The organism is Mycobacterium sp. 1164966.3, assembly GCF_001665395.1.
Lineage (GTDB): Bacteria > Actinomycetota > Actinomycetes > Mycobacteriales > Mycobacteriaceae > Mycobacterium.
Genome location: NZ_LZSG01000044.1, coordinates 285,119 through 340,511, shown reverse-complemented (window position 1 = coordinate 340,511; position 55,393 = coordinate 285,119). Strand labels below are relative to the sequence as shown.

At 66.1% G+C, this 55,393-nt stretch carries 59 protein-coding genes and 1 pseudogene (2 of these 60 cut by a window edge); 19 read left to right on the top strand and 41 right to left on the bottom strand.

Features of this window, described 5'->3' with window-relative positions:
* The 4 genes in view from A9W99_RS17365 to A9W99_RS17350 are tightly spaced (each overlapping or abutting the next) and all read right to left on the bottom strand, a layout consistent with a single transcriptional unit that may run on beyond the window.
* Nucleotides 1–192 carry the 5' portion of an SAM-dependent methyltransferase gene (locus tag A9W99_RS17365; protein WP_067380525.1) on the bottom strand. 438 nt of this gene lie to the left of the window's left edge, so the window shows 192 of its 630 coding nt (coding positions 1–192); the start codon lies at nucleotides 190–192; its stop codon lies off the left edge, out of view.
* A complete protein-coding gene (locus A9W99_RS17360; RefSeq protein WP_067380927.1) occupies nucleotides 189–974 on the bottom strand; it encodes a PIG-L deacetylase family protein in 786 nt (261 codons plus the stop codon). Before A9W99_RS17360 ends, A9W99_RS17365 begins: the two co-directional genes overlap by 4 nt.
* Nucleotides 971–1,915 (bottom strand): acyl-CoA dehydrogenase, encoded by a 945-nt coding sequence (locus tag A9W99_RS17355; protein WP_067380523.1) that lies wholly within the window; start codon nucleotides 1,913–1,915, stop codon nucleotides 971–973. Before A9W99_RS17355 ends, A9W99_RS17360 begins: the two co-directional genes overlap by 4 nt.
* Nucleotides 1,912–2,616, bottom strand: a complete 705-nt coding sequence (locus A9W99_RS17350; RefSeq protein ID WP_067380520.1) for a glycosyltransferase family 2 protein — start codon at nucleotides 2,614–2,616, stop codon at nucleotides 1,912–1,914. Before A9W99_RS17350 ends, A9W99_RS17355 begins: the two co-directional genes overlap by 4 nt.
* A gap of 111 nt (nucleotides 2,617–2,727) precedes the next feature.
* On the opposite strand from A9W99_RS17350, the gene A9W99_RS17345 reads away from it, so the two are divergent.
* Nucleotides 2,728–3,306, top strand: a complete 579-nt coding sequence (locus A9W99_RS17345) for a nucleotidyltransferase (protein WP_067380924.1) — start codon at nucleotides 2,728–2,730, stop codon at nucleotides 3,304–3,306.
* Here the strand turns inward: A9W99_RS17345 and A9W99_RS17340 are convergent.
* Nucleotides 3,300–3,557, bottom strand: coding sequence for a Rho termination factor (locus A9W99_RS17340; RefSeq protein WP_067380921.1), 258 nt, complete (start codon nucleotides 3,555–3,557; stop codon nucleotides 3,300–3,302). The two genes, A9W99_RS17345 and A9W99_RS17340, sit on opposite strands and share 7 nt — an antisense overlap.
* Nucleotides 3,558–3,633: 76 nt before the next feature.
* Nucleotides 3,634–5,742, bottom strand: coding sequence for a catalase (locus tag A9W99_RS17335; RefSeq protein WP_067380918.1), 2,109 nt, complete (start codon nucleotides 5,740–5,742; stop codon nucleotides 3,634–3,636).
* A 156-nt stretch (nucleotides 5,743–5,898) separates the two neighbouring features.
* Between A9W99_RS17335 and A9W99_RS17330 the strand changes: the two genes are divergently transcribed.
* Genes A9W99_RS17330 through A9W99_RS17320 form a run of 3 tightly spaced genes read left to right on the top strand, consistent with a single transcriptional unit; the run spans nucleotide 5,899 to nucleotide 9,577 of the window.
* A complete protein-coding gene (locus A9W99_RS17330) occupies nucleotides 5,899–6,918 on the top strand; it encodes a chemotaxis protein CheB (protein ID WP_067380519.1) in 1,020 nt (339 codons plus the stop codon).
* The gene (locus tag A9W99_RS17325; RefSeq protein ID WP_067380517.1) at nucleotides 6,905–7,669 is read left to right on the top strand and encodes a sulfate transporter; all 765 of its coding nucleotides are present in this window, start codon (nucleotides 6,905–6,907) and stop codon (nucleotides 7,667–7,669) included. Before A9W99_RS17330 ends, A9W99_RS17325 begins: the two co-directional genes overlap by 14 nt.
* Before the next feature lie 54 nt (nucleotides 7,670–7,723).
* A complete protein-coding gene (locus tag A9W99_RS17320) occupies nucleotides 7,724–9,577 on the top strand; it encodes a CheR family methyltransferase (protein WP_067380515.1) in 1,854 nt (617 codons plus the stop codon).
* Here the strand turns inward: A9W99_RS17320 and A9W99_RS17315 are convergent.
* The gene (locus tag A9W99_RS17315) at nucleotides 9,545–10,402 is read right to left on the bottom strand and encodes a chemotaxis protein CheB (protein ID WP_067380915.1); all 858 of its coding nucleotides are present in this window, start codon (nucleotides 10,400–10,402) and stop codon (nucleotides 9,545–9,547) included. The genes A9W99_RS17320 and A9W99_RS17315 overlap by 33 nt on opposite strands.
* Before the next feature lie 191 nt (nucleotides 10,403–10,593).
* Here A9W99_RS17315 and A9W99_RS17310 point away from each other — a divergent pair, with 191 nt between their 5' ends.
* On the top strand, nucleotides 10,594–11,790 hold the full coding sequence (locus A9W99_RS17310; RefSeq protein WP_067380513.1) for a glycosyltransferase: 1,197 nt from the start codon (nucleotides 10,594–10,596) through the stop codon (nucleotides 11,788–11,790).
* Nucleotides 11,791–12,004: 214 nt separating this feature from the next.
* On the top strand, nucleotides 12,005–12,898 hold the full coding sequence (locus A9W99_RS17305; RefSeq protein ID WP_253869993.1) for a helix-turn-helix transcriptional regulator: 894 nt from the start codon (nucleotides 12,005–12,007) through the stop codon (nucleotides 12,896–12,898).
* A gap of 16 nt (nucleotides 12,899–12,914) precedes the next feature.
* Here the strand turns inward: A9W99_RS17305 and A9W99_RS17300 are convergent, their stop codons facing one another.
* The gene (locus A9W99_RS17300; RefSeq protein WP_067380511.1) at nucleotides 12,915–13,559 is read right to left on the bottom strand and encodes a PAS and ANTAR domain-containing protein; all 645 of its coding nucleotides are present in this window, start codon (nucleotides 13,557–13,559) and stop codon (nucleotides 12,915–12,917) included.
* A gap of 313 nt (nucleotides 13,560–13,872) precedes the next feature.
* Here A9W99_RS17300 and A9W99_RS17295 point away from each other — a divergent pair, with 313 nt between their 5' ends.
* Nucleotides 13,873–14,319 (top strand): STAS domain-containing protein, encoded by a 447-nt coding sequence (locus A9W99_RS17295; RefSeq protein WP_067380493.1) that lies wholly within the window; start codon nucleotides 13,873–13,875, stop codon nucleotides 14,317–14,319.
* Here A9W99_RS17295 and A9W99_RS17290 read toward each other — a convergent pair.
* Nucleotides 14,280–14,966, bottom strand: a complete 687-nt coding sequence (locus A9W99_RS17290; protein ID WP_067380490.1) for a PAS and ANTAR domain-containing protein — start codon at nucleotides 14,964–14,966, stop codon at nucleotides 14,280–14,282. The two genes, A9W99_RS17295 and A9W99_RS17290, sit on opposite strands and share 40 nt — an antisense overlap.
* Before the next feature lie 78 nt (nucleotides 14,967–15,044).
* Nucleotides 15,045–15,494 carry an Hsp20/alpha crystallin family protein gene (locus A9W99_RS17285; RefSeq protein ID WP_067380486.1) on the bottom strand — a complete coding sequence of 150 codons (450 nt, stop codon included), beginning with the start codon at nucleotides 15,492–15,494 and terminating at the stop codon, nucleotides 15,045–15,047.
* 140 nt (nucleotides 15,495–15,634) lie between these two features.
* Here A9W99_RS17285 and A9W99_RS17280 point away from each other — a divergent pair, with 140 nt between their 5' ends.
* Together A9W99_RS17280 and A9W99_RS17275 are read left to right on the top strand one after the other, a co-directional pair.
* A complete protein-coding gene (locus A9W99_RS17280) occupies nucleotides 15,635–15,979 on the top strand; it encodes a helix-turn-helix transcriptional regulator (RefSeq protein WP_067380483.1) in 345 nt (114 codons plus the stop codon).
* Nucleotides 15,980–15,988: 9 nt separating this feature from the next.
* Nucleotides 15,989–16,429 carry an SRPBCC family protein gene (locus tag A9W99_RS17275; protein WP_067380480.1) on the top strand — a complete coding sequence of 147 codons (441 nt, stop codon included), beginning with the start codon at nucleotides 15,989–15,991 and terminating at the stop codon, nucleotides 16,427–16,429.
* 82 nt (nucleotides 16,430–16,511) lie between these two features.
* Here the strand turns inward: A9W99_RS17275 and A9W99_RS17270 are convergent, their stop codons facing one another.
* The gene (locus A9W99_RS17270) at nucleotides 16,512–17,855 is read right to left on the bottom strand and encodes an NAD(P)/FAD-dependent oxidoreductase (protein ID WP_067380910.1); all 1,344 of its coding nucleotides are present in this window, start codon (nucleotides 17,853–17,855) and stop codon (nucleotides 16,512–16,514) included.
* Nucleotides 17,856–17,992: 137 nt separating this feature from the next.
* On the opposite strand from A9W99_RS17270, the gene A9W99_RS17265 reads away from it, so the two are divergent.
* Nucleotides 17,993–18,976, top strand: a complete 984-nt coding sequence (locus A9W99_RS17265) for an alpha/beta fold hydrolase (RefSeq protein WP_067380907.1) — start codon at nucleotides 17,993–17,995, stop codon at nucleotides 18,974–18,976.
* Between the two features lie 6 nt (nucleotides 18,977–18,982).
* Here the strand turns inward: A9W99_RS17265 and A9W99_RS17260 are convergent, their stop codons facing one another.
* The gene (locus A9W99_RS17260; protein ID WP_067380477.1) at nucleotides 18,983–20,329 is read right to left on the bottom strand and encodes a flavin monoamine oxidase family protein; all 1,347 of its coding nucleotides are present in this window, start codon (nucleotides 20,327–20,329) and stop codon (nucleotides 18,983–18,985) included.
* 107 nt (nucleotides 20,330–20,436) lie between these two features.
* Here A9W99_RS17260 and A9W99_RS17255 point away from each other — a divergent pair, with 107 nt between their 5' ends.
* Nucleotides 20,437–21,405 carry a TIGR03617 family F420-dependent LLM class oxidoreductase gene (locus A9W99_RS17255; protein ID WP_067380474.1) on the top strand — a complete coding sequence of 323 codons (969 nt, stop codon included), beginning with the start codon at nucleotides 20,437–20,439 and terminating at the stop codon, nucleotides 21,403–21,405.
* 37 nt (nucleotides 21,406–21,442) lie between these two features.
* Here A9W99_RS17255 and A9W99_RS17250 read toward each other — a convergent pair whose 3' ends face one another.
* Together A9W99_RS17250 and A9W99_RS17245 are read right to left on the bottom strand one after the other, a co-directional pair.
* Nucleotides 21,443–22,558: a hypothetical protein gene (locus A9W99_RS17250; protein ID WP_067380471.1), complete on the bottom strand. Its 1,116-nt coding sequence runs from the start codon at nucleotides 22,556–22,558 to the stop codon at nucleotides 21,443–21,445.
* On the bottom strand, nucleotides 22,558–23,694 hold the full coding sequence (locus A9W99_RS17245) for a phosphotransferase family protein (RefSeq protein WP_067380469.1): 1,137 nt from the start codon (nucleotides 23,692–23,694) through the stop codon (nucleotides 22,558–22,560). The genes A9W99_RS17250 and A9W99_RS17245 overlap by 1 nt, the downstream gene beginning before the upstream one ends.
* A gap of 44 nt (nucleotides 23,695–23,738) precedes the next feature.
* Here A9W99_RS17245 and A9W99_RS17240 point away from each other — a divergent pair, with 44 nt between their 5' ends.
* Nucleotides 23,739–24,341, top strand: coding sequence for a TetR/AcrR family transcriptional regulator (locus A9W99_RS17240; protein ID WP_067380466.1), 603 nt, complete (start codon nucleotides 23,739–23,741; stop codon nucleotides 24,339–24,341).
* Nucleotides 24,338–25,216 (top strand): SDR family NAD(P)-dependent oxidoreductase, encoded by an 879-nt coding sequence (locus A9W99_RS17235; protein WP_067380463.1) that lies wholly within the window; start codon nucleotides 24,338–24,340, stop codon nucleotides 25,214–25,216. Before A9W99_RS17240 ends, A9W99_RS17235 begins: the two co-directional genes overlap by 4 nt.
* 3 nt (nucleotides 25,217–25,219) lie before the next feature.
* Here the strand turns inward: A9W99_RS17235 and A9W99_RS17230 are convergent, their stop codons facing one another.
* Nucleotides 25,220–26,500 carry an HNH endonuclease signature motif containing protein gene (locus A9W99_RS17230; protein WP_067380460.1) on the bottom strand — a complete coding sequence of 427 codons (1,281 nt, stop codon included), beginning with the start codon at nucleotides 26,498–26,500 and terminating at the stop codon, nucleotides 25,220–25,222.
* A gap of 73 nt (nucleotides 26,501–26,573) precedes the next feature.
* On the opposite strand from A9W99_RS17230, the pseudogene A9W99_RS27350 reads away from it, so the two are divergent.
* From A9W99_RS27350 to A9W99_RS17205, 6 genes and pseudogenes are all read left to right on the top strand, one after another.
* Nucleotides 26,574–26,684: pseudogene (locus A9W99_RS27350) on the top strand (cytochrome P450); the annotation flags it as partial.
* An 8-nt stretch (nucleotides 26,685–26,692) separates the two neighbouring features.
* Nucleotides 26,693–27,655: a DUF4129 domain-containing protein gene (locus A9W99_RS17225; RefSeq protein ID WP_067380457.1), complete on the top strand. Its 963-nt coding sequence runs from the start codon at nucleotides 26,693–26,695 to the stop codon at nucleotides 27,653–27,655.
* Entirely contained in the window at nucleotides 27,652–28,131 is a 480-nt protein-coding gene (locus tag A9W99_RS17220) for a hypothetical protein (protein WP_067380454.1), read from the top strand. The genes A9W99_RS17225 and A9W99_RS17220 overlap by 4 nt, the downstream gene beginning before the upstream one ends.
* 19 nt (nucleotides 28,132–28,150) lie before the next feature.
* Nucleotides 28,151–29,119 (top strand): MoxR family ATPase, encoded by a 969-nt coding sequence (locus A9W99_RS17215; protein ID WP_067380451.1) that lies wholly within the window; start codon nucleotides 28,151–28,153, stop codon nucleotides 29,117–29,119.
* 19 nt (nucleotides 29,120–29,138) lie between these two features.
* Complete coding sequence (locus A9W99_RS17210; protein WP_067380448.1) at nucleotides 29,139–30,401, top strand: DUF58 domain-containing protein; 1,263 nt, start codon at nucleotides 29,139–29,141, stop codon at nucleotides 30,399–30,401.
* Between the two features lie 7 nt (nucleotides 30,402–30,408).
* Nucleotides 30,409–30,852 carry a hypothetical protein gene (locus A9W99_RS17205; protein WP_067380445.1) on the top strand — a complete coding sequence of 148 codons (444 nt, stop codon included), beginning with the start codon at nucleotides 30,409–30,411 and terminating at the stop codon, nucleotides 30,850–30,852.
* Nucleotides 30,853–30,880: 28 nt separating this feature from the next.
* Here A9W99_RS17205 and A9W99_RS17200 read toward each other — a convergent pair whose 3' ends face one another.
* From A9W99_RS17200 to A9W99_RS17075, 26 genes are all read right to left on the bottom strand, one after another.
* Nucleotides 30,881–31,399: a phenolic acid decarboxylase gene (locus tag A9W99_RS17200; RefSeq protein WP_067380442.1), complete on the bottom strand. Its 519-nt coding sequence runs from the start codon at nucleotides 31,397–31,399 to the stop codon at nucleotides 30,881–30,883.
* On the bottom strand, nucleotides 31,399–32,982 hold the full coding sequence (gene nuoN, locus A9W99_RS17195; RefSeq protein ID WP_067380439.1) for an NADH-quinone oxidoreductase subunit NuoN: 1,584 nt from the start codon (nucleotides 32,980–32,982) through the stop codon (nucleotides 31,399–31,401). The genes A9W99_RS17200 and nuoN overlap by 1 nt, the downstream gene beginning before the upstream one ends.
* Nucleotides 32,979–34,559: an NADH-quinone oxidoreductase subunit M gene (locus A9W99_RS17190; RefSeq protein ID WP_067380903.1), complete on the bottom strand. Its 1,581-nt coding sequence runs from the start codon at nucleotides 34,557–34,559 to the stop codon at nucleotides 32,979–32,981. The genes nuoN and A9W99_RS17190 overlap by 4 nt, the downstream gene beginning before the upstream one ends.
* Nucleotides 34,556–36,445, bottom strand: coding sequence for an NADH-quinone oxidoreductase subunit L (gene nuoL, locus A9W99_RS17185; protein WP_067380436.1), 1,890 nt, complete (start codon nucleotides 36,443–36,445; stop codon nucleotides 34,556–34,558). Before nuoL ends, A9W99_RS17190 begins: the two co-directional genes overlap by 4 nt.
* A 9-nt stretch (nucleotides 36,446–36,454) precedes the next feature.
* Nucleotides 36,455–36,754: an NADH-quinone oxidoreductase subunit NuoK gene (gene nuoK, locus A9W99_RS17180; RefSeq protein ID WP_047313174.1), complete on the bottom strand. Its 300-nt coding sequence runs from the start codon at nucleotides 36,752–36,754 to the stop codon at nucleotides 36,455–36,457.
* Nucleotides 36,751–37,566 (bottom strand): NADH-quinone oxidoreductase subunit J, encoded by an 816-nt coding sequence (locus tag A9W99_RS17175; protein ID WP_067380433.1) that lies wholly within the window; start codon nucleotides 37,564–37,566, stop codon nucleotides 36,751–36,753. Before A9W99_RS17175 ends, nuoK begins: the two co-directional genes overlap by 4 nt.
* Nucleotides 37,563–38,114 (bottom strand): NADH-quinone oxidoreductase subunit NuoI, encoded by a 552-nt coding sequence (gene nuoI, locus A9W99_RS17170; RefSeq protein WP_067380430.1) that lies wholly within the window; start codon nucleotides 38,112–38,114, stop codon nucleotides 37,563–37,565. The genes A9W99_RS17175 and nuoI overlap by 4 nt, the downstream gene beginning before the upstream one ends.
* On the bottom strand, nucleotides 38,107–39,366 hold the full coding sequence (gene nuoH / locus A9W99_RS17165; protein WP_067380427.1) for an NADH-quinone oxidoreductase subunit NuoH: 1,260 nt from the start codon (nucleotides 39,364–39,366) through the stop codon (nucleotides 38,107–38,109). Before nuoH ends, nuoI begins: the two co-directional genes overlap by 8 nt.
* Complete coding sequence (locus tag A9W99_RS17160; protein ID WP_067380424.1) at nucleotides 39,363–41,789, bottom strand: NADH-quinone oxidoreductase subunit G; 2,427 nt, start codon at nucleotides 41,787–41,789, stop codon at nucleotides 39,363–39,365. Before A9W99_RS17160 ends, nuoH begins: the two co-directional genes overlap by 4 nt.
* An 8-nt stretch (nucleotides 41,790–41,797) precedes the next feature.
* Nucleotides 41,798–43,123: an NADH-quinone oxidoreductase subunit NuoF gene (nuoF, locus tag A9W99_RS17155; RefSeq protein ID WP_067380422.1), complete on the bottom strand. Its 1,326-nt coding sequence runs from the start codon at nucleotides 43,121–43,123 to the stop codon at nucleotides 41,798–41,800.
* Nucleotides 43,120–43,899: an NADH-quinone oxidoreductase subunit NuoE gene (gene nuoE / locus A9W99_RS17150; protein WP_067380419.1), complete on the bottom strand. Its 780-nt coding sequence runs from the start codon at nucleotides 43,897–43,899 to the stop codon at nucleotides 43,120–43,122. The genes nuoF and nuoE overlap by 4 nt, the downstream gene beginning before the upstream one ends.
* The gene (gene nuoD / locus A9W99_RS17145; protein ID WP_067380415.1) at nucleotides 43,896–45,188 is read right to left on the bottom strand and encodes an NADH dehydrogenase (quinone) subunit D; all 1,293 of its coding nucleotides are present in this window, start codon (nucleotides 45,186–45,188) and stop codon (nucleotides 43,896–43,898) included. Before nuoD ends, nuoE begins: the two co-directional genes overlap by 4 nt.
* On the bottom strand, nucleotides 45,188–45,901 hold the full coding sequence (locus tag A9W99_RS17140; protein WP_067380412.1) for an NADH-quinone oxidoreductase subunit C: 714 nt from the start codon (nucleotides 45,899–45,901) through the stop codon (nucleotides 45,188–45,190). The genes nuoD and A9W99_RS17140 overlap by 1 nt, the downstream gene beginning before the upstream one ends.
* Complete coding sequence (locus A9W99_RS17135) at nucleotides 45,898–46,452, bottom strand: NADH-quinone oxidoreductase subunit B family protein (protein WP_067240430.1); 555 nt, start codon at nucleotides 46,450–46,452, stop codon at nucleotides 45,898–45,900. The genes A9W99_RS17140 and A9W99_RS17135 overlap by 4 nt, the downstream gene beginning before the upstream one ends.
* 7 nt (nucleotides 46,453–46,459) lie before the next feature.
* Nucleotides 46,460–46,837: an NADH-quinone oxidoreductase subunit A gene (locus A9W99_RS17130; RefSeq protein ID WP_067240428.1), complete on the bottom strand. Its 378-nt coding sequence runs from the start codon at nucleotides 46,835–46,837 to the stop codon at nucleotides 46,460–46,462.
* A gap of 438 nt (nucleotides 46,838–47,275) precedes the next feature.
* Nucleotides 47,276–47,677, bottom strand: coding sequence for a response regulator transcription factor (locus A9W99_RS17125; protein ID WP_067380408.1), 402 nt, complete (start codon nucleotides 47,675–47,677; stop codon nucleotides 47,276–47,278).
* A gap of 48 nt (nucleotides 47,678–47,725) precedes the next feature.
* Nucleotides 47,726–48,262, bottom strand: coding sequence for a YceI family protein (locus A9W99_RS17120; protein WP_067380405.1), 537 nt, complete (start codon nucleotides 48,260–48,262; stop codon nucleotides 47,726–47,728).
* Between the two features lie 3 nt (nucleotides 48,263–48,265).
* Entirely contained in the window at nucleotides 48,266–48,709 is a 444-nt protein-coding gene (locus A9W99_RS17115) for a nuclear transport factor 2 family protein (protein WP_067380402.1), read from the bottom strand.
* A 35-nt stretch (nucleotides 48,710–48,744) separates the two neighbouring features.
* On the bottom strand, nucleotides 48,745–49,083 hold the full coding sequence (locus A9W99_RS17110) for a DUF6285 domain-containing protein (RefSeq protein ID WP_067380897.1): 339 nt from the start codon (nucleotides 49,081–49,083) through the stop codon (nucleotides 48,745–48,747).
* A gap of 8 nt (nucleotides 49,084–49,091) precedes the next feature.
* The gene (locus A9W99_RS17105) at nucleotides 49,092–50,069 is read right to left on the bottom strand and encodes a phosphotransferase family protein (protein ID WP_156623146.1); all 978 of its coding nucleotides are present in this window, start codon (nucleotides 50,067–50,069) and stop codon (nucleotides 49,092–49,094) included.
* Nucleotides 50,066–51,310: an acyl-CoA dehydrogenase family protein gene (locus tag A9W99_RS17100; RefSeq protein WP_067380399.1), complete on the bottom strand. Its 1,245-nt coding sequence runs from the start codon at nucleotides 51,308–51,310 to the stop codon at nucleotides 50,066–50,068. Before A9W99_RS17100 ends, A9W99_RS17105 begins: the two co-directional genes overlap by 4 nt.
* A 21-nt stretch (nucleotides 51,311–51,331) precedes the next feature.
* Complete coding sequence (locus tag A9W99_RS17095; protein ID WP_067380396.1) at nucleotides 51,332–51,958, bottom strand: TetR/AcrR family transcriptional regulator; 627 nt, start codon at nucleotides 51,956–51,958, stop codon at nucleotides 51,332–51,334.
* A gap of 3 nt (nucleotides 51,959–51,961) precedes the next feature.
* Entirely contained in the window at nucleotides 51,962–52,858 is an 897-nt protein-coding gene (locus A9W99_RS17090; RefSeq protein ID WP_371514969.1) for a hydroxymethylglutaryl-CoA lyase, read from the bottom strand.
* Nucleotides 52,855–54,063, bottom strand: a complete 1,209-nt coding sequence (locus A9W99_RS17085; RefSeq protein ID WP_067380389.1) for a CaiB/BaiF CoA-transferase family protein — start codon at nucleotides 54,061–54,063, stop codon at nucleotides 52,855–52,857. The genes A9W99_RS17090 and A9W99_RS17085 overlap by 4 nt, the downstream gene beginning before the upstream one ends.
* Nucleotides 54,060–55,247 carry an alpha/beta fold hydrolase gene (locus tag A9W99_RS17080; RefSeq protein ID WP_067380386.1) on the bottom strand — a complete coding sequence of 396 codons (1,188 nt, stop codon included), beginning with the start codon at nucleotides 55,245–55,247 and terminating at the stop codon, nucleotides 54,060–54,062. Before A9W99_RS17080 ends, A9W99_RS17085 begins: the two co-directional genes overlap by 4 nt.
* Nucleotides 55,247–55,393: the end of a homogentisate 1,2-dioxygenase gene (locus tag A9W99_RS17075; RefSeq protein WP_067380383.1), read on the bottom strand. Its footprint extends 957 nt past the window's final position; the window shows 147 of its 1,104 coding nt (coding positions 958–1,104); the start codon falls outside the window, past its right edge; its stop codon occupies nucleotides 55,247–55,249. Before A9W99_RS17075 ends, A9W99_RS17080 begins: the two co-directional genes overlap by 1 nt.

Below are 55,393 nucleotides of genomic sequence, written 5' to 3'. Positions count from 1 at the left end.
CAAGGCCAGCATTGCGGTCAGTGTCCCGATTGAGCACCCGGGTTCGAAAGCGTGCCGGTAGCGGCGATTTGGCAGCAGAGCCATGGTGATCGCGTATTTGCGCTTTTCGTACCAGCGTGACGACAGCTGCCACGGATCTGCGTCGCCGGCGTACATCCGGTCGAAGTAAGAGTCGGGTAGTCGGTTGCTCATCGGAATACCACCTCTCCCACTTCGAGCAGCCGCTCTAGCACAAACTCCGGCAGCACCGGTGCCGAGCCGTCGGCGCCGGTTTTGAATTGGCTGCAAAAGCATTGCGCGGCAAGGCGTTTGCGTTCAACGGCCCAGCGGGATATCGGCACCCGGTGGGCCGTTTCCCAGGGTACCGCGGGATCGTGCGGGGCGGCCCAGTGCCACATCCAGATTGGATATTCCAGCAGCTGGGCACCGGTACCGGCGCATGCTTTGGCCGCCGCACGTCCGACGGCCTCGTGGTCGGGATGGCCGTCGCCGCGCCAGCTGGTGGCACACCAGGACCCGCGTGCGACACCGGCGAGGATGTCGGCCAGTAGATCGGTGAGCTGATCTTCGTGTTGCGCTAACGCCCCGTCGGGCAACCCCAGAGATACCACCGAATTGACGCCCAAAATCGCTGTTGCGCTGTGTAATTCGTTACGTCTTGTGGACTCCAGCCCCATCCGCTGCAACGGCGTCGTCCCGGGCCGTGCCGCACCTCCGTCGCTGACCGACACCACAAGGACCTTGACGCCGCTGGCAGCCAGTTGCGCGGCCATGGCTCCCATGCCAAGCGTTTCGTCGTCGGGATGCGGCGCGACGAGGACCAGGGCAGGGCACCCGGCGAGATCTAGCTGCGGCAAAAGAAGCTCGTGGTGCGCGTCCCGCCACTGGCGCGCCGAGGTGCCCGGAGAAGACAGCGGGGTGGCCGCGAACCGAGCGCTGTTACCCGTCGGGCACGCACGCGGGGCACCCCTCAGCACGGCCGCCCGGCCAGCCGCCCAAGCTCGGCCAAGTCCCGCTCGGCATGGCTTTGGCGCACATAGATGGTGAGGTCGGCCACCCGCTGAGCGTGCCGGCCGTCCTGACACAGCGGGCCCGGACCCAGCGCGCGGCCGGTGCGGGTGATGGCTTCGTCGACCGCGTGTTCGACGACGGTGCGGGCGCGCCGCGCCACCAGCTGGGCGATGCCGGCCCGGTCGAATGGGTCGGAGTCGATCTGCGCCGCCGCCGAGCCCAGGATCGCCTCGCCGGCGGCAAGCGCGGCATCGACGGCACCCAGGTGAGCAAGCGAGTACGCGTCAGCGGATTCGCTACTGGCGCAACGATACAGCGGGTTGGCAACCCTGCGGGCACCCCCTAGCCAGCAAGCGGCCACGCCGATTGCGCCGTGCCAGAAGCCGGGCCGGTTCAGGTAGTCGCCGGCGTCGCCCACGGCGACCGCATGCGCGTTGCTGAACTGGACCGGCCGGGTATCGCTGCCGGCCATTCCGGCATTCCACCATGTGCTTGGCAACGGCTTGACGGATGGGTCCGTGATGGTGACGGCGAACAGGCCGCGTTGCCCATTGTCGATCCGGGCGGTCACCAGCGCATGAGTGCAGAAGCCGGCGCCCGAACACCACACCTTCGTGCCGTTGAGCGCAAACGTGCCCCCGCCGACCTCGGTGGCGTTCAGGATCGCGTCGGGAGACTCCGCCGCCCACACCGCCCACAGCTGACCCGGCTCCGGCGGCTTGCCGCCCAACTCATCGAGGATCGCGACTGCATCCACATGGGCCTCGGCGATGCGTGCCGCCACGATGTCCTCCTCGGCCAGCAGCGCCAGGCGTTGCCAGCGTTCGGCGGTACGTCCCGATGCGGGCAGTGGCAACTCCAGTCGCCCCGAGTCCAGCCAGTGCCGTACCAGGCCAGCGGTCACGCGCTACCTCCCGCAGCTGTTCGCCCCAGCTCTCTGAGGCAATGAGCGAATCCGCGCGGCGCCCGGGACTGGACGCGCGCGGAGGTGATTACCGACAAGTCGGTGTCGCGGTGCACGTGGTAGCCGGCGGCTTCAAATCGAGTCACCAGATCGACATCCTCGCCCGAAGGCAATGTGCGGAAGCCGCCGACCCGCCAATAAGCCCGGGCACTGAAACCCATATTCGCGCCATGAACGTGTTCGTCCTCCGCTTCGTAGGCTCGCTCGTAGCGATCGGCAACGTCGTCGGAATGGTGCCCCCAGTCGGTAACCCGCACCACGCCCAGGACCATGTCTGCGCCAATCTCCAACTGATGCACCAACCAGCCGGGGTCTACCCGGCTGTCGGCGTCGGTGGTGGCGTACCAGCTCTTGGCGCCTTGACCGTGCAGTGAGCGGGCGTAGCCGAAGCCGACCGCCCGCGCGGCACCGACGTTGCGGACGTCGACGCTGACGAAGTGCACGTCAGGCCCGTATCGGCCGGCCAACTCGGCGCTGCCATCCTCACTGCCATCCAGCACCACCACGATGACAACCGGAACCGGGACACACAACGCCGCAGTCAAGGCCGCGCGCAAACACCCCGGCAGCCGGGATCGTTCGTTGCAGGCGGGAATTACGACGGCAACCTGGTCGTAGATCCGGGTCGCTGGGGCCGACATAGCTGCGGATTGCCCATTCCGCAACCACTTAAACCGCGGGTGAACGAGTTGAACAGCGCGGAAACGTCGGCCAGGTTGCCCGGCCCGGCGCCGGGGTATGACCTATCCACGATGGCAACTATCGAGACGCCCACCGATTCGCCGGAGTACTGTGCCCCGTTGCGAGAGGCGTTACGCGGTGCCGCGTCGGCACTGAAAGAGCACGGGCCCCGCTTCGCGCTTGCCGGTAGCTACGCGCTGTGGGCGTACGGCGCACCCGAACCGTGTCACGATGTCGATCTGGTGGTCGCGGAGTCCGACGTTGCCGGCGCCGAGAACACGCTCAGAGATGCCGGATTCTCCGTCGAGCACCCGCCGGAGGACTGGCTTTTCAAGGCGCGCACCGGGGACACGGTGGTCGACGTGCTATACCGCGTCAACGGCGTGTCCGTCGACCAGGCTACTTTGGACAGCGCCGAGCAGCGCGACGTACTGGCGATCGGTATGCCGGTGCTGCCGCCGACCACGGTGCTGATCCAAAAGCTGCGATCGCTGGGCGAGCACCATTGCGACTTTGCCAAGTTGCTGCCGGCGGTGCGGGCGATCCGCGAACTGGTGGACTGGGAGCTGGTAAGCGCTAAGACCGCCGACAACGACTACGCCGTCGCCTTCCTGGTGCTGGTGCAGCGCCTCGGCATCACCGCTCAGTGATTGCGGAGTTTGGTGATCAGCTTGTCTTTAGTCAGCGATGAATAGCCTGACATCCCAAGCTCTTTGGCTCGCTTCTTCAGTTGCGGAACGGTCCAGTCCGCGTAGGACCCGGCCTTACCGCCCTTGCGACCCACCGAGGACTTCCCGCGCGACGCGGTCGCATTGGAAATCCGCGCGGCCTTTTCCTTCGAATCGCCCTGCTTGCGCAGTTCCCGGTACATCTTCTCGTTCTTGATCGACGGATTGGGCATCGTCACCTCCTGTGATGGGACAACGGTGCCAGGGTGCCCGGGCCCGGAGGGGGTCAAACCCGCGATGCGGCAACTCTTAGGCCGGCACCGGATCCGTGCGCCGCTCCCAGCAGCGGTGCTCGGCGAGGGCCGCGGCGAATCGGTCGACGAACTGGTCCGGCAAGGTGTCGGCCGCTGCGCCCGTCGTGACGACGGCTTGGTCGCTCACCACCTCGGTGTCATCGGCGAGGCGGGCATCGATGTGCGCCTCGCGCAGGAGGTCGATCCCGGCGCCGAACGCGCCGATCGGCTTGAGGTGCTTGTACGCCTCGGTCACGAAGTGCATGGCGTAGCCGTCGCCGGCCAAGGTAGCCACCGATTGCGGACCGCACGCCACCACCACCGCGTCGTAGAGTACCGAAGCCATCGTCGTGAATGCCCGGTCTACCGGCAGCTCGCCGCCTGAGCCGCCGCTCAAGTTGCCACCGGCAACCGGCGCCAACACCTCGACGATGGCGCCCCGCTGATCCATCAATTCCTTGAACCGCTGCACCCCAACGACATCGACGCCATCAGCGGCCAGCACGGCAATCTTGCGCGACTCGATGGTGTCGCTGACTGCGATCTGCGACAACGCCGGCGATGCGGGCACCGAGTCATCGACCGACTCCTCCGGTGGCTCGGGCAGCCCGAGCTTTGCGGCCACCTGGGTGGCCAGATCGTGGTCCACGCGAACGAGTTGTGCCACGACCGCCTTACGGATGTCGGGCACCTCGACCTTGCCGAGTTCGAACGCGAAGGCCGCAACGATGTGTTCGGCCTCCACCGCCGTCATGCTCTTCCAGAACATCCGCGCCTGGCTGTAGTGATTTTCGAAAGACTTGGCGCGCTTGCGCATCGTTTCGCCGTCGAGTCGCTGCGTGTAGTGGCGGAAGACGTTCTCGTCGGCCAGCGCCGGACAGCCGCCGCCGATCGTGTTCTTGAAGTAGCTGGACCGTCCCTGCGGAATCGCATGCTGCCCGTAGCCGTCCTGCTGGTTGTTCCGCACCTCGGCCACCGGGCGGTTGACCGGCAATTGCGCGAAGTTGGGGCCGCCCAACCGGATCAACTGCGTGTCGAGGTAGGAGAAGTTGCGGAACTGCAACAGTGGATCGTTGGTGAAGTCGATGCCGGGAACCACGTTCGCGGTGTGAAACGCCACCTGCTCGGTTTCGGCGAAGAAGTTGTCCGGGTTGCGGTTCAGCACCATCTTTCCGACGGGCCGCACCGGTACCTGTTCTTCGGGAATGATTTTCGTCGCGTCGAGCAGATCGAAGTCGAAGTTGAACTCGTCGGCTTCGGCCACCAGCTGCACGCCAAGCTCCCATTCCGGGTACTGGCCGGCCTCGATGGCCTCCCACAGGTCGCGCCGGTTGTAGTCGGGGTCCTTGCCGGCGATCTTCTGCACCTCGTCCCAGATCAGCGAATGCGTTCCCAGCCGCGGCTTCCAATGGAACTTCACGAAAGTGCCTTCGCCGCGGTCGTTTACCAGCCGGAAGGTATGGACACCGAAGCCCTGCATCATCCGGTAGCTGCGAGGTAACGAGCGATCCGACATCAGCCACATGATCGCGTGCAGCGTCTCCGGTTGCAGCGAGACGAAGTCCCACAACGTGTCGTGCGCCGACTGCGCCTGCGGAATCTCGTTGTGCGGCTCGGGCTTCACCGCGTGCACGAAGTCGGGAAACTTAATGCCGTCCTGGATGAAGAAAACCGGAAAGTTGTTGCCCACCAAGTCGTAATTGCCTTGCTCGGTGTAGAACTTGGTCGCAAACCCGCGTACGTCGCGCACGGTGTCGGCCGAGCCGCGCGATCCGGCGACGGTCGAAAACCGAACGAACACCGGAGTCTGCGTGCCCGAGGTCGTCAGGAATCTCGCCGCGGTGTATTCGGCCAGCCAGTCGTCGTACGGCTCGAAGAAACCGTAGGCGCCCGCACCACGCGCATGAACCACGCGCTCCGGGATGCGCTCGTGGTCGAAGTGGGTGATCTTCTCGCGAGCGTGGAAATCCTCGAGCAGCGTGGGTCCCCGCTCGCCGACCGTCAGCGAATCATCGGTGTGGTCGACCCGAACCCCTTGCTGCGTGGTGAGGTATCCGGTGTCCCGCCGCACCCGGTAGGGCTCCAAATTCCGCTGCTTCGGGTCGTCAGTCTGGTCGGCGCCCATGGCTCGTCCCCTTACGTTGTCTGTCTGCTTGTTGTCTGGCCATGCCGGTTGTCCGACCACTTCGGGTAGCCACCATTCGTCCGAGCCAAACCGGAACACGCGCGCCCTATTCAGTGACCGTGCGGTTGCCTAAGCTGGAACGGGGTAACCGAGGGTGTGGTGAACACGGCGACCAACGGACAAAATGAACTTCGCGGAGTGGTGGCCATCGGCGCTTCGGCGGGCGGGGTCGAAGCGCTGTCGAATCTGGTCGCCGGGTTGTCGCCGGACCTGCCGTACGCGTACTTGGTGACTCTGCACATTCCCGCGGGTGCTCCCAGCATCCTGGCGCACATCCTCGACCGTAAGGGGCCGTTGCCCGCACTCAGCGCCGAGCATGACGCGAAGCTCGAGCCGGCCCGCATCTACGTCGCCAGGCCCGATTACCATCTGCTGGTCGACGACCATCGCGTGGTGCTGTCGCAAGGGCCGACCGAGAACGGCCATCGGCCGGCGATCAACGCGTTGTTTCGTTCTGTGGCATTGAGTTTCGGGCCGCGGGCTGTCGGGGTGCTGCTGTCCGGGGTTCTCGACGACGGCGTGCTGGGGCTGGAGGCGATCCGCTCGCGCGGTGGTGTCACCATTGGCCAGTCGCCCGAAGATGCATTGTTCCCAGCGCTGCCCACCAACGCCCAGAATGCCGGCATGCTAGACCGCCAGATTGCCGCGGCCGACATTGGCGCGGTACTCAAGGAGCTGTCGCAACGAGAAGCACAGGAGGTGGACATGGAGCCTGACGCTGCGATGGAATTGGAGAATCGCATCGCGATGAGATCCCGCTTCTCCACCGACTTCGACACCCAAAAGCTCGGTCCTGCTTCGGGTTACACCTGCCCGGATTGCAACGGATCACTTGTTTCGATCGGTGAGGGCCACTTTCGCTGTCACGTCGGCCACGCCTGGACAGCCGACTCCCTGCTCACCGCACGGGACCGCGAGGTCGAGGGCGCATTGTGGGTAGCGCTGCGCAGCCTGCAAGAAAAGGCAAAGCTCGCCAGGCAACTCGCTGACAATGTCGGTCCCGGTCTGCTGCGCCGTCGTTACAGCGCCATGGCCGAGGAAACCGAGCATGCGCTGGCCGTGCTGAGCGACCGGCTTTCCGCGCACGGCCCACGTCCCACCGATGCCGGCGATTGAGACCAGCCCGCCGATCCGGGTCGATATCCAGCGCCGGCACGAGACATCGATCCTGATAGTCAGCGGCGTGCTGGACGGTTCCACGTACCGGGGTCTGCGGGACGCCGTCATCAAAGCTGCACTGGACGAGCCGCGCGCGGTGATTGTCGACGCCACCCTGCTCTCGGTGCCGTCACGGGCAGCGTGGTCGGTGTTCACCAGCGCCCGCTGGCACGTCAGTACCTGGCCCGACGTACCGATATTGCTGGCCTGCGAACGCTCGAGCTCTCGCCGGGCCATCGCAGACGCGGGCGTGACGCGATATGTGCCGGTACACGCCACGCGTGAGCTGGCACTCGCCGCGGTCGCCGAAATGTCGGTGCACGCGCGCCGACGGGCGCGGGCCCGGCTACCGGCGGTCCCGTCGAGCGTCCGGCAGGCCCGCGAGCTGATCGACGCCTGGCTGACCGTCTGGGCCCAATCCCGGCTGATTTCGGTTGCCGGCACGGTGGCGACGGTTTTCATCGAGAACGTGTTGGCGCACACCGCCAGTGAGCCGGTATTGATCGTCGAGAGCTACCAGGAAACTGTCACCATCGCGGTAGAGGACGCCAGCCGCCAGCCGGCCGCGCGGCACGAAGACGAAGCCCGCGGCGCCGACATGGTGTCGGGCCTGTCCATCGTCGCCGCACTGTGCCGAGCATGGGGAAGTACCCCGACGTCGTCGGGCAAGACCGTGTGGGCGGTGGTCGGTCGCGAGAACGAGTTCTAGCCTCACGAGTAGTGTTCAAATGTCGCGGCAAGCGCTATTCGAATAGGACCTCCAATGGACGTCACCACCACCGACGAGGCCTTCGAGGCTCTACTGCGCTACATGCGAGATTCCCGCGGCTTCGACTTCACCGGCTATAAGCGCACATCGCTGATGCGTCGGGTCCGTCACCGGATGGACCAGGCCGGATACTCCTCGTTCGAGGCGTACTTAGATGCTCTGCAGGCCGGCTCAGACGAATTCGCGGCGCTGTTCAACACCATCCTCATCAACGTCACCGCGTTCTTCCGGGATCCGGAGGCTTGGGAGTTCGTCGGCGCCGAAGTGATTCCAAGGTTGCTGGCTGAGCGGGCTCCCAGCGATCCGATCCGAGTATGGAGTGCGGGATGCGCGTCCGGGCAGGAGGCCTACACCCTGGCCATGCTATTGGCCGAGGCGCTGGGGCCCGACGAGTTCCGGCAGCGGGTCAAGATCTATGCCACGGATATCGACGAGGATGCCCTCGCCGAGGCGCGCACGGCGTCCTATGAGGCCAGGGCGGTCGAGCCGGTTCCGCCGGATCTGCTGACACGCTATTTCGAGCAGGTCAATGGCCGCTACGTGTTCCGCAAAGACCTGCGCCGTGCGGTCATATTCGGCCGCAACGACTTGGTCAAGGATGCGCCGATCTCTCGCGTCGACCTGCTGGTGTGCCGCAACACCCTGATGTATCTGAACGCCGAGACCCAGCGAAACGTGCTGGGACGCCTGCATTTTGCCCTTGCCCCCCAGGGCACGCTCTTTCTCGGGCACGCCGAGATGTTGTTGAGCCACAGCGACCGGTTCACGCCGCTCAACCTGAAGAACCGGATCTTCCGCAAGGCGGTCGGAACCCACACCGGCAGTGTTGACCGATACGACCCCGCTGCCACGCTCTACGATCACCAAGGCGACCTCCCGGGGCTGACCACGATGCGGGACTTGGCGTTTCGCGCCAGTCCGGTGGCCCAGATCGTGGTAACCGGCGAGGACACCGTCGCAATGATCAACCAGCAGGCGGAGAACACCTTCGGGTTGTCGGCTCGCGATATCGGTCGCCTGCTGCGCGATCTCGAGGTGTCCTATCGTCCGGTGGAGCTGCGCGCGTATCTGGAGCAGGCCAAGGTGGACCGGCGTCCGGCGCGCATTCAGGACGTCAAATGGCAGCGACCGGGCTCGGAGACGGAGTGGTTGGAGATCCACATCAATCCCCTGATCGACGCCGATAACGGTCTCCTCGGTGTCTCGATCGTCTTCTTCGACGTGACCGCGACGCGCGCGCTGCTCGACAAGGTGGTACAGACCAATCGCCAGCTCGAGACGGCCTACGAGGAATTGCAGTCCACCAACGAAGAACTCGAGACCACCAACGAGGAATTGCAGTCCACGGTCGAGGAACTCGAGACCACCAACGAGGAGCTGCAGTCCACCAATGAAGAACTCGAGACGATGAACGAGGAGCTGCAGTCCACCAACGACGAACTGCACACCATCAACGAGACACTGCGCGAGCGCAGCCTGGAATTGGACCACGCCAAGGCTTTCCTCGGTTCGCTGGTCAATTCGGTCCGGCTGGGCTTGGTCGTGGTGGACCGGGAGATGAAGGTGGCGGTGTGGAACCGGGGCAGCGAAGAGCTCTGGGGACTGCGGGCCGACGAGGCGACGGGGGAGAGCTTCACCTCACTGGATATCGGCTTGCCACTGGACACGGTGTTGCCGTTGATCGGCAACGCGTTCGTGGATCCGGAAACTTCCAGCCAGACCGTCGTCGACGCGATCAACCGGCGCGGCCGTCCGGCCCGGGTGCGGGTCATGTGCTCCTCGTTCCGCGCGGACGATGGAACCGTCGCCGGCGGGCTACTGCTGATGGAGGTTTTGGACACCGCCTAGTCGGTGGCGACCGCCGGCGGCAAGTTCGGCGGCTTTTCGGGCTTGTCGCGCGCGGGACGACGATTCCTCGGCTCTGCGTCGCGCGACGGCCACCGTTTGCGCCGTGGCGCCGAGTCCGGCAGCCAGCTCCTCGCGTCTGCACCGCAATTCGGCCGCACGCAGCCGGGCGGCTTCCGCGCGGGAGCGCGGGCTGTCGTCGGTGCTGTCGGGCGGCATCCCGGTAGCGGGCACGCGACCTGACGCCGGTAGCGGCGCCCCGCCGACAAGGCCGACCAGAATGCGGCCGATTTCGCGCACGGGTAGCACCAGGGCGCCGGCTTTCGCCGCCGCCCTGGGCATATCCGGGTACTCGGCCGTGTCCGGGCTCTCCGCGATGACGGTCCCGCCGGCATCCTTCATCGCGACCGTGCCGTCGGCGCCGTCTCGGCCCGATCCCGACAGCACCACGGCGACACCTCGCCCTCCATACGAACTGGCCAGCGACGTCATCAACACGTCGAAGCGGCGCTCTCCGTGCTCCTGAATCGGGTGCAGGGTGCACGAGCCGTCCGGCTCGAGTTGCATGTTCGTCCCGGGAGGACAGACAAGTACGCGCCCTGGCTCGACCGCCTGTCCGTCGGACGCCCATTGCACGCGATGCGGTGTGCGATCGCCCAGAATGCCGGGCAACACACTGGAGCGCCCCCCGAGGTGTTGTTGCACGACTATGGCAGCCGGGAACTTCCTGGGCAGATCACCGAGGACGATCGACAAGGACGCCAAACCACCCGCCGACGCCAGCAGGGCTATCAGCTCGACCGGGGAGCCAGGCGCTTCGTCCGCCATTCCATCATTTTCCACCCGCTGGGCATCGGCGTGGCGATTGAAACCGCCTGGTGCAGTATCCAGCAAGCGAAACGCTGCCATACGGGATGCGAAGTGCCGGGCGGTTGCAGTTTCGTCGCTGCTGCCCGCCGGGTAGATCAGACTCGGCAGCGTCGCCGCGCGTGCCGACGAGGGGCCGAAGGAGGTTGTCGATGAAGATCTCCATCGTCAGCGGCGACGACCTGGTTGGCGAGGATTTCGGGAATTTCTTTGCCGCACTGGCGGCTCAAGGGCAAGACATTACTGCCTACCTACGGCAACCAGGCCGGCGCCGGATCCGGAAGAGCGCCAAGCACGATTACCGAGTCATCCCGTTGTCCGTCGGTCCGGAGACGGCCTGTGCGGAACGCGAGTTGCTGCCCTACGTCGGCGACTGGGCGGCCACCCTGGAGCGAACGTGGTCGGCAAACCAACCCGATGTCGTGCACGCGTTCGGCTGGCTGGGCGGCCTGGCCGCCCAGCTGGCCGCACGGCGGCGTGGCCTACCGGTAGTCCAGACCTTCCGGGGCCTGGCCTCGACGTCGCGGACATCGGGTTCGGACTCGCCCGACTGGCCGGACGACGACACCGAGCGCGAACGCATCGAGCCGCTATTGGCGCGCAACGCAGCGTGGGTCACCGGTGAGAGCAACGCCGACGTCGCCGCGCTGGCCAAGTTGCGCCACAGCCGGGCACGGTTGTCGGTTCTGGTGGAGGGCGTCGACGTCGATCGGTATTCACCGGTCGGAGCGGCGCTTCCCCGTGGCGATTTGCACCGGGTTCTGAATGTTGCCCCGAACCCGTTGCCGTGCAACGGGTTCGACATAGCGATTCGCGCGCTGTCCCGAATTCCCGCGACCGAGCTGGTTGTCGCGGAAACCGACGCTACCTGCGACCGTCACGACCAGGCCCGAACCGATCTGGAACAACTCGCCGCAAGGCTGGGGGTGGCCGACCGGGTCCACTTCGAGGGAGCGGTCACCGGCGACCAGTTGCCGAAGTTGCTGCGATCCGCCGATGTGCTTGCCTGCACACCGCGTGTGCCGGCGCGCGCGACGACGGTGTTGCAGGCCATGGCCAGTGGACTGGCGGTGGTCGCGCTGCCCGTCGGTGCGCTCAGTGACATCGTTGTGCATGGCGTGACCGGGCTGGTGTTGTCCGCGCAACGTCCCGCCGAATTGGTCGGTGCGCTGAGAAGCCTTCCCACACAGCAGTTTCAGTGTCAGAGCATGGGTGCCGCGGGCCGGAATCGCGCGTCCTCCCGCTTCGCCTGGGACCGGATGGCCCTGGAATCGCTCACAATCTATCGGCGACTGACTTCGCCGTATGTGCGACCCGGCAACGGTGTGGGTGTGGTTACTGCTGTGTAGGCTCGTAGCAACCCCGATGTCGATCGCAAAGACCATGACACGCCTCACCGTGAACCCAGCGCCCGAAGTGCTCATCGGCGCAGCCGAATGGCTACCCGAAACGGTGGATGGCGACGGCAGGGCCAGTCGCCGTCCTCAGGATTGCTGCCCCGACGAACAACAGGTTCCCGCCGCGGTCGGGTACGCGCAATTCCGGACCAGCCACCCGGACGCCATGCGACGCTTCTTTGCCGGTGCCTATGCCCCGGGCTGGGGGATCAACCGGCTCGGCAAGGGCGCGGCCGTCACGCACCGGCGGTGCGAAACGCGCTCGATGACCATTGACGAAGTTCTCATTCAAGCTCGAATCGACTGCGAGATTTCAGCGGACGAATCGGTCATCGTGATCCAGCCTCGCGCGGGTTCGTTGACCGTGACGGGGGAAAAGCCGCTGGCACCCGACTTCCCGGTGCTGGTCGCGCACGGGATGCCCTGCGGGCTGCACGTCAACACCGCGCGCTTCGATGTGGTGACCATCGCCGCGGATGTGCTGCACAGGGTCGCCGCGGAGGGACCGGCGCCATTGCCGCAGCAGATCCGGTTCGCCGGGCGGCGTCCACGCTCCCGCGCCGCCGTGCGCGGTTGGCATCGAGCGCTGGACTACGTGACAGCTACGTTCGCGTCCCCGGACACCGTCGGGCAACCGCTGCTCGCGGCGGCAGCGGCCCCGTTGCTGGCCACCGCACTGCTCGAGTGTTACCCGTCCACTGTGACTGCAGAGCGGGATCTGCTGAGCGACCCGGAGGTGCCCGAAACGTTGAAAGACGCGGTGGCATACATCCACGGCCATGCTGCCGGCGACTTGAGCGTCAATGACATTGCGGCCGCGGTGCATCTCACGCCGCGAGCGGTGCAGTACCTCTTCCGCCAGCAGCTCGACACCACGCCCACCGAATACGTGCGTCGAGTCCGGTTACATTGCGCCCATCAAGACTTGTTGGCGGGCAACCGGTCTCAGGTCACCGTTACCGAGATCGCACAGCGCTGGGGCTTCGCACACACCGGCCGGTTCGCGGTGCTATACCGGCAGACCTACGGTCAGAGTCCGCATACCACGCTCAAGCAATGATCGGGATGATCGGCAGCTATGCGTTGAACCGCTGTCGCACTCGTTGCGCGACGGTTTTCGGACGGATGCCATCCACGTACTGCAGCATCGCATCACGTGCGCCGGGCGAGGCGACCACGCGCTCGGCGATGGTCCGCAGCTTGATGTTCGAGTCCTGAGACAGCTTCGACAACAGCTCGAATGCGGCGTCGGCGTTGATGCCGTACCGCAGCATCAGCATGCCGATCGCCTGATTGATCACGCTCTGTCGCGCGTTGATTGCCGCTACCGCTTCGGTCAGTCGATCCTGCACGTCGGTGTTCAGCTGTTCGGTGATGTCGACATAGAAGCCGGAAATACCAGCCGGCCCATCGTCGTCGTACCACGGATCGCCCACCACGATGACCACGTGCTCGACGCCGCGCGTATCGATGAGCCGGTGCCGGCTGCTGAATGGAATCCCGTGCCGGCGCACCTGTTCGATCAGGTCGGCGACCGTCGCCCTGTCGTCGGGATGTTTGTGCGCGAGGACTAGTTCGGTGGTGGGCGCGACCGTGCCAGGTTCATAGCCGTGCAGATGCGCGACCTCGTCAGACCATTCCCAGCGGTCGTCCCTGACGACGTAGCGGAAGGCCCCCACCCGCGACCATTGCTGCGGTCGCAACTGCGGTTCATCACGCACCGTCTCAAGGTATGCCGGTGCAGGTCGTGGATTACTCTGCCGCGCGCAGCCCTTCGTATTTCGGACAAGATTGTGCCCGATGCGAAGTATCGAATCATCGCTTGTGCCAAGGGTTGGGGCGTGGCCGGGACGAAAAGCGAAATCGATAACGACTGCAGGTCCATGAAACGAAGAGCTGCTGGCTCAGCGTATGACGGTATATCCGAAATACACTGCTCCACAGAGGAATTACACGTTTCCATCGGTGACGCCACTATTTGCGATTGATGTCGCCTTGCCGCAATGGCGCTAAGCTTTCACCCAGGGGTATGACATGACTGCGCTTCCGGAGATGGACCCGACGCAGCGCTGCAATCATCGGCGCTGCGTGGTCGACTGCGCGGGAGCGCAATTGACCGCCGACCAGTGCGGGCCGGGCATCGTGTTGCGCATGGAAGGCGAAATCGACGCCGCCAATTCCAAACTTGTCGCCCAGGCCATCGCCCATTTTGCCCAGCTCAAGGTGCCGTTGATTCTCGATGTCAGTCACCTGGAATTTCTGGGTGTTTCCGGTTTCCGGGCGCTGCTTGCAACAGGTCGGCCGGGTCAGCCGTTCTGCGTGGTGGCCGGCAGCGCCCTGCGGCAGCTGATGCGGGTTTTCACCGATACCGGCTTACCCGTCGTCAATTCGCTTCCCGAAGCCGTTCAGCACGTCGAAGAGCTGTTGACGGGCAACGACTTTCACCGCCGGGCACGCAAATGGGCGGTCACCAGCAGATGATCGAATGCTGATTGGGAGATCGTGCCCGGGCCGGCTGCGCGAAAATCTTCGGCGATCTGTTCGGCGAGCGGTCGCAACCTGACGTTGGTCTCCTGCGAGAGCCGTTTGAGCACATTGAAAGCCGATTCGTCGTCGATGCCGTAAATCAGCATCAGCATGCCCTTGGCCTGTTCGATGCCGGCCCGGTTGGCCGCGATCTCGCTCAGTTTTGCGGTGACGAGATCCTCGTTCGCCTGTTCGGGCAACGGGGAGACGTCGATGTAGAAACCTTGTGTCCCCGCAATCGACCGGTCGCCGTGGTGACCGTCTTCGCGGTCATACAGCGGGTCACCGACCACGACGACGTGATGCACATTTCCGCGCGTGTCGATGATGCGATGACGCGTACTGAAGGCTCGGTTGGTGTGCAGAATTTCGTCGATCGTGGCGGCGACTCTGTCTCGGTCGTCCGGATGCTTGTGGGCCAGAACCAGTTCGGTGGTCGGGGTGACGCTGCCCGGCTCATAGCCGTGCATCCGTTGCACCTGCTCGGACCATTCCCATCGCTGGTCGGCGAAGTAGAACCGGAACCAGCCGACTCGCTGTGGAGACCCGCCGGCCAATGCTTGCTCGACATCGGCCGACTGGCCGTTGAGTTCATAGCTCATCGCGGATCCTTCCTCTTCGGAATGCGGCGGCCGTGACCGTCCTGCCGATCGCGGCCGCCGCGTTGCCAATCCGCGCGATCAGGCGTCTATGACCTCCCGCTTCTGGGCGTGCTCGCCGATCGCCTGGTGACCGTTGCCGCGGTCGACAGAAATCTTGCGCGGCTTGGCCTTTTCGGCTACTGGGATGGTCAGTCGCAGCACGCCTTCGTTGTAGGCGGCCTGGATCTTCTCGGTGTCGAGGTTTTCACCGAGCACCAGCTGGCGGCTGAACACTCCGCGCGGCCGTTCGGTGGCCAGCATCTCCCGGTTGGGGTCGAGCCCGGGGCGCTCGGCGCGCACGGTCACCACATTGCGTTCGATGTCGATGTCCAGCGAGTCGACGTTGATGCCGGGCAGGTCGAACTCGACAACGAATTTCTCGCCTTCGCGCCAGGCGTCCATCAGCATCCCTGCCGGGCGGGCCGCCGTGCCCAGCACCTGTTGGGCGAAACGGTCCAGCTCACGGAACGGGTCAGTACGCATCAACATGGCGGTCACCTTTCACTCCAATCTCTGTCTCGTCGGGAGCCATTACCTATGTCCAATGGCATAGATTTCTTATACCACTGTCGACATTACAGCGCAAGTGTGGTAAACAGGTTTTCTGTAAGCACTTCAGGAGAAAACCGATGACCGATCGTATGGACGCCAGCGCTGGGCCGGCCTCCGACCGCGGGGTGTACGGCATCTCGGTAGCCGCCGAGTTGTCCGGCATCCCGGTGCAATCGCTGCGCCTGTACGAACGTTACGGACTGCTCACGCCCGCTCGAAGCGACGGAGGAACCCGGCGCTACAGTGCCGACGACTTGGCCCGGCTGCAACGCATCAGTGAACTGGTCGACGCCGGAATCAACCTGGCCGGCATCGCCCGCATTCTCGACCTGGAAGACGACAATGCCGACCTGCGATCCACCAACCGCAGCCTGCGCGCGGCGGCAAAGGCGGCCAGGTCGCAGACCAGTCCGGAACGTTAGGGTTGCGTGATGGTTGAGATTCACTTGGAGCGCACCATTGCAGCCCCTGTGGAAGAGGTCTTCGATTGGCTGGCCGACCCGGCCAACTTGGCCGCCGCCCCATTGGTTTTCCGGGCCGGTTATGCGAAAGGGTCGCCGGGTCCCGGCGCGGGCGTGGTGCGGGAAGTGACCGGTGCGGGTACCTGGTTCCGGGAAGACATCACGGCCTACGACCGGCCGCGCAGCTACACGTACCTCATCGTGCGCTCGTTTCCTCCGTTCAATCACGAGGGCGGCACTTTGACCTTCACCGAGTCCGGCGACGGCACGCGCGTGGACTGGCTGACCAACTACACCCACCCGGTGTGGGCGGGAGGCAAGCTGCTGGAAGCGGTGAGCCGTCCGGTGCTCCGATCCAGCTTCCTCGCGATCCTTGATGCCTGCGCCAAGGCTTTGGAGCGTCAGCACTGAATTGATCAGTGCCCCAGTCGATATGGCCGATTCGTCGCGTGAACCGGTTCGGCGCGCGAGACTTCAAACCACGCACAGTGCTTCAGCGTGACAGCCGCCGCATCAGTTGGTCGGCAGCGTATCGTCCGCTGAGCACGGCGCCGTGCACGGTGGCCGGGTTGTCCGCGCCGACGGCCTCACCCGCCAAGTACAACCGGTCGGTGATCGGCTCCTGCAGCCGGCGCCGGTCACCCAGACCGGAGCCGGGCGCGTGGAACGAATACGTGCCGAGCGCATACGGATCGGTGGTCCAGCTCGACGTCGTGACTCCGAGCACGGCGACGTCGTCGCCGAACAGTTGCCGGGCAACGGGCACCGCGCCGGCCATCACTTCCTGCGCGGAGGACGACTCGACCGAGCGGCCCCCCTCGCCGGCGTTGAAAGCCACCACGATCGGTCCGGCGGCAACCGGCATGGTGAACCACTGCGCCCACAACCCCGGTTCGTTGCCGATGAATTGGTAAAAAGTATTCTGCGCGTTCCACGTTCGGCGGTCGAAGCGGAAGTAGCTCTTGGACAGCACCCCGAAACCGAGCGCACGCACCGCACGCGCGTGTCCGTCGGGGAGAGGCGGATCGAACCTGATCGCACCGGATTTCAGCACTCCGAGGGGCACGGTGACGATTGCGGCGGTTCCCTCGAACGATTGGTTGGCGGACCGCACCACGACGGAGTCTGCTCGGTGCGCGATCGCCGTCACCGGCGTGTTGAGCGCGATGTGCAGGCCGTTGGCGAGCATCTTCGGCAGGGCGTCGTAGCCGCCAGGGATGATGACCTGGTCGCCGCGGGTGTACGTCCCCTCGTCGAATGTCGTGGCGGAGAGCTGGTCGGCATCGGCGGCGTATTCGTCCGCGATTTCGGTCCTGAGGTAGAAGGCCAGCTGGGCGCGCTGGTTGTCGGAAAGCTGTTCGCGTGTCGCCGCTGCGCTGACGGCAGAACCCAGGCTGCCGCCGTCGACCCCGTCGCGGGCCCGTGCCACGAACTCGCGCCAGTCGGTTTCGTGGTAGTCCATCGGCCGCAGTCGCGGATCAACCGCCAGCGTCGTCGAGTCGTAGTAGGCGGTCGGAACGGTCTGGACCCCGGCTTGTTGCGCCAACTCCGTCAGCGGATTGCCTGTCGTGCCGTGGATCCAGGACGCGCCCATTTCCAGCGGCACGCCCCAGTCGCGGTTGGTGTACACGCGGCCACCGATGCGGGCGCGGGCTTCGATCAACCGCACCGGCCAGCCCGCATCGGAAAGCCGGCGCGCGGCCGCCAAACCCGCCATCCCGGCACCGATGACCAGGACCGACTTGCTGTCGGGCCGACTCGGACTCCCCGACGCGCAGCCGGCCGCCAGCGCGCCCGCCGTAGCCGTCAAGAACTCCCGACGCGAAATCGGGGACACGGGTGTCATGTTGCACGGCCGTGCCGGAATCCGCATTGTTTCCTCTGGCGATTCTCAGAGTTTGTGGTTGATTTGGGGTTAAACTCGCGAACATCCGGAGAACGGGCAACGGGGCCGTGTTCGAGGGGGGAGCGATGATGGATGCTCGACAGCCAAGCCGGGGTGGCATACCAATCCCCACCAAAGCCCTGGTGCCCGGCCCCCTCATCCCTGATCACACGCTGACTGTCCGCGCAACCGACGGCACCTCGCTGCACACCGAGGTTTACGGGCCGCCGGATGGCTACCCGATTGTGCTGACGCACGGCATCACCTGCGCCATCCGTGCCTGGGCGTACCAGATCGCCGACCTTTCCGCCGACTACCGAGTCATCGCGTTCGACCACCGCGGCCACGGGCGAAGTGGTATCCCGAAGCGAGGCGGTTACAGCCTCGAACTCCTTGCGTCCGATCTGGATTCGGTGCTGGAGGCGACGCTGGCCCCGGGTGAGCGGGCCGTGCTGGCCGGACACTCGATGGGCGGTATCACCATCGCCGCCTGGTCGCAGTACTACCGCGACAAGGTTCGCGGGCGCGCCGACGGCGTCGCGCTGATCAACACCACCACCGGTGATCTGCTGCGCAAGGTGCGCTTCTTGTCGGTTCCGCGAGAGCTGTCGCCGGCGCGGGTGCTGGCCGGACGGGGTCTGGTCAGCGTCTTCGGCGGGTTCCCCCTCCCGGCCGTGGCTCAGTTGCCCAGCCGCTATGTGGTGGCCATGCTGGCGGTTGCGGCCGATGCGGATCCCAGTGCGGCGCGGCTGATCTACGAGCTTTTCGCGCAGACACCGCCCGCGGGCCGTGGCGGCTGCGCCAGGATGCTCGTCGAGTCCCTGGGCGCGCGGTATCTCAGCCTGGACGGACTGACGGTGCCGACGTTGGTCATCGGCAGCGAACGCGACCGGCTGACCCCGATCAGCCAGTCGCGTCGGATCGCCCGCACCGCGCCCAACGTCGTCGGCCTGGTCGAACTGCCCGGCGGCCACTGCTCGATGCTGGAGCAACCCGACGAGGTGAACCGCCAGCTGAGGGCACTGGCCGAATCGATGAGCGGGCATCCGCACATTCGGCGGATCAGCTCGTAGCGGCCCTCACAGCAGTTCAGACACCTCGGCGGCCGCGCGCTGGCCGGACCTGACGGCGCCGTCGAGGTAACCGGTCCATTCCTCGGCGGTCTCGGTGCCGGCCCAGTGAATCGGTCCGACCGGTTCACGTAACCACTGCCCGTACCTGGTCCACGATCCCGGCGGCACCGCGGCTGTCGGGCCTCCTGGCGCGAATTCCTCTGCGCCCCAACGATAATCGACATAGTCGAGGGGCTTGAGCGCATCGTCGCCGAACAACGACGCGAAGCAGCGCAGGGAGTCGCGGCGGCGCTGCTCGTCGGGAAGCGAGTCGAAGGCGCGGGCGTCGGCGAAGCCCATCAGGATCCCCGGCCCGTCGGCCTGCGGGCTGACGTCGAAGGTGATGAACACCGGGCCCTGGTCGGACAGTGCCATGCCGGAGAAGCCGTTGGCCCGCCAGAACGGTGTCGGGTAGGCGGCGTACGCCTTACTGAGCCGGCCCTGTGGCCAGTGCGTGGCGAGCTGCTCGTACTCGCTGGGCAACGGGGGAGTGAACTCGATGGACATGCGGTGGGCCGGCGGGATCGCGACGATGACGAATCCGGCGTCGGCCTGGCCCCGGTCGGAGGTGATCGTGACCCCCGCACCATGCCGGTCGATGCGCCGCACCGGCGCGTTCAGTAACACGGCTTCCCCCAGTTCGGCCGCCGCGGCCTCGGCGATCTGCTGGGTGCCCCCGGGGAACCGGTCCTGCTGGGCCCCGTTTTCGACGTCGAGCAGCCGGTCCAGGCCGCCGGCGGCGCGGGTATAGCGGGCGGCATGCAGCATGGAAACTTCGTCGGGTTCGCACCCCCACGTCACCCGCGCCATGATGGCCATCAAGGCGCGCGACGACGCGGTGGCGCGTACCGAGCGCAACCATTCGCCGAAAGAGAGTTCGTCCAGCTGGCGGGCGCGGCGCGCATCCCACGGTGCCGCACAGGGCACGGTCCGGGAGATTCGTTCGAATTGCCAACGTAACCGCGCGATGTCGAGCAGGCCGGTCAGCGAAAGATTCGGGATGGTGCCGCGATACGGGCGCGCCCACCCGCGCCAATGGATCAGGTTCTGACCGTTGTGGTAGGTCGGCGTGGTGTCGACCTGCAGGTCGGCCGCCAGGGCCAGGACGGCGTCTTGGGTCGGACCGACGAAGGCGGCACCCATATCGACGGGCAAGCCGGCGACGCTGCCGGTAAAGGAGCGTCCGCCCACTCGGTCGCGACCCTCGAACACCAGCACGTCGTAGCCTTGCTGTTTGAGGTCGCGGGCCGCGGCTAGTCCGGCAAAGCCGGCGCCCACCACCGCAACGTCGACAATCCACGGCGGGTTTGTCACGCCCTACAGTGAACCGCATTTCGCCGGTTGGGTGTGGGCTTTGATGGGCATCGGGCCGCGATTAGGGGGCTGTTGAGTAGCCTGGGCCCGTTAAAGTCTTCACCGCTTTGTACGGGCTCACCGATGCCGCCGAGCGCGCGCGGGAACTGCGCGACGCCGGTGCCAGCGGCGTTGCCACCTTCGAAGGGCCGCACGACGTGTTCGCGCCGTTGACGCTGGCGGCCACGGTAGGCGGCCTGGACCTGATGACGAATGTGGCGATCGCGTTTCCGCGTAACCCGATACACCTGGCCCATCAGGCCAACGATCACCAGCTGCTGAGCGGCGGACGGTTTTTTCTAGGTCTCGGCACCCAGATCCGGCCGCAGATCGAGAAGCGGTTCGGGGCTCAATTCGACAACCCCGTCGCCCGCATGACCGAACTGATCGGTGCCTTGCGCGCGATCTTCGAGTCATGGAACTTCGGCGGCCGCTTGGACTTTCGCGGCGAGTATTACCGCCACACGCTGATGACGCCCACGTTCAATCCCGGCGCGAACCCCTACGGTCCGCCGCCGATCTACGTGGGTGCACTGGGGCCGAGGTTGACCCGCGCCACCGCCGAGCACGCCGACGGTCTCCTGGTGATGCCGTTCGGGTCCAAGCAGTTCCTGCGCGAGTCCACGATGCCGGCGGTGCGCGCCGGGTTGCAGGCAGGCGGCCGGCGGCCGGAGGACTTCGTCATCATTCCCGAGATCATCGTGTCTGCGGGCGACACGGACTCGGCCGCCGCGGCCACCCGGCGGTTGCTGGCGTTCTACGGGTCCACCCCGGCGTATCGGCCGGTGCTGGCCGCACACGGCTGGGAGGACCTGCAGCCCGAACTCAATGCGATGTCTAAGCAGGGGCGCTGGCAGCAGATGGGCGGTTTGATCTCCGACGAGATCATGCACACCCTGGCGGCGTGCGGCACACCCGCCGAAATCGCGGCGTATATTCGGGACCGCGTCGACGGGATCTCCGACACGGTCTGCCTGTACCAGCCGACGCCGATCGGTTCGGCGACGCTCGCCGCGATCATCGACGAACTTCGGTGACAACCCGAATGCGGGCTTGGGGCAACCTTTTTCGTGCTTAGGGGGCGACCGTCAGCCAGTCGGCGAAGCCGGACGGGTCGTGACGGCCCAGTGCGCCGTGCTCATAAAGCCCCCAGCCTTCCACCGGATCGTTGTCGCCGTCGCGGCACAGCGCCCGGCCGACGTGGTCGATGACGCCGAAGCCGGACCTGGCGATGATCGCCGGGTCGGTCATGTCGTAGGTCAGCCGCTCGAGGAACTTCTCGCCCTTCCACATCCCGTGCAACCAGTCCGAGTCGCCGCCGTAGCCGCCGCCGACATGGATCGGCACCGGCAGTTTGGACTCGACGTCGAAGTGGACCGGTATGCCGTCCGGAGTGGTGGCGTCGATCGTGGCCCCGGTCGGGATGCGGGTGCCGGAGCGGTAGTGGATCTTGACCCGCGGCCAGCCCAGCTGTTCGACGCGCCCGTCGCGCCACACCCGGGTGCAGTCGTTGAGTGAGCGAAACCCGTTGGGCTCCTCCTGGATGATGAGCACGATGGCGAAGTCGTCGAACGCGATCGGCACGTAGAGCCACCACATGCCCTCGAACGGCGGGTCGGCGGGACGGCCCGCCGGTTCGGGCTCCCCGATGGGCCGGATGCCCCAGGACCGGTCGCGGCTGCCGATCCAGGTCGCGGGATCAACGGCGATCTCTTCCCCGTCGACGACGAGCCGGCCGCTCCAGCTGCCGAGCTGGGCGAACCGCTGTGCGTTCAGCGTCACCCGGTTGCCCGAGCGCAGGATGTGCGGCTGCTCCTGGACCACGTCGAACAGTCCGTTCCAGGTGAGATCGGCCGCAATGCCCTCGGTTTCGTCGAGAACGATCCGCACCTGGTGCAGTGGCTCGATGACCTCGACGCGGTAGCCGTTGACGTTCTGGTGCAGCCGGTCCTGATCGATGGCATCGGAAAGGTGTACCGCCGTTTGGGTATCGCCGCGGCGGACGAGGAAGAACGCGTCCTTCACGCCGAGATTGGGGTAATAGCCGATGCCGCTGATCACGAAGATATCGCCGGTGCGGTCGTGGGCGTTGAAGTAGGAACGGTCGTAGAAGTTGCGGTCCGACGAGCCGGGCCAGGCGATTGGCTGGGGAACCTGATGTACGGGGTACTCGTCGAGTGGGCCGAGCATTAGTTGTCCTCTCCGATAAGGCGTTTCATCAAAGATGCGTGGTAGAACAGCGACTCGATATCGTCGGGCTTGGTGAGCTCACCGAAGTGAATCCGCCGCGAGCTGGTCCGCATGAACACACACGCCCACATGACGCCGGAGTACACGTAAAACCAGTGCAGGTCACCGAGCTCCACGCCGGTGAGCCGCTGGTAGGTGGCGCGGACGTCTTCCTCGCGCATGACATCGGGCAGGCCCGGCAGCCCGGCTAAGCCGGCGAGCTCCTCGAATACCTTGTGCGCGAAGATCATCCAGGCGACGTCGAGCTCGCGCGGGCCCAGCGTCACCATTTCCCAGTCCAGCACCGCCACCGGTACGAAGTCGCGGTACAACACGTTGCCTACCCGGGCATCACCCCACAGCAGGACCGGCTCTCGGACGGCGGCCTCGTCGGGCCAATGGTCTTGCAGCCATTGCAAACTGCGCTCCACCAACGGTGAGCGGCCGATGTCGGGCACCGCGAAGTCATACCACGACCGCACCCAGCCGAAGTGCCGGCGCAGCGCGGTATCACCGGGCAGGCCTGCGGTCAAGAAACCGAATGTATTCTCCGCGTTCGGGATTGAGTGCAACGTCGCCAATATCCCGACCGAGGCATCCTGCAGCTTGCGTTGTTGCTCGGCGGGCGCGTCGGCAAACCAGTTGCCGCCGAACGTATACGGCATGACGTCCGGCGGCACCACGCCGTCGACATAGTCCATCAGGAAGAACGGTGTGCCCAGCACCTCGCCGGTGGTCTCGATCCAGCGCACCCGGGGGACGGGGACGTCGGTCAGTTCGCCGACCTTCCGGATGACCTCGAATTGATGGTCGAGCCGGTAGGTGGGGAACACCGGCACGTCTTCTGTGGTTGGGGCGACCCGGGCCACCAGCTTCTGCTCGACCAGCTGGCCGTTCTCCGGCCAGCGGGCGGTCAGGATGATGGTCTCCGACGACATGCCCGTCGAGTCCACGCCGCTCTCCACGGCCACCTCGGGTGTCGCACCACCGGGGAGCACCGACGACAACCAACGCGACATCAGGCTCGGGACAGTGGCTGTGTCCCGGCTGGAGCGCTGCATGCGGCCCACATCTTCGACCGCGGGTTCATTGGCCACAGGTGCTTCCTTCGCGAGGTAATTACGATACGGTAGGTAGCGTTATGAAAGCAGACCCGTCCTCCCTTGACAAGGCCCCCGGCGCCGGGCGGCCCCGCGATCCGCGCATCGACTCGGCTATCTTGGCCGCGACCGCGGAACTGCTTGTGGAGATCGGATATTCGAATCTCAGTCTGGCCGCCGTCGCCGAGCGCGCGGGAACCACCAAATCGGCGCTGTACCGGCGCTGGTCGAGCAAGGCTGAGTTGGTGCACGAGGCGGCGTTCCCGGTCGCGCCCACCGCGCTGGAGGCTCCGGCGGGTGATATCGCCGCGGACATCCGGATGATGATCGAGGCCACGCGCGATGTCTTCACCACCCCGGTGGTCCGCGCCGCGTTGCCGGGACTGGTGGCTGACATGACGGCCGACGCCGAGCTCAACGCCCGAGTGATGTCGCGCTTCGCGGACCTGTTCACCGCGGTGCGGGTTCGGCTGCGCGAGGCGGTCGACCGCGGCGAGGCGCATCCGGATGTGGACCCGGACCGGTTGATCGAGTTGATTGGGGGAACGACGATGCTGCGGATGCTGCTGCGCCCCGACGAAAAGCTGGACGACGCGTGGGTGGAGCAGACCACCGCCATCCTGGTGCACGGGGTGACGCGGTGACATCCCCGCCGCCACCCCCGGCGCGCCCACGGCTTGCGGGCCGGACCGCGATCGTCACCGGTGGCAGCCGCGGACTGGGCCGGGCCATCGCGCTGGCACTGGCGGCCGACGGCGCGGCGGTGGCCGTCGCCGGGCGTACCGAGCAGGTGTGGGACGACCGATTGCCCGGCACCATTGGTCAGACGGTCGCCGACATCGAAGCGGCAGGCGGGCGCGCGGTGGCGGTGCGGGCCGACCTGACTGACCGCGATGATGTCGCCGGGTTGGTTGCGTCCGCGCGAGATGCATTGGGTCCCATCACGATTCTGATCAACAACGCTGCGTTCACCGCGCCCGGTCGGCCGGGGCGCGACACGCGGCCGCGCGTCAAGCCGAGCGGCGAAAAACCCGGCTGGCCAGGGTTCGTCAGCACGCCGTTGGCTGCATACCGGCGGCATTTCGACATCGGCGTGTTCGCCGCCTACGAGCTGATGCAACTGGTCTGTCCCGACATGTTTGCCGCCGGTGGCGGCTCGATTGTCAACATCACCTCGGTCGCTTCGCGCATGCCCGGCGATGGGCCCTATCCCGACCGCAGCGCCGGCGTGCTGCCGGGTTACGGCGGCTCCAAGGCCGCGCTCGAGCATCTCACCCAGTGCGCGGCGTTCGATCTCGCCGATCACAACATCGCGGTGAATGCGTTGTCGCCGTCGAAGCCGATCATGACGCCGGGCCTGTCCTACTACGCACGCGAGTTCGTCGACACCGCGCCGGCTGAGGAGTTCGCGCAGGCAGCGGTGCAACTGGTGCTGGCCGATCCGGCCCAGGTGACCGGGCGCACCATTGGTCATCACCAGGTCCTAGACGGTAGCTTCCGCCCGTTCACGCTCGATTAGTTGTCAGGCGGCGTGGCGGGCGATGGTGATTCTGACGGCGGTCTCGATTTCGCTGATGTCGATTCTCGGGCGGCCCGGTAGTGGTGGGGCGGTGGATCGGTAGCGGGCGCCGGTGGGTGTGGTGAATTCGGCGGTGTGGGTGTGGTTTTCGTCGTTGCCGGTGCTGACGTGCCAGCCGGGGGCTTCTTTGGTGTAGTTGCAGCGTTCGCAGCACCCGAGTCCGTTTGCGGCGGTGGTGGGCCCGCCGTGGGCCCAGGGTTGAGCGTGGTCGCGATGGCGGATGGGGGCATCGCAGTAGGGAGTGCGGCAGCGCTCGTCTCGCAGGTCGATGAAGCGGGCCAGCCCGCGCGGGAAGCGCCGCGCCCGTGATTCCATGGCGATCAGTGCCCGGCTGCGCGGATGGGCATACAGCCGGCGCAGGGTGGCCCGCGAACGTCGGTCGGTGACGGCCGAGTCAACCATCGCCCGCGCGACCGCGGCGGGGATGGGACCGTATCCGCCGAGTTCGGCCGGCGCATGGTTGCCGCCGAACAGGGTCTCATCGGTGAGCACCAGGTTGACCGCGACCGGGGCGGGCACCGCGGCGGGCACGCCCGTTATGCGCTCGATCAACGTGTCGGCCATCACCTGCCCGCGCGAGCGCCCATCGAAGGTGGTGTCCGCGGCGCGGCGCAACGCCGCATACACCCCCACGCCCTGAGCGACCGGCAGCAGCGCGGTCACATAACTCATCGTGTCCGGTGCGGGCCGGATGGTGACGGTGCGGTCGTTTTCGGCCTTCGCGGCCCTCTCGACGATGGCGTGCGGGTCCAGCCGGTAGGCGATGGCCTTCGTGGACGCGGTGATCCGCGCATCACCCATGCCCACCAGGTTGGCCGGGTCGGCGCACAACTCGGTGTCCAGGGCGCGACGATCCTCCACTTTCAGACAGGCGGACTCGCGCACAATCAACGTCGCCCGCCATTCCGACAGCACCCCGGATTCCAGCGCCGCCAGGGTATGGGGCATCTCCTGCACCAACGCCTTGGCCAACCCCAGATGCCGGCCACCGCGGGCCGGGGAGTCGCGGCGTGCCAGCGCGATCTCGCTGGCTACCCCGCGCCCGCGCCGCGCGGCGGGGACACCGGCGTCGGCCTCCGCAGCCCGACGCGCCGTGTCCAACTGGACCGCCGCGCGGGCCTGGGTCGCGGCGGCCGCGGACTTGGCGCGTTCGAGTTCAGCGATACGTGCGATCAACCCGGCCTCGTCGGCGGAGGGATCCAGAAAGGTCAGGGATTCGAACATACGTTCGACTGTACACGTCCCGGCCGACGAGTGCTGCCTCCGCCACGACCTAAGCAAACTGGACCCGGGTGGGTCGGCGCCGCTAGCCTTCGGCTATGGGGCGATCGCCTGCCTCGGTACGGCGCCGGCGCGACTGCAAGCCACAGTGGCCCTGCGCCGGATCCTTGCGCGCAAGCCGGTATTGGCGACCTCGTGACTGAGAAGCCCACGGGGCGCGTCGTTGTCCTGATTGTGCTGTTGCTGCTCGTAGCTGCTGCCCTGCGCGGATACCTTCCGGCCCAGGATCGTTCGCCACACGAGCTGATCGGCAATCGTGCGGCGTTCATGATCATCGTGGCGATATTGAGCGTGACGCTGGCCTTGGTGGCCATAGCTGTCATTGCGCGGTTGCGAGATCCACAGGCGGTGGCGCCGCACACGCGCGAACTATCCGAGATGCTGGGCGGCGGCCGGGGCCGAACGAATTGGCGGGTGCTGCTGATCGGATTCGCGGTCGTCGTTGCCTGGCTGTTGATCGCATTGCTGCTGGCCCGATTGACCGCTCCGCACGACGTCAGTTCGTCGGTGAGCAGCACGAACCCGACCGCTTCCGCGCCGGCCACCGGCACCGCAACACCGACGCCGTCGCCGTCGCAAAATCCGCCTCGCGGCGGGGGCGATATGTTCAAAGTTCTGCTGGCGGGCGCGGTTCCGATGATGCTGATCATCGTCGCCGGAGCGATCCTGATGTCACGTCGACGCCGGCACGCGGCCACACCGGCAACCGTCGTCGACGATTATGTCGAATCAGCGGCGCTGCCGCCGGATTCGGAGTCGCTGGTCCGTGCGGCCGAAGTCGGGCTTGCCGAGATGGGCGACCTCAGCCGCGAACCGCGAGAGGCGATCATCGCCTGCTATGCGGCGATGGAACGCGAGCTCGCGAATGTCCCCGATGCCGTCCCTCAGGACTTCGACACCCCCACCGAGGTGCTGGCCCGCGCCGTCGAACACCATGCGCTGCATGTCGACAACGCAGTGCAACTGGTGAACCTGTTCGCCGAGGCCCGGTTCAGCCCGCACGTGATGAACGAAGGCCACCGCGAGGTGGCGCTGCAGGTATTCAGGCTGGTTCTCGATGAACTCGCGCCGCGCACCGGCATCCGGGGCAAAGCATGAAAAGGCTTATCGCTCTGGGGGTTTGCCTGATTGTCGGGATCGAGTTGCTGGCGCTGATCCTGCAAGACCGTCGGTTCGTGCTGGCGGGGGCGGGGGTTGCGGTGGCCCTGGTGCTACTCAACGTTCGCCGGCTGGTGGGACACCAGGCCGGACCCGAAGACGACGGTAATCCCGACGATCTCGGCGGCGGGTTGCGCCGCTGGCTGGCCAGCACCGAAACGACGATCCGGTGGTCGGAGTCCACCCGTGCGGACTGGGACCGGCATCTGCGTCCGATGCTGGCCCGGCGTTTCGAGATCGCCACCGGCCATGGACAGGCCAAGGATCCCACGGCCTTTCACGCGACCGGCCGAATGTTGTTCGGCCCATTGTGGGAATGGGTGAATCCGAACAACGTCACTCGTACCGGGGACCGCGCGCCGGGCCCGGGTCGGGCGACGTTCGAGGAGATTCTGCACAGGTTGGAGCAGGTGTGATGAGAGGCGCCACCGAGATATGACTATGCCGGCCGCTTGGGCGCCTAGTAAAACCACCTCCCATTGCGAGGCGGTGCTCGACGAAATCGAACGGGTCGTGGTCGGGAAGCGCTCCGCGCTCACCCTCATCCTCACCGCGGTCCTGGCGCGCGGCCATGTGCTGATCGAAGATCTGCCCGGTCTGGGCAAGACCTTGATCGCCCGATCCTTCGCTTCCGCATTGGGCCTGCAATTCACCCGCGTCCAGTTCACACCCGACCTGCTGCCGGCGGACCTGCTCGGCTCGACCATCTACGACATGCAGTCGGGCCATTTCGAATTCCGCGCCGGGCCCATTTTCACCAACCTGCTGCTCGCCGACGAGATCAACCGCACGCCGCCCAAGACCCAGGCCGCGTTGCTGGAGGCGATGGCTGAAGGCCAAGTAAGCATCGACGGCCAAACCCATAAGCTACCAACGCCTTTCATCGTCCTGGCTACCGACAACCCGATCGAGTACGAGGGCACGTATCCGTTGCCGGAAGCCCAGCTGGACCGGTTCGCGATCCGGCTGGAATTGCGCTACCTCTCGGAGAGCGACGAGACCGCGATGCTGCGCCGCCGCCTTGAACGCGGTTCGGCCGAGGCGACGGTGAATCAGGTCGTGGACGCCCACGATCTGCTGGCCATGCGCGAATCGGTGGAGCAGGTGACCGTGCACGAGGACGTGTTGCACTATGTGGTCTCGCTGGCCAACGCGACCCGGCATCATCCACAGGTGGCGGTGGGCGCAAGTCCCAGAGCCGAACTCGACCTGGTTCAACTCGCCCGTGCCCGGGCCCTGCTGTTGGGCCGCGACTACGTGATCCCCGAAGATGTCAAGGCGCTCGCCACGGCGGCGGTGGCGCACCGGATCACCTTGCGGCCTGAGATGTGGGTACGAAAGATCCAGGGCGCCGACGTCGTCGGGGAACTGTTGCGGCGCTTGCCCGTTCCGCGCACGAAATGAGATATCGGGCGGATCCGGCGTGATCGAAAGTCAGGAAGTCGAGTTACGCTGGCGGGCATCGAAATTAACTCGGGCGATCGCGACCTGCGCCGGATTCGCCTTGGCCGCAGCGGTTATCGGCGCTCGCTGGCAGCTGATCGCATTCGCGGCGCCACTGCTCGGTGTGTTGTGCTCGATCACCTGGCAGCGGCCCGTGCCGAAGATACGAGTGTACGGTGAGCCGGACTCGCAGCGGCTCTTCGAAACCGAGCCGGCGCGGTTGACGGTCTGGGCCACCGAACAATCTGGCTCACCACCGGAAACCCGCGGAGTGCCGGGAGTTGAACTCACCGTCTCGGCCCCCGATGGAATGCAGCTCGAGGTGGCCGAGCAGGCCGAGCGGAAATCGGTTGTGGCAGTGGCGCAACGGTGGGGCCGTTACCCGATCCGGGCGCGGGTGGACGTGGTCGCGCGCGGCGGGTTGCTGACGGGTACCGGGACGGTTGATGCCGCACATGTCATCGTGTTTCCGTTGACGCCACCGCAGTCGACGGCAATTCCACAGACCGAGCTGTTAGACCGCCTGGGCACCCACCTCACCCGCTACATCGGCCCGGGCGTGGAATACGCCGACATCCGCGCCTACGTTCCCGGGGACCAACTGCGCGCGGTGAACTGGCCGGTGAGCGCGCGCCGTGGCCGGCTGCATGTGACGCAGCGATTGACCGACCGCGCCGCTGATGTGGTGGTGCTGATCGACACCTACCAGCAGCCGCCGGGCCCGGCGACCGAGGCGACCGAACGGATCGTGCGGGGCGCTGCCCAGGTGGTGCAGACGGCGTTGCGTAGTGGCGACCGCGCGGGGGTCGTCGCACTGGGTGGTAACCGCCCGAGATGGCTCGGCGCCGACATCGGCCAGCGCCAGTTCTATCGGATCCTCGACACCGTGCTCGACGCCGGCGACCGGTTCGAAAGCACAACGGGGACACTGGCGCCGCGCGCGGCTATTCCCGCCGGTGCGATCGTGATCGCGTTCTCCACGCTGCTGGACACTGAGTTTGCGCTGGCGTTGATCGATCTCCGCAAGCGCGGCCACGTCGTGGCGGCCGTCGACGTTCTGGACAGCTCGCCCTTCGAGGACGATCAGGAGCCGTTGGTGATCCGGATGTGGGCACTGCAACGCTCCGCGATGTACCGCGACATGGCGACCCTCGGCGTCGACGTAATCGCCTGGCACGGCGAGGACACGCTGGAACAGTCGATGAGTGCGCTGCCCGACCGCCGTCGCCGGATAAGGAGATAGCGCTGATATGGCTACCCAACCTGGAGCCCGTGCTCTGGCAGCAGTTTTCGGGCTCCTCATGGTTAGTTCGGCCGCGCTCGGCTCCCATGGACTGGCGTTCGCCGCTGGAGTGGCAGCGCTCATCGCGGCGGGTGTCGGCCTGGCTTACCGGCCGGCCGCGACGCTTGCCGTGCTGCTCGCGGCCGGCACCATCGTGCTGTCCGGTCCGCCGGCGACGGTCGCCGCGGTGTCCGGACTTTGCGCTGCCGCTTACCTGGTGTGCCGGCACGCCATCGGCACACCCGTTGGCACCGTTCTGGGCAGTGGACCGACAATCATTGCCGCCGTGGGCTTTACGTTCGCGGGATTAGTGGCGACGGTGTTCCCGTTGCACTTGCCGTGGTTGCCTTTGGTGGCACCCTTGGCGGTGCTGGCGATCTACCTACTGGCCACGCGGCCGTTTCTGGGCTGAGCTGTCAGCCGTAAAAACCCGGTGTGGGCTAGTTGGTGCGACTGGACCATCCAGGCGGTAGGTCCTGGGGCGCGGTGTCGATGATGGTCTCGTCATTGCTTCCGACGAATTCGAACAGCGTGATGTAAGCGAATTCGGGGACTTCATAGATGGGATAGGTGGGCCCCTGGTCACGGTACGTGCGCATCTGGTCGAGATTTTCGTTTTGGAAGCAGACCGTGCGCTCGCCGTGTGTGCGGACCCACTGCGGGAAGAAGATCACGCCGTGGATTCGACGTTTGGCCGGCAAGACGTTGACCGCCACGCAGGTGCCGGTCGGTTCGGTCCACGACACTTTGAAATTGTCGTCGTCGAGTTGGACCAGGGTGACCTGCTGGTCTTTGACCCACCGGCCGCCGACGTGGCCAGAGTGGATGCGGTAGTCGATAGTGGTGTCGTTCTTGACGTACATTTCGTACTGCCAGCCGTTGGCGTAGGAGTAGATGAAGCGGTGTCCGACGATGCCGGAAAGATCCTGTGGGGGAACGGGATCAGCGACACTGGTCATCAGTGCAGCAACTGGGCGGCCTGGTTGGCCAGGTCGAGCAGCGGCTGCGGGACGATACCCAAAACGACTGTGACCGCGGCACATACCGCGATAGCGGCCTTGCTGAGGATACCCGGCGCGTAAACGTGCGGAGTGTCGTCCGATCCCTCGGTGAAGAACATCAGCACGATCACTCGCACGTAGAAGTACGCGGCCACACCGCTGGAGACCACACCGATGACTACCAGCGGTACGGCGCCACCCTCGGCGGCTGCCTTGAACACGGCGAACTTGCTGACGAATCCACTGGTCAGCGGGATGCCTGCGAAGGCAAGCAAGAACATTGACATCATCACGCCCACGATGGGGGAGCGCTGGCCGAGCCCGGCCCAGTGGGAAAGATCGGCGTCCTCTACGCCGTCGGCATTGCGGATCAGGCCGACGATGGCGAACGCGCCGACGGTGCTGAAGCTGTAAGCGACCAGATAGAACAACGTCGACGACAGTCCTGCGGGATTGTCGGCGATCACCCCGGTGAGGATGAAACCGACGTGAGCGACCGACGAATAGGCCAGCATCCGCTTGACGTCGGTCTGGTTCACCGCGGTGATGGTGCCCACCGTCATGGTCAGGATCGAAATCGCCCACAGCACCGGTCGCCACTGGTCGTGCAGCGGCGGCAGCGCCACGTAAACCACCCGAAGCAGCGCGCCGAACGCTGCGGTCTTGGTGGCCGCGGCCATGAACCCCGTGATCGGGGTGGGTGCACCCTGGTAGACGTCGGGAATCCAGGAGTGGAACGGCACCGCGCCCACCTTGAACAACAGGCCGACCGACAGCAGGGCGACGCCCACCAGGGCCAGCGAGGTATCGCCGTGCGCCGCAAGCGATTTACGGATCAGCGGCAGGGTCAGGGTGCCGGTCGCGCCGTAGAGCAGCGCGACGCCATAGAGGAAGAAGGCGGACGAGAACGCGCCCAGCAGGAAGTATTTCATCGCCGCTTCCTGCGACAGCAGGCGGCGGTGGCGGGCCAGCCCGCACATCAGGTACAGCGGCAGCGAAAGAACTTCCAGCGCAACGAACATCGTCAACAGGTCGTTGGACGCGGGGAATACCATCATGCCGCCGACAGACAGCATGGCCAGTGGGAAGAGCTCCGTCTGGGCCGCCCCTGCCTGTTCCGCCTCGCGCTCGGTGTCGCTGCCGGGTACCGCGGATGCTTGCGGGGTAAACGAGTCCAATCCCGAATGCCCCGCCGCCACAGGGACTTTGGTCTGCCCGGCTACCCGCGCGTTGCGCTCGGCCATGAAGATGACGGCCAACACCGCAACTAGTAGAACAGTGCCCTGCAGGAACAACGTCGGTCGGTCAACGGCCACCGCGCCCAGCACCGCGGAACGGCCGGAGGCCCCCAGTGTCCTGGCTACGAAGATGATGGCGACGAACCCTGCGATCAAACCGCCGAGGGCAAGCGTGACCTGGGCGAGGTAACGGGCCCGCCGCGGCACGAACGCTTCCACGAGCACCCCGACCACCGCGACCGCGAACACGATGAGCATGGGGGACAGCAGGAAATACTCGACGCTGGGGGTAGGCAGGGTCATCGGTGCGGTCCTTCGGCTGGGCGGGGGGCGGCCTGACCCGGCGGCACGCGCGGCGCAGGATCATGCTGGCCGATGGTGGTCATGGTGTTCTCAACCGCGGGGTTGATGATGTCCAGCACCGGTTTGGGGTAGACCCCGAGCACGAAGAGCAACGCGATAAGCGGTGCCACGACAACCATCTCGCGCCCCACCAGATCACGGATCCGTTCGTTGCCCTTGGCCACCGGCCCGGTCATCATCCGCTGATAGAGCCACAGCATGTAGATGGCCGATAGGACCAGGGCAGTGACGCCGAATGCCGCCGCCAGCCAGTAGCGATTGAATGTGCCCAGCAGCACCAGGAATTCACTGATGAACGGGGCCAGGCCGGGCAGCGACAGGGTCGCCATGGCCGATACCAGGAAAGTGCCGGCCAGGATGGGCGCCACCTTCTGGACGCCGCCGTAGTCGGAGATGGTTCGGCTGCCGTGCCGGGCTATCAGGAAGCCGGCGATGAGGAACACCGCTGCGGTGGACAGGCCGTGGTTGAGCATGTAGAGCGTCGACCCGCTCTGTCCCTGAGTCGTCATCACGAAGATGCCCGCAATGATGAACCCGAAGTGTGAGATCGAGGTGTAGGCGATCAGTCGCATCATGTCGGTCTGGCCGATCGCGACGATCGCACCGTAGATAACCCCGACGATGGCCAGTCCGACGATCAGCGGACGGAAATACGTTGAGGCGCCGGGAAACAGCTGCAGGCAGTAGCGCAGCATGCCGAAGGTGCCGACCTTGTCCATCACCGCCATCATCAGCACGGCGGTGGCCGGTGTGGACTCGACTGCGGCGTCGGGCAGCCAGCGGTGGAACGGCCACAGCGGGGCCTTGATGGCGAAGGCGAACATGAAGCCCAGGAAGAGCGCCTTGATCACCGCGGGGTCCGCGCGGTAGTAGCCGATACGGAACCCGGTCACGATCTGCTGGAAGTCGAAGGTGCCCGAGCCGTGCTGCGAGGTCACGACATACAGCCCGATTACCGCCGCCAGCATGATCAACCCGCCGAACAGGTTGTACAGCAAGAACTTCACCGCGGCGCGCGACCGTCCGGGGCCGTGGCCGAAGCCGCCGATGAGGAAATACATCGGGATGAGCATGGCCTCGAAGAACACGTAGAACAGCAATACGTCCAGCGCGACGACGGAGATCAGCACCATCGACTCGATCGCCAGCGTCAGGGCGACGTAGGCATGCACTCCGCGGGTGCGCTCGCCTCCGTCGTTCCAGCCGGCCACCAGTAGCAGCGGGATGAGCACTGCGGTCAGTATCACCAACACCACCGCGATGCCGTCCACCCCGAGTGTGTAGCCGGCACCGAATGCCGGTATCCACCTGTGGCTTTCGACGAACTGGTAAGGGGCGCCGTCGGTGGTGTCGAAGCCGACCATGATGACGACGCCCACCGCCAGCGTGAGCCCACTGACGAACAGGCCGGTCCATTTGGCCAGCTCCCGCCACGCCGGGGGCAGCAGGATGATCAGCACGGAACCGGCCAGCGGCACCAGCCACAGCACCGTCAGCCAGGGTATGTTGCCGCTCACCACAGCTGCACCGCCAGCAGCAGGGCGACCACCAGGGCGGCGCCGGCCAGCATGGACAACGCGTAGTTGCGCGCGAAGCCGGTTTGCAATCGCCGCAGCCGATTCGAGGTCAGGCTCACCAGCCCCGCCAGCGCGTTGACCGAGCCGTCCACGCCCGCGTTGTCGACCGCGACCAGCCCGTTGGTCAGCTGCCCACCAGGGCGCATGAACACCTCCTCGTTGAAGGCATCGCCGTACAGATCGGCGCGTGCCGCGGTGGTCAGCACCGAGACTTCGACTGGGGCGACCCTGGGGATCTCCACCTTGCCGCCATACATCCGGTAGGCCACCACGATTCCGGCCGCGACGACGGCCAGCGCAAGTCCGGTGGTGACCAGGCGCGGAACGGCGTGGGCGACCTCTTCATGAACTCCGACGACCGGTTCGAGCCAGTGCTGCAGGCTGCCGCCGGCCATGAACAGTCCGCCGGAGAACACCGAGCCGACGGCCAGCAGGATCATCGGCCACGTCATCAATCCGGGTGCCTCGTGTGGATGCAGGCCTGGGGCCCAGCGCTTTTCGCCGAAGAAGGTCATCAGCATCACCCGCGTCATGTAGAACGCGGTAATGCCCGCGCCCAGCAGCGCTGCCCCGCCCAGCACGTATCCATGAGTGTCGCCGGCACCCAGCGCGGCTTCGATGATGGCGTCCTTCGACCAGAAGCCCGCGAACGGGGGCACGCCGATGATTGCCAGGTATCCCAAGCCGAATGTGACGAAGGTGACCGGCAGCGCAGCGCGCAGGCCACCGTAACGTCGCATGTCCTGTTCTTCGTGCATGGCGTGGATCACCGCGCCGGACCCGAGGAACAGGCCGGCCTTGAAGAAACCGTGGGTGAGCAGGTGCATGATCGCGAATGCGTAGCCGGCCGGGCCCAGGCCGGCGGCCAGCACCATGTAGCCGATCTGGCTGATCGTGGATGCCGCCAGGGCGCGTTTGATGTCGTCCTTAGCGCAGCCGATGATCGCCCCGAACAGCAACGTGATTGCGCCGACGGTGACGACGGCCAGTTGCGCGTCGGGCGAGAGGTTGTAGAGCGGGTTGGACCGCACGATCAGATACACGCCGGCGGTCACCATGGTGGCCGCGTGGATCAATGCCGACACCGGGGTGGGGCCCTCCATCGCGTCGCCCAACCAGGCTTGCAGCGGAACCTGCGCGGACTTGGCGCACGCGCCCAGCAGCAACAGCAGGCCCATCGCGGTCAGCGTGCCACGCGAAGCGCCCGTCGCACCGGCGAATACCCCGGCATACGAGAGAGTTCCGAATGTACTGAACATCAGGAACATGCCCAGCGCCAGACCGGCGTCACCGACCCGGTTCATCACGAAGGCCTTCTTGGCCGCGGTGGCCGCCGACGGCTTGTGGTACCAGAAACCGATCAGCAGGTAGGACGCCAGGCCGACGCCTTCCCAGCCGACGTAGAGCAGCACGTAGTTGTCGGCCACGACCAGCAGCAGCATCGAGGCCAGAAACAGGTTGAGATAGCCGAAAAACCGGCGCCGGTCCGGGTCTTCAGCCATGTAGGCAACCGAATAGATGTGGATCAGCGAGCCGACGCCGGTGATCAACAGCACGAAACACATTGACAACTGGTCGATCTGCAGTCCGAAGTCGACCTGCAGCTGGCCGACTGGGATCCAGCTGAACACCTTCTGGTGGATGGCACGGTTCGGCACGTCGCGGCCGAGCATGCCGGCGAGCAGCGTGGCGCCCACCCCGAATGCCGACAGGGCCGCCGCGCAACCCAGCCAATGCCCCCAGGCGTCGGTGCGTCTGCCGCCGAACAGCAAGATCGCGGCACCTGCCAGCGGCAGCGCCACCAGCAACCAGGTGTAGTCAGTCATCTGGCGTTCTTAGCCTTTGAGTAGGTTCGCGTCGTCGACGGACGCCGATTTACGGGCACGGAAAATCGTCATGATGATGGCCAGGCCGACGACGACCTCGCAGGCGGCGACCACCATCGTGAAGAACGCGATCATCTGGCCGTCCAGGTGCCCGTGCATCCGGGCGAAGGTGACGAACGCCAGGTTGACGGCGTTGAGCATCAGCTCCACGCACATGAACATCACGATGGCGTTGCGGCGCAACAGCACGCCGGCGGCCCCGATGGTGAACAACAGCGCCGAAAGATAAAGGTAATTAGCCGGATTCACGAGGCACCGCCCTGCACGGGTTGGCGATCCGGTTCGGCCCCGGTGTCCGATTCAGCCTGCGGAGTGGCCTCCACTTCCACGCCGTCGGCGCCGCGGACGCGCAGAATCTTCGAGACGGACAATCCCGAGTAGGAGCCGTCGGGGAGCAGCGCGGCCACGTCGACCGCGTTCTGGCGCGCGTAGACACCGGGATTGGGCAGCGGAGTCGGCCGCCCGCCGGAGCGGAACCGCTCCTGCGAGAGTTCGCGCTGGGTTTTGCGGCGCTCGAAACGTTCCCGGTGGGCCAGCACCATCGCGCCCACCGCGGCGGCGATCAGCAGCGCGCTGGTCAACTCGAACGCCCACAGGTAACGCGAAAAGATCAGCGCCGCCAGCCCTTCGACATTGCCGTTGGCGTTCGCGGTGGTCAGTCCGACGAATCCACCGGCTCCCACGTTGCCGATGGTGGCGATGAGCAGGACGCCGAACCCGACCCCGGTCAGCACCCCGGCGACACGCTGTCCGCGCAGCGTTTCCTTCAATGACTCCGCCGAATCCACGCCGATGAGCATCAGCACGAACAGAAACAGCATCATGACCGCGCCGGTGTAGACCACGACCTGAACGACGCCCAGGAACAACGCGTCCTGGACCATGTAGAACACAGCCAACACGATCATCGTCATAGCCAGGAACATCGCCGAGTAGACGGCGTTGACCGAAAGCACCACGCCGATCGCCCCGATCAGCGCCACCGCGCCCAGCACCCAGAACGCCACGGCTTCACCGGTGGAGGTGCGGACGATGACGTCTGTGGCAAGTGTCGCGATCACGGGGTTTCTCCGGCTTGGGCGCTTTGCGTCTCGCGCAAGCCCTGTGCGGTCACGTTGCCCAGGTAGTAGTCCTTATCGGTGGCGCCCGGAGCTCTGGGATGCGGCGGCGCGGTCATCTCCGGCTCCAGCGGGGCCAGCAGCCGGTCCTTTTCGTAGATCAGGTCCGCGCGGTTGTCGTCGGCCATCTCGTAGTTGTTGGTCATGGTCAGCGCCCGGGTCGGGCAGGCCTCGATGCACAGGCCGCAGCCGATGCAACGCAGATAGTTGATCTGGTACACCCGCCCGTAGCGTTCGCCCGGCGAAAACCGTTGCTCCTCGGTGTTGTCCGCGCCTTCGACGTAGATGGCGTCGGCCGGGCACGCCCAGGCGCACAATTCGCAGCCGATGCATTTTTCCAGGCCGTCGGGGTACCGATTGAGCTGGTGACGGCCGTGGTAGCGCGGCGCGACCGGACCCGGCTTCTCGGGATACTCCTCGGTAATGGTCTTTTTGAACATCGATCCGAACGTCACGCCGAAGCCTGCTACGGCGTCCAGGAACTTAGGCACCTACTGTCTCCTTGCTCACTTGTTGCGCCGGCAGCGGCGGTGTCGGGAATGCCGGTGCGGCGCTGAGGCTTTCGGCACTGTCTCGGCGCTGCTTGGCCTGTGCCCGCGCCCGGGCGCGCGGACTGGGTGCGCTGAACGGCCTGCGCAGCGAGAACACCAGCGCAGTGGCAACGACGATGCTGCTGATCACCAGCAGCAGGGTCCAATGCTGGTAGCCCTGATTGCGCATCGTGCGGATGACCGCTGCGATCATCACCCAGACCAGCGAGACCGGGATCAGCAGTTTCCAGCCCAGCGCCATGAACTGGTCGTAACGCAGCCGGGGCAAGGTTGCCCGCAGCCAGAAGTACATGAACATGAAGGTCCATACCTTGGCGACGAACCACAGCAGCGGCCACCAGCCGGTGTTGGCTCCTGCCCACATGTTCAGCGGCCAGGGCGCGTGCCAGCCGCCGAGGAACATGGTTGCGGCCAACGCCGAAACCGTTGTCATGTTGACGTATTCGGCCAGCATGAACATCGCGAACTTCAGCGACGAGTACTCGGTGTGGAAACCCGCGACCAGCTCACCCTCGGCTTCCGGCAAATCGAATGGCGCCCGGTTGGTTTCGCCGACCATGGAGACCAGATAGACCACGAACGACGGCAGCAACAGGAAGACGTACCAGACGCCGTTCTGCGCGGACACCAGCTTCGACGTCGACATGGTGCCGGCGAACAGGAACACCGTCGCGAACGACAACCCCATCGCGACTTCGTAGGAGATGACCTGCGCGGTGGAGCGCACGCCGCCCAACAGCGGGTAGGTGGAGCCCGACGCCCACCCGCCCAGCACGATGCCGTATACCCCGATCGCCGACAGGCCCAGGATGAACAGCACCGCGACCGGCAGGTCCGTCAGCTGAAGCGGCGTGCGGTGGCCGAACACGGACACCTCGGGACCGAACGGGATGAACGCGAAGGCGGTGAACGCGGGAATCACCGAAATGACCGGTGCCGCAAAGTAAACGAATTTATCGATGCCAAAGGGAGTGATGCTCTCCTTCAGCGCCAGCTTGATGCCGTCGGCCAGGCTTTGCAGGGCACCTTTCGGACCTACCCGGTTGGGGCCTGGCCGCAGCTGCATCCGGCCCAGCAGCTTGCGTTCGGCCAGGATCGCCACCAGCACCGTCAGCATCAGGAAGACGAAGATGGCCAGCGACTTGCCCAGCACCAGCCACCAGGTGTCGTGTCCAAAAGCCTTGAGGTTCATGAGCCCACCCCGATCTGCACGACGCTGCCCAGTGCCGCGCCCAGTTGCCGGTGTACCGCCGAGCCCGGTGAGTTCAGCGGCAGCCACACCACTCGGTCCGGCATGTCGGTGATGGCCAGCGGCAAGGTGATCGAGCCGCGTGCCGTGCTGACCGTGACCTCGTCTCCGTCGGTGGCACCGATCTCGGCCGCGGTGTCGGCCGACAACCGCACGATCGGCGCCCGCGCGGTACCGGCCAAATGCGGCTCGCCGTCCTGCAGCCGGCCGTCGTCGAGTAGCTGCCGCCAGCCGGTCAACACTGCCTCGCCGGACTCGGGTTGGGCCGGTTCGGGGGCGGCGACTTGCGGGCTCGCGGCGTGTTCGCCGTCCCAGGGGCCCAGTGCGGACAGCTCCTGGTGGGCCGTCTCGTAGGTGGAGAAGCCCAAGTAGACGCCCATTTCGTCGGCCAGCGCGTCGAGCACGCGGTGGTCCGACTGGGCGGCTTGCTGGGTGGTGCCACGCAGGGCGGGGGTGAAGCCGCGGTAGCGACCCTCCCAGTTGAGGAAGGTGCCGGCCTTCTGCGTTGTCGGCGCAACCGGGAATACCACGTCGGCGCGCTCGGTGACGGCACTGTGCCGCAGCTCCAGGCTGACCACGAAGCCTGCGGCGTCCAGTGCGGCCAGCACCGCGTCCGGGTCGGCGAAGTCGGCCGGTTCCACGCCGCCGACCAGCAGCGCGCCCAGGCTGCCGTCAGTGGCTGCGGCCAGGATGCCGTCGGCGTCACGTCCAGCGGCGGAAGGCAATTCGGAGACGTGCCACGCGGCGCTGACCTGAGCGCGGGCAGCGTCGTCGGACAGTGGACGGCCGCCGGGCAGCAGCGTCGGCAGCGCGCCGGCCTCCAGCGCTCCCCGCTCACCGGCCCGCCGTGGCACCCACGCCAGCCGGGCCCCGGTGGCGTCGGCCAGGCGTGCCGCGGCGGACAGTCCGCCGGGCACCGTGGCCAACCGTTCCCCGACCATGATGACCGCGCCGGCCTTGGCCAGCAGGTCACCTACTTCGCCGGTGGCGAGTCCGTCCAGCGTGGACGGCTCGCCGCCGGGAGCGGTCTTGATCAGCCGCCCGGACATCTTGGTCAGCGAGCGGGCGGCAAACGGTGCGACCGCGTACACCGGCAACTTGTGTTTGCGGACCGCCTTGCGCAGCCGCAGGAACACGATCGGCGATTCCTCTTCCGGCTCAAAGCCCACCAGCACTACCACCGGGGCCGATTCCAGGTCGGCGTAGCTGACGGTCACCGGCCGGCCGGCTATGCGGGCCGTCAGGAAGTCGGCTTCCTCGGCCGAGTGCGGACGGGCCCGGAAGTCGATGTCGTTGGTGTCCAACACGATTCGGGCGAATTTGGCGTAGGCGTAGGCATCCTCCCAGGTGACGCGTCCGCCGACCAGCACACCGCTGCGCCCGCGCGCGGACGCAAGTCCTTGCGCCGCGATCGCCATGGCGTGGGCCCACGACGCTGGTTGCAACGAACCGTCAGCGTCCCGGATGAGGGGAGTGGTGATCACGTCGGGCTGGGTTGCATACGTGAAAGCCCACCGGCCCTTGTCGCAGTTCCACTCCTCGTTGACTTCGGGGTCGTCGCCGGCGAGGCGGCGCAACACCTTGCCACGACGGTGGTCGGTGCGCTGCGCGCAACCGGAGGCGCAGTGCTCGCAGACGCTGGGGCTGGATACCAGGTCGAACGGGCGGGCCCGGAACCGGTAAGCGGTGCCGGTCAGCGCCCCCACCGGGCAGATTTGCACGGTGTTGCCGGAGAAGTAGGAGTCGAACGGCTCGTTGGCGTAAATGCCGACCTGCTGCAACGCACCACGTTCCTGCATGTCGATGAAGGGGTCTCCGGCGATCTGCTCGGAGAACCGGGTGCAGCGCGCGCAGAGAATGCAGCGTTCGCGGTCCAGCAGCACCTGCGACGAAATATTGATCGGTTTGGCGAACGTGCGCTTGACGTCGGTGAAGCGAGAATCGGCGCGGCCGTTGGACATTGCCTGGTTCTGCAACGGGCATTCGCCGCCCTTGTCGCACATCGGGCAGTCCAGCGGATGGTTGATCAGCAGCAGTTCCATCACGCCGTGCTGGGCCTTGTCGGCGGCCTCCGAGGTGAGCTGGGTGCGCACCACCATGTCGTCGGTGCAGACGGTAGTGCACGACGCCAGCGGTTTGCGCTGGCCCTCGACCTCGACCAGGCACTGACGGCACGCTCCGACCGGGTCGAGCAGTGGATGGTCGCAGAACCTGGGGATCTGGATGCCCATCAACTCGGCCGCGCGGATCACCAAAGTCCCTTTGGGAACGCTGATCTCGACGCCGTCGATGGTCAGCGCCACCATTTCCGGCTGGCTGACGCCGTCATCGGTTTCGGTTTTCGCCGCACCAGAAGTGCTGGTCATCTTCGGGGTCAAGCCTTTCCGTTCGGCGTCAGCATGGAGTCTCGGGGGTCGAACGGGCAGCCGCCTCCTTCGACGTGCGCGACGTACTCGTCGCGGAAGTACTCGATCGATGACATAACCGGGCTGGCGGCACCATCGCCCAACGCGCAGAACGACTTTCCCAAGATGGCGTCGGCGATGTCCGACAGCTTGTCGATGTCTTCGTGGGTGCCCTTGCCGGTTTCCAGCCGCTCGTAGATCTTGTCCAGCCAGAAGGTGCCCTCCCGGCACGGTGTGCATTTACCGCAGGACTCGTGCGCGTAGAACTCGGTCCAGCGGCGCACCGCGCGCACCACGCAGGTGGTCTCGTCGAAAATCTCCAGCGCCTTGGTGCCCAGCATGGAGCCGGCAGCGCCGACCCCCTCGTAGTCCAGCGGGACGTCGAGGTGCTCGTCGGTGAGCAGCGGCGTCGACGATCCTCCCGGTGTCCAGAACTTGAGCCGATGCCCGGCGCGCACGCCGCCGGCGTAGTCGAGCAGCTCGCGCAAGGTGATGCCCAGCGGGGCCTCGTACTGGCCCGGGCGGGTGACGTGTCCGGACAGCGAATACAGCGTGAAGCCAGGCGATTTCTCGCTGCCCATGGACCGGAACCAGTCGACGCCGTAGAGGATGATCGGCGGCACGCTGGCGATGGTCTCGACGTTGTTGATCACCGTCGGGCAGCCGTACAGGCCGGCCACGGCGGGGAAGGGCGGCCGCAGCCGCGGCTGGCCGCGCCGGCCCTCCAGCGAGTCGAGCAGCGCGGTTTCCTCGCCGCAGATGTAGGCGCCGGCACCGGCATGCACCACGAGCTCCAGGTCGAAGCCCGAACCGTTGATATCGCGGCCCAGGAAGCCGGCCTGATACGCCTCGGCCACCGCGTTCTGCAGGCGGCGCAGCACCGGCAGCACCTCGCCGCGCACGTAGATGAAGGCGTGGTTGGCCCGGATCGCGTAGGAGGCGATGATGACGCCTTCGATGAGCACATGCGGCGTTGCCAGCATCAGCGGAATGTCTTTGCACGTACCGGGTTCCGACTCGTCGGCGTTGACCACCAGGTAGTGCGGCTTGGCGGCGGGGCCGGTGTCGCCCTGCGGGATGAACGACCACTTCGTCCCGGTCGAGAATCCCGCGCCGCCGCGCCCGCGCAGCCCGGAGTCCTTGACGGTGCCCAGCACCTCGTCGGGTTCCATGTCCAGGGCCTTCGCCATGCCCTTATAGCCGTCATGGCGTTGATAGGTCGCCAGCGACCACGACTCGGGGTCGTCCCAGTAGCGGGTGATCACCGGGGTCAGCGGGGTGGCCTGGCCGCTCATGACTGCTCCTGCGAGGTGGTCTCCGGCGCCGTCGGTGGCTCGGGTGCCTCCATGCCGTTTTCCTGCGCGACCCGCAGTCCGGCCAGCGTGGCCGTACCCGCGCCGCCCTGGCCCTGGTCGGGCCGTGGGTCGGGTAAGCCGGCCAGGATGCGTGACGTCTCCCGGAAGGCACACAGCGGAGCGCCGCGGGTGGGATTCTTGGGGTCGCCGGAACGCAGCGAGTCGACGAGTTCGCGCGCGGACTCCGGGGTCTGGTTGTCGAAGAATTCCCAGTTCACCATCACCACCGGTGCGTAGTCGCAGGCGGCATTGCATTCGATGTGCTGCAGGGTGACGGTTCCGTCGTCGGTCGTCTCGTCGTTGCCGATGCCGAGATGGTCCTTGAGGCTTTCGAAGATGGCGTCGCCGCCCATCACGGCGCACAGCGTGTTGGTGCAGACGCCGACCAGGTAATTACCGGTGGGGCCGCGCCGGTACATGGAGTAGAAGCTGGCCACCGCCGAAACCTCGGCCCCGGTCAGTCCAAGGAGGTCGGAGCAGAACTCCAAACCGGCCGGCGTCAGATAGGAGTCCTCGGACTGCACCAGATGCAGCAGCGGCAGCAGCGCCGACCGCTTGCTGGGGTAGCGGCCCATGATCTCCTTGGCATCGACCTCCAGCCGTGCCCGCACGTCGGGCGGATAGGACTGCGGGGCACCCTCGACCACGAACTGGTTGGGCTCATCAGGCGGCGGGCCCAGCCGGATGAACACCGGCTGTCCTTGCGGTCCGGTCATCGATCCACCCCGCCCATCACCGGGTCGATGCTGGCGACCGCGGTGATCAAGTCGGCCACCATCCCGCCCTCACACATCGCGGCGACCGCCTGCAGGTTGGTGAACGAGGGATCGCGGTAGTGCACCCGGTAGGGGCGGGTCCCGCCGTCGCTGACCATGTGCACGCCGAGTTCTCCGCGCGGTGATTCGACCGCCACGTAAACCTGGCCCGGCGGTACCCGAATGCCCTCGGTCACCAGCTTGAAGTGATGAATCAGCGCCTCCATCGAGCTGCCCATGATCTTGGCGATGTGCTCGGGCGAGTTGCCCATGCCGTCGGGACCCACCTTCAGGTCGGCCGGCCAAGCGATCTTGCGGTCCTCGATCATGGTGGGGCCGGGCCGCAACTTGTCCAGGCACTGCTCGACGATCTTTAGCGACTCCCACATTTCTTTGACGCGAATGATGTAGCGCCCGTAGGCATCACAGCCCTCGTCGGTTATCACGTCGAATTCGTAGTTCTCGTAGCCGCAATAGGGTTCGCTCTTGCGCAGGTCGTGCGGCAACCCGGTCGACCGCAGGATCGGGCCGGTGATGCCCAGCGCCATGCATCCCTCGAGGTCCAGGTAACCGATGTCCTGGGTGCGCGCCTTCCAGATGGCGTTCTCGTTGAGCAGTTCGCCGAGGTCGCGCAGTGATTGCCGCAACGGCTCGAGGGAATCCGCGATCTTGCTGACCGCGTCCGGTGGCAGGTCCTGGGCCACGCCGCCGGGCCGGATGTAACCGTGATTCATCCGCAAACCGGTGATCAGTTCGAAGATGTTGAGGATGTACTCGCGCCCGCGGAAGCCGATGAACATCGCGGTCATCGCGCCCAGTTCCATGCCGCCGGTGGCCAGTGCCACCAGGTGCGAGGAGATGCGGTTGAGCTCCATCATCATCACTCGGATGACGTTGACGCGCTCGGGTATTTCCTCGGTGATGCCGAGCAGCTTCTCCACGCCGAGGCAGAAGGCCGTCTCGTTGAAAAACGGTGACAGATAGTCCATCCGGGTCACGAAAGTGACGCCCTGGGTCCAGTAGCGGTACTCCAGGTTCTTTTCGATTCCGGTGTGCAGGTACCCGATTCCGCACCGGACCTCGGTGACCGTCTCGCCCTCGATCTCCAGGATCAGGCGCAGCACGCCGTGGGTGGACGGGTGCTGGGGGCCCATGTTGACGACGATGCGTTCACCGGGATCCGCGTTGCGGGCGGCTTCGACGATCTCGTTCCAGTCCTGCCCGCCGGCGACCACGACGGTTTCGGTCATCAGTTATATCCCCTGCGCTCGTCGGGCGGAGGGATCTGTGCGCCCTTGTATTCCACTGGAATTCCGCCTAGCGGGTAGTCCTTGCGTTGTGGATGTCCGTGCCAGTCATCCGGCATCTCGATTCGGGTCAGCGACGGATGGCCGTCGAAGATGATCCCGAAGAAGTCGTAGGTCTCGCGCTCGTGCCAGTCGTTGGTCGGGTAGACGTCGTACAGCGACGGGATGTGCGGATCACCGTCCGGCGCAGCCACTTCCAGCCGCAGCCGGCGGTTGTGGGTGATCGACTGTAGGGGGTAGACCGCATGCAGCTCGCGATCGGTTTCGTGCGGGTAGTGCACGCCGCTGACGCCGAGGCAGAGTTCGAAGCGCAACTGCGGTTCGTCGCGCAGCCGCCGCGCCACCTGCACCAGCCGCTCACGGCGGACGTGCAGGGTCAGTTCGTCGCGATACACCACGACTTTCTCGATGGCGTCGTCGAATTCGAGGTCGTCGCCCTTGAGTGCCTCGGCCAGCCGGTCGGCGATGTCGTCGAAATAGCTGCCGTAGGGCCGTGGGGTGCCGCCGGGCAGGGCGACCTCGCGCACCAGCCGTCCGTAACCGGAAGTGTCGCCGGTGCCCTGGACGCCGAACATGCCGCGGCGAACGTCGACCACTTCGGCCGTCGAGCCGGCGCGGGTGGTCGCCTCCTGCGGATCCTGGTCGGGCGAGCTCATCGCAGCAACCCGTGCATCTCGATGGTGGGCCGGGCGGCCAGTGCCGCCTGCTCGGCCTCGGCGATGGCCTGCTCGCGGTTGACGCCCAACGGCATTTCCTGAATCTTCTCGTGCAGCTTGAGGATTGCGTACAGCAACATCTCCGGGCGCGGAGGGCAGCCGGGCAGGTAGATGTCCACCGGGACAACATGGTCCACGCCCTGCACGATCGCGTAGTTGTTGAACATGCCACCCGACGAAGCGCACACGCCCATCGACAGCACCCACTTGGGCTCGGCCATCTGGTCATAGATCTGGCGCAACACGGGCGCCATCTTCTGACTGACCCGGCCCGCGACGATCATCAGATCGGCCTGCCGGGGCGTGGCGGAGAACCGCTCCATCCCGAATCGGGCCAGGTCGAAGCGCGGCCCCGCGGTGGCCATCATCTCGATCGCACAGCAGGCCAACCCGAACGTCGCCGGCCACAACGAGTTCTTGCGGACGTAGCCCGCCACCTTCTCGACAGTTGACAGCAGAATCCCACCAGGCAGCTGTTCTTCCAGGCCCATGCTTACCTCAATCCCACGTCAGGCCCCCGCGCCGCCACACGTAGGCGTAGGCCACGAAAACCGTCAGCATGAAAATCACCATCTCGACCAACGCGAACATCCCCAGCGCGTCGAAACTGACAGCCCAGGGGTAAAGGAACACGATTTCGATGTCGAAGACGATGAACAACATTGCGGTCAGGTAGTACTTCACCGGGAAGCGCTGGCCGCTGGTCGCCTGCGGACCGCTGACCGGGCTGTCGGTGGGCTCGATCCCGCATTCGTAAGCGGCCTGCTTGGACCGGTTGTACCGCGATGGGCCGACCAGGCTGGCGATCGCCACCGAGCCCACGGCAAACGCGGTCGCAATCGCTCCCAGTACAAGGATGGGTATGTAGACGTTCAACTCGCTCCATGATCCGTCGTACGGGCCGCTTAGCAGCGGCCGGGCGGGTGACCGGGCTGCTGTGACGGACCGGGTCTTAGAGCCGTCACAGTGACCTTCAACATAGCGTCGCGACCGTCGGAGCACGTGCCCGGGGTGGGGCTTTGGCTGCGGGCGCCCCCGTATCCGCCTGGCGTCAGGATGCGCGCGTAAACGGCGGCCCTATCGGGGCACCGAGCCTTTACCCCGACGTCGCAGGTGTCACTTCAGCACCGGCAGGACCGCCGCCAGTCGTTTCCGGGAAGTGCTAGCGCCGGGCGCTAGCACTTGTCTGAGGCGACGCACCCGACCCTTCCCGTGACTGGTGGGAATAATGTGACGGACGGGGTGACGGGCACTTAGGCTGCTCGGCCCAATTTTGGTGCACGAGTGGTGTGTGACCAGATTGCTGGTGACGCGTTAATGCGCGGGCGTGCGCAACAGGCCGAGCACCGTGCGGCCCAGCACAATCGGATCGATGGGATGGGGCACCGCGGCCTCGGCGCGCGACCAGGTGGCCAGCCAGGCATCGTCGGGCCGGCCGGTGAGCACCAAAATCGGCGGACATGTCTCGAGTTCGTCTTTGAGCTGCTTGGCGATTCCCATGCCCCCGGTCGGGGTGGCCTCGCCGTCCAGAATGACCAAGTCGATGCCGCCCTCGTCCATGGTGCGCAGCACCATCGGGCCGGTCGCGACCTCGACGTAGCTCAACTCGGGTAGCTCCGGGTGCAGTTGTTTGCCCAGTGCCTGCATCACGCGTTCGCGGGTTTGGACGTTGTTGCTGTAGACGAGGATCCGCAATGTGTCGGTGGAGGCGGGCACGGTGCAGATGGTACTGGGGCGACGCCCGGCCTACCGGGGCGCCCGGGCCTACTGGGGCGCTCGCACGAAAATGGCTTCTGCTCGCACCGTCGCCTCCGCGCCGATCATGCCGCGCATGTCCCAGTCGACGCCGAACTGGAATCGATCGAGCTTGGTTTCTCCCGCGACCCGGATCGAGCCGTCGCCGAGCTCGGTGATGGTGACCGGCACAGGCACCTCGGCGGTGGTGCCCTTGATGGTGAAACTCGTCCTGAGGTTGGCCGCGTTACCGGTGGTTGGCTGCAGACCGGTGACGACGACGCTGATCTCCGGGAAGCGCTCGGCGTCGAAGAAATCGTCGGAGAGCAGGTGCCGGTCGCGGCGACGTATGCCGGTCTGCAGAGAAGCGACGTGGATGTCGACCCGGCCGAAGACCGCGCCCTTGGCGGTCAGTTGCCCGTCTCCGGTGAACTCGGTGAACCGGCCCTTGACCGGCACCAGCCCCCACATGTTCTTGATCTTGAAAGCGATGGTCGACTTGTCCGGAACCAGGTTCCAGACGCCGGCCGCGTCGGGATCGTGCAGCAGTGTTTCCAGCGTCGTCATGGCTCACCTCACCGTCCGCGTCGAAACTTGATCGCCGGCGTCGCCACGTTCGAGCAGCGGCGCGATACCGGCGGGGTCGAAATACTCGTCGATTCGGCTGATCAGGCCGTTTGCGTTCAACTTGATCACGATGCAGACCCGCAAGGCGATCGATTCGCCGGCACGACCGGTGGCGTGCAGGATGTGTTGCTGGACGAACCCCCGCAGGGATCCGTCGCCGAACGGCACGCGGTCGAGGATCTGGTAGCTGCGCCGGCTGGTGACGCCGATGAACCAATCGATGACCCGTAGTGCACGGCCTTTGTCGTCATCGCCGCGGGCGCCCACTCGCCACACCGCGATGTCGTCGTCCCACAGTTGAGCGACGCTAGCGCGGTCACCGTTCTCGATGGCGGTGAACAGCCGATCGGCTACTTGGTCGACCGTGTCGGTCTCGAGCCCGGGCATGTCCTCCTCCTGTCTGCCTGATCAGTATCGGTGGCCTAGCCCTGCGCGTATCCAGGATGAGCGACTGACAATCGTTGCCCCACCACCGTCCGCAAGCAAGCCAACACGTCCGGCAGCCGATCGTCGAACTGACCCGCCCGGACGGCGGCGGCAAGTTGGCCTTCGTCCTCGACACCCAGGCGCGCGAGCGCCGCGCGGGCGGCCGGTCCACCGTCGTCGAGCAGCTCACGCTCGACCATGCGCAACGCGTTCGCGGCTACCCGGGCATGAAAGTTGACCTGTCCGTCGGTCGCTTCGCGGACGTCGGTTTCGAGGAACTCGGCGACCGCCGCGACCAGCTCGGCAGCCGTCGGACGGCCGTGAATACTTTGCATGTCGCGGCTCATGAGATTTCTTGGTCCAGCAGGTCGAGTAGGTCCCACTCAGTCTCACAGACCCGGCGGCCGATGGTCGCCAACTCCACCGAACGAGCCTGCCCGCTCAGATGCCGCTCCGCCTGGAAACGGCAGATGACGCCCCAGCGCAGCGTGGCCAGGGCCAGCCACCAGCGAAACGCCGCGCGATCGACCGAGGCGCCGCCGGCCTCTTCGTAGCCGCGAAGAAAGCTCTCGATGCTGCCCAGGCCGCCGGCGCCCTGGCTGGGCGGAGCGCCGAACCGCCACGCCCGGATGCAGAACCAGGCCAGGTCTTCGTACGGCTCGCCGAGGTGTACCAGCTCCCAATCGAGGACAGCCGCCAGCCGGGATTCGTCGACGATCAGGTTGCCCATCCGGAAGTCGCCGTGCACCAGCACCATGCTCGACGGCGGCGGCTGATGGCGGGTCAGCCAGCGAAACCCCAACTCAAAGGTGGCGGTGGTGTCGCCCATCGCGTCGAGGCGCTCGCGCCATTGCACCAGCGGGTCTTCGCGGGCCAGCTCGAGCTCATGCGCGTCGGCCCGATGAATGGCGGCCAGCGCCCGCGCGCACTGCTGGAGCAGGCTCGCGCGGTCCTGATCGTCGAGGCGACGATGGATGCGACGGACGATCGTCTCGCCCGCGATCGCGTCGCAGATCAGAAACGGATTGCCAAGCGCAGCAGTCGAATTGTCGGCGACCAGGATATGCGGGACGGGTGTGCCGGCCGCCGCGGCGGCGGCCTGGGTGCGGGCTTCCAGTTCCATACTGGCGTGCAGATCGTCGGGCGGTCCGGTACGCAGGATCAGCGACCGGCGTTCCGCACCGATGACGGCGTGAAACGCCCAGGTGGTTCGGCTGGCGCCCCCGGTGAGCTGGTGCAGGTTGTCGATCGCCGGCAAGGTGCCGAGCGCGGGCGCCAACACCGTGGGCAGTGCGGTCGCCAGCTGCTCGGCTGACGTCACTTGGATTCCCGGCCGAATTTGAACAGCCGCTGCGCCACTCGGCGGATCTGAATTTCCTCCGCTCCCTCGGTGATTCGGTAGCGGCGATGGTGGCGGTAGATGTGCTCGAACGGCTCATGGCGGCTGTAGCCCAGTCCGCCACAGATCTGCATCGCCCGGTCGGCGGCGTCGCAGACCAGCCGGTTGGCGCGATAGTTGGCCATCGACACTTTGTCGGACACCTCCATGTGGTGGTCCCGGTCCAAGTGCCAGGCCGCGTAATACACCAGCAGCCGCACCATTTGGGCTTCGGTTTGGAGCTCGGCCAGCGGCCATTGCACCGCCTGGTTCACCGCCAGCGGCTTGCCGAAAACGCGGCGTTTGCCGGCGTATTCGGCGGCGCGGTCGATGCAGAATTGCGCCGCACCCAGACTGCTCGCCGCCTGCCGAATTCGGTTCTCGTGCAGGAAGGTCTGGGCAACCTCCAGGCCGCGGTCCACCTCGCCCAGCACGGCGTCGGCGCCCACCCGCACGTCGGTCAGTTCGACCTCGCCGTGATCGGTGGGCATGTTGAACGTCCACCAGTAATAGGGGACGGTGAACCCGGGGGTGTCGGTAGGTACCAGAAACGCGGTAATGCCCCGTGCCTGTCCCGGCTCGCCGGAGGTGCGGGCGAAGATCAAGTCGTGCGTCGCGCGGTGCACGCCGGTGTTGAACCGCTTGGAACCGTTGATGACCCAGTCGTTCCCGTCGCGTTCGGCGTGCGTCTCCAGCCATGTCGCGTCGGAACCATGCAGCGGCTCGGTCAGGCCGAACGCCATCGACCGCTCCCCGGTTATCAGCGCCTCCGACCAGTCGCGGCGCTGGGTGTCTGTGCCGAACCGTTCCATCATGATCACCTGGGGAAAGTTCCCGACGATCGATGATTCGTTCTGCAAGTCGTTGTGCAGGCCAAGGCCCTTGTGCGCCAGGTGTTCCCGAATCACCGCCATGTCCACATTGGTGCCGTTACGGCCGCCCAGTGCAGCCGGCAGCCCGTAGCGCAGCCAGCCCGCCCTGTCTGCCCGCCTGCGCATCTCGGCGAGCAGGTCCTCCCACTCTCGCGTCGGTATGCCGTCGTTGTCCACGTCGGTGCGGGCGAACTCGCGGCGATGGTCGAAGTACTGCATGTTCTCGGCCTGCAGTGGCGCGATCTCCCGCTCGATGAAGGCATCCATCTCGGCAAGCAGCGGCGGAAGGTGTTCTGGGAGTGTGAAATCCATGTTATGGCCTCTCTGCTTGCGCTACCGTCCGTACAGCGTCTTTTTCCATACTGTCGCCAGCGTAGCGATGGCTTCGCGGTCGCTGATCCGAAGGCCCAGGCCGGCCGGGTCGGGCCGCAGCACCACACTGGTGAACTGTTCGAACAGCAGCGCTATTGCGGCGGCGGTGTGTTGCGGGTTCAGGTCGTGCCCGTAGCCCTGTTGCTGGGCGTGCAGCACCGATGCAGTGACGATATCCATTCCGAAGCGGCGGAATTCGTTCTGCAGCGCCGCAAACCGTGGTTGGGTGGTGCCCAGCTGGGCGATGGCCACCATGATGCCGATGTTCTGCTTGAAGATGTTCCAGTAGCCGGTCACCACCGAGTCGAAGAACTCGCCGTCCTCGGGTGAGCGAGGCAGCTGAACAAGCGGGCGGACGGACGAGAGCACCTCGTGCAGAAACGACTTCGCCAGGGCGGCCAGCAGGTCTTCCTTATCGGCGAAGTAGCGGTAGAACACCGCCGAGGACTTGCCCGCAGCCGAGGTGATGTCGGCCAATGTCGTTCCGTGAAAGCCGCGTTCGGCAAACAGTTTTCGGGCCGCCTGCTCGATCGCCTCACGTGTTCGCTGACCCTTGGCCGTCAGCGCGGGCGACGCTTGCGGGGACATGCATCAGCCCCGGATCCGGTCACCGGCGCGCAGCAGAGCGCCCGGCAGATCGTGGCCGACCACGGCGCGCGCGACTTCCGCCGCATTGATCGCCGCTTGTAGGTCGACGTCGACTTCGATATCGCTGTCCCGCAACAGATACACCAGGTCTTCGGTGGCGATGTTGCCGGTGGCGCCGGGGGCAAAAGGGCAACCGCCGAGCCCGCCGACGGATGCGTCCAACCGGGTGACGCCGGCACCGACCGCCGCGTACGCGCTGGCCAGCCCCGCCCCGCGAGTGTTGTGGAAGTGGCCTCCTAGCGGCATTTCTCCGATCACCGGACGCAGCTGGGAGACAAGCGAAGTGACCCGCTTGGGGGTCGTCGTGCCGATGGTGTCGGCAATGGAGAACCGGTCGGCGCCATGGTCGCGGGCGGCCGCGGCAATGTCGAGTACCCGCTGCGGCGGGGTGGGCCCTTCGAACGGTGAGTCCCACGCAGTGGCCACGATGACCTCGACGGCGACATCGCTGGCGTGCGCGATGGCGACGATATCGCCGATCTGGTTGGTGGCCTCCGCGCTGGTGCGCCCGACGTTGGCCATGCTGAATGCATCGTCGGCGGCCACCACATATTCGATCGACCGCAGGCCCGCCGCGATGGCGCGTTTGGCGCCGTTGGGGCTTGCGACCAGGGCGGAGAATTCGATGTCCGGATAGTGGCGTAGTTCGGCTGCCACCTCGGCGGCGTCGGCCATCGATGGCACCTTCGAAGGGGAGACGAACGCCGTGGCCTCTACCTCGCGCGCTCCGGTGGCGGCCACCGCGGCCAGCAGTTCCAGCTTGGCCGACAACGGGATTGGCTTCTCGATCTGCAGCCCGTCGCGCAGCGACACCTCGCGGATATCGACGTGTGTCATCAGATCACCTCCTCGGCGCGTAACTCGGCGAGTTCCTCGTCGGTCTTGCCCAACAGCCCCGTGTAGACGGCGTCATTGTGCTGTCCCGGCTGGGCGGGCCCGGCGTTGCGGATGACGCCGGGGGATTGGGAGAGCACCGGGACGATCCCCGGCCCCAATACGGACCGTTGGACTCGCTCATCGAAGTGCTCGACCAGCATGCCGCGGGCCCGCAACTGCGGGTCGTTGACCACTTCGGCGACGGTGTTGATCGGGCCCGCGATAACGCCTGCGGCGCTGAGTGTTTCGATGATATCGCCGGGTTGCCGTTCGGCCGCCCACGTTCCGATGATCTCGTCGAGTTCGTCCTGATTTCGGCCCCGTGCGCCGTGGGTGGCGAACCGCTCGTCGGTGGCCAGTTCCGGACGGCCCATCGCCTTGCACAACCGGGCGAACACGGTGTCCTGATTGGCCGCGATCACCACCCAGGAGCCGTCGGCGCTGCGGTAGATGTTGGACGGCGCGATGCCCTCCAGCCGGGTGCCCGACGGCCCGCGTACTACACCGCCCACGTCGTAGTCTGGGATCGTGGATTCTTGTACTGCCAAACATGATTCGGTGAGCGCGACGTCGACAACCTGCCCGTGACCGGTGACGCTGCGGCGGTACAGGGCCGCCAGCGCGCCCTGGGCGCCGAACATGCCGGCCAGGCTGTCACCCAGTGAGAGAGCCAGGCGGGGCGGCGGTCCGCCGGGGAACCCGTTGAGGTGTCGCAGGCCGCTGGCCGCCTCGGCTACGGACGCATAGCCTGCCTTGTGCGCCTCGGGTCCGGTCTGGCCGTAGCCGGAGACGCGGACCAGGACGATGCCTGAGTTGCGTTCGCGCAGCACGTCGTAACCCAGGTCCCACTTCTCCAGCGTGCCCGGACGGAAGTTCTCCACCACGATGTCGGATTTCTCGACGAGCTCGAGGAACACCTGCCGGCCGCGTGGCCGGCGCAGGTCCAGCGTGATGGCTCGCTTGTTGCGCGCGTGCACCGTCCAGAACACGTGGTGCCCGTCGACTTCGGCTTGTCCCCAGGTGCGCAACGGGTCCGGGGCGCCGGGTGGTTCCACCTTGATGACGTCGGCGCCCATGTCGCCGAGCAGCCGCCCAGCGAACGGACCGGCGATCAAGGTGCCCAGCTCGAGTACCCGGATGCCGTCCAATGGACCGGAGGGAGCGGTCATTCGGGGCTCGCGAAGTCGTGACGGACCAGCCAGTCGGTGGCGATGTCGACCGCGCGGCGCAGTTTGTCGCGCTGGTCGGGGCCCGCGTAATAGTGTGTGGCGCCCGGGATTTCGTACATCTCCTTGTCGGGATGACCGATCGCGTCGAAGAGCCGCCGGGTGTGGCTGGGTGTGCAGGCGTCGTCGGCCAGGTTGCCGATCACCAACGCGGGAATCGCGATGTCACGCCCGCAGGCCACACCGTCGCCGCGGGCCTCGTCGTAGCTCCATTGGGACAACCACCCGCGCAGCGTCGAGAACCGGGCCAGGCCGACCGGGCTCATGTTCACCACTTGCGGGTCGCCCAGATAGCAGGTGCCCGGGGTGCGTTCGTTGGGGTCGACGGTGGGATCCAGCCAGCGCGGGTCGGCCATGGTGCCGTGCACGACGAAGCAGAACTCGTCATCGGGGCGCCCGGCGGCCTCTAGTTCCGCCAGCTTTTGCCGGACCCATGCCGTGATCCGGCGGTTGCGGTCAATCTGCGCTTGGCGGTAGCGGTCCAAAAATTCTTGGGTGTAAGGCGGCTGGTTGGGATTGCCCGAGTTGTACAGGTCAAGTTCGGGATCACGCTTGGTCGGGTCGGATTCGTCGAAGATCGACGCGTCCAGCCATTCGGTCAGCGTGCCGTGCCGGCTGATGTGCGCCGCCAGCAACATGATTCCGTCGGCGGGCGGTAGCTCCAGCGCGGTGAGGTCAGGTCCGTCGCCGGACGGGCTGGACGTGATCGTCGCGTGCTGGGCCTGCTGCTGATAGAACACCGAAAGCGAGCCGCCCCCGCTCCAGCCCGCCAGCACCACCTGCTGATAGCCCAGCCGCTTCTTGGCGTCCTTGATGCACTCGCCCAGATCCTCGACCACCTTCTCCATCAGCAGCGCCGAATCCGTGCCGCGGAACCGGCTGTTGCAGTAGATGACATGGTGGCCCGCCCGGGCCAGCGCGTTGATCATCGGCAGGTAGGCACCGCCGCCGATCGGGTGCATGAACACCAGCACGGTGTCCGACGGCCGGTCCTTCGGCTTGAGCAGGTAACTTTCCAGCACGGTGATCTCGGCCAGACCACCGTAGACGTCGCGGACACTCGAATTGTTCTGGAAGGCAACGATATAGGGGATTCTATCGTATTCGTGCTTGACGGCGTGCTGCATCAGTGTTGTCCCAGGTCGTGTGCCAGCACCTCGGGCGACGGTGTCAGGCGCCTGCGGGTGTCGACGGCGATCACTTGCCAGTCCACCGTCGAAAATTCGTCGAACTTGCGACGGGTGCGTTCGCGCGCCTTCTCCGGCGCGCCGTG

Coding starts and splice junctions, on each gene's coding strand:
- A9W99_RS17350 (WP_067380520.1), bottom strand. CDS start 2,616: ATGTCGGCCCCAGCGACCCGGATCTACGACCAGGTTGCCGTCGTAATT.
- A9W99_RS17345 (WP_067380924.1), top strand. CDS start 2,728: ATGGCAACTATCGAGACGCCCACCGATTCGCCGGAGTACTGTGCCCCG.
- A9W99_RS17340 (WP_067380921.1), bottom strand. CDS start 3,557: ATGCCCAATCCGTCGATCAAGAACGAGAAGATGTACCGGGAACTGCGC.
- A9W99_RS17335 (WP_067380918.1), bottom strand. CDS start 5,742: ATGGGCGCCGACCAGACTGACGACCCGAAGCAGCGGAATTTGGAGCCC.
- A9W99_RS17325 (WP_067380517.1), top strand. CDS start 6,905: ATGCCGGCGATTGAGACCAGCCCGCCGATCCGGGTCGATATCCAGCGC.
- A9W99_RS17320 (WP_067380515.1), top strand. CDS start 7,724: ATGGACGTCACCACCACCGACGAGGCCTTCGAGGCTCTACTGCGCTAC.
- A9W99_RS17315 (WP_067380915.1), bottom strand. CDS start 10,402: ATGGCGGACGAAGCGCCTGGCTCCCCGGTCGAGCTGATAGCCCTGCTG.
- A9W99_RS17310 (WP_067380513.1), top strand. CDS start 10,594: ATGAAGATCTCCATCGTCAGCGGCGACGACCTGGTTGGCGAGGATTTC.
- A9W99_RS17305 (WP_253869993.1), top strand. CDS start 12,005: ATGCGACGCTTCTTTGCCGGTGCCTATGCCCCGGGCTGGGGGATCAAC.
- A9W99_RS17295 (WP_067380493.1), top strand. CDS start 13,873: ATGACTGCGCTTCCGGAGATGGACCCGACGCAGCGCTGCAATCATCGG.
- A9W99_RS17290 (WP_067380490.1), bottom strand. CDS start 14,966: ATGAGCTATGAACTCAACGGCCAGTCGGCCGATGTCGAGCAAGCATTG.
- A9W99_RS17285 (WP_067380486.1), bottom strand. CDS start 15,494: ATGTTGATGCGTACTGACCCGTTCCGTGAGCTGGACCGTTTCGCCCAA.
- A9W99_RS17280 (WP_067380483.1), top strand. CDS start 15,635: ATGACCGATCGTATGGACGCCAGCGCTGGGCCGGCCTCCGACCGCGGG.
- A9W99_RS17275 (WP_067380480.1), top strand. CDS start 15,989: ATGGTTGAGATTCACTTGGAGCGCACCATTGCAGCCCCTGTGGAAGAG.
- A9W99_RS17265 (WP_067380907.1), top strand. CDS start 17,993: ATGGATGCTCGACAGCCAAGCCGGGGTGGCATACCAATCCCCACCAAA.
- A9W99_RS17250 (WP_067380471.1), bottom strand. CDS start 22,558: ATGCTCGGCCCACTCGACGAGTACCCCGTACATCAGGTTCCCCAGCCA.
- A9W99_RS17240 (WP_067380466.1), top strand. CDS start 23,739: ATGAAAGCAGACCCGTCCTCCCTTGACAAGGCCCCCGGCGCCGGGCGG.
- A9W99_RS17230 (WP_067380460.1), bottom strand. CDS start 26,500: ATGTTCGAATCCCTGACCTTTCTGGATCCCTCCGCCGACGAGGCCGGG.
- A9W99_RS17220 (WP_067380454.1), top strand. CDS start 27,652: ATGAAAAGGCTTATCGCTCTGGGGGTTTGCCTGATTGTCGGGATCGAG.
- A9W99_RS17215 (WP_067380451.1), top strand. CDS start 28,151: ATGACTATGCCGGCCGCTTGGGCGCCTAGTAAAACCACCTCCCATTGC.
- A9W99_RS17205 (WP_067380445.1), top strand. CDS start 30,409: ATGGCTACCCAACCTGGAGCCCGTGCTCTGGCAGCAGTTTTCGGGCTC.
- A9W99_RS17200 (WP_067380442.1), bottom strand. CDS start 31,399: ATGACCAGTGTCGCTGATCCCGTTCCCCCACAGGATCTTTCCGGCATC.
- nuoN (WP_067380439.1), bottom strand. CDS start 32,982: ATGACCCTGCCTACCCCCAGCGTCGAGTATTTCCTGCTGTCCCCCATG.
- nuoL (WP_067380436.1), bottom strand. CDS start 36,445: ATGACTGACTACACCTGGTTGCTGGTGGCGCTGCCGCTGGCAGGTGCC.
- nuoH (WP_067380427.1), bottom strand. CDS start 39,366: ATGAACCTCAAGGCTTTTGGACACGACACCTGGTGGCTGGTGCTGGGC.
- A9W99_RS17160 (WP_067380424.1), bottom strand. CDS start 41,789: ATGACCAGCACTTCTGGTGCGGCGAAAACCGAAACCGATGACGGCGTC.
- nuoF (WP_067380422.1), bottom strand. CDS start 43,123: ATGAGCGGCCAGGCCACCCCGCTGACCCCGGTGATCACCCGCTACTGG.
- nuoE (WP_067380419.1), bottom strand. CDS start 43,899: ATGACCGGACCGCAAGGACAGCCGGTGTTCATCCGGCTGGGCCCGCCG.
- nuoD (WP_067380415.1), bottom strand. CDS start 45,188: ATGACCGAAACCGTCGTGGTCGCCGGCGGGCAGGACTGGAACGAGATC.
- A9W99_RS17140 (WP_067380412.1), bottom strand. CDS start 45,901: ATGAGCTCGCCCGACCAGGATCCGCAGGAGGCGACCACCCGCGCCGGC.
- A9W99_RS17135 (WP_067240430.1), bottom strand. CDS start 46,452: ATGGGCCTGGAAGAACAGCTGCCTGGTGGGATTCTGCTGTCAACTGTC.
- A9W99_RS17120 (WP_067380405.1), bottom strand. CDS start 48,262: ATGACGACGCTGGAAACACTGCTGCACGATCCCGACGCGGCCGGCGTC.
- A9W99_RS17115 (WP_067380402.1), bottom strand. CDS start 48,709: ATGCCCGGGCTCGAGACCGACACGGTCGACCAAGTAGCCGATCGGCTG.
- A9W99_RS17110 (WP_067380897.1), bottom strand. CDS start 49,083: ATGCAAAGTATTCACGGCCGTCCGACGGCTGCCGAGCTGGTCGCGGCG.
- A9W99_RS17100 (WP_067380399.1), bottom strand. CDS start 51,310: ATGGATTTCACACTCCCAGAACACCTTCCGCCGCTGCTTGCCGAGATG.
- A9W99_RS17095 (WP_067380396.1), bottom strand. CDS start 51,958: ATGTCCCCGCAAGCGTCGCCCGCGCTGACGGCCAAGGGTCAGCGAACA.
- A9W99_RS17085 (WP_067380389.1), bottom strand. CDS start 54,063: ATGACCGCTCCCTCCGGTCCATTGGACGGCATCCGGGTACTCGAGCTG.
- A9W99_RS17080 (WP_067380386.1), bottom strand. CDS start 55,247: ATGCAGCACGCCGTCAAGCACGAATACGATAGAATCCCCTATATCGTT.